This window comes from Vicinamibacterales bacterium, assembly GCA_035699745.1.
Classification (GTDB): Bacteria; Acidobacteriota; Vicinamibacteria; order Vicinamibacterales; family 2-12-FULL-66-21; genus JAICSD01.
The window spans coordinates 1-49986 of record DASSPH010000038.1 but is presented as its reverse complement, the minus strand read 5'-3'; the positions used below and the strand labels follow the sequence as shown (position 1 = coordinate 49986).

The window sequence follows — 49986 nt, the reverse complement described above, 5'->3', positions numbered from 1 at the left end:
GGCGGATCGGCGGGCACCACCATCGCGACGGCCGCGATGCGCGCGCTGCCGCTCGGCGTGCCGAAGGTGATGATCAGCACGCTCGCCTCCGGCATGGTGCGGCAGTTCGTCGGCGACAAAGACATCTTCATGCTCAACTCGGTGGTGGACATCGCGGGCATCAACCGCGTGAGCCGCGAAGTGCTCTCGCAGGGAGCTCGCGCGATGGCGGGCCTCGTGAGGTATCCGCGACCCGAGCCGCACGCAGACGACAAACCGCTGGTGGCCGCGACGATGTTCGGCGTGACGACCGCGTGCGTCGAGCGCGCGCGACAGACGCTGGAGCGCGCCGGCTGTGAGGTCCTGGTCTTCCATGCGACCGGCAACGGCGGACAGGCGATGGAGTCGCTCGTCCGTGAAGGCGTCTTCGCTGGTGTACTCGACCTCACGACCACCGAACTCGCGGACGAGCACGTCGGCGGCTTTCTCAGCGCAGGTCCAGACCGTCTGACCGCGGCGGGCGCCGCCGGCATTCCCCAGGTCGTCTCCACGGGGGCGCTCGACATGGTGAACTTCTACGCCCCCGAGTCGGTCCCCGACAGGTTCAAACACCGTCTCTTCTACGAGCACAACGCGAATGTCACGCTGATGCGGACCACGCCGGAAGAGAATGCGCGCATCGGCGCCGGCATCGCGCAGAAGTTGTCAGCGGCGACGGGGCCCGTCGCCATCCTGCTCCCCGGGCGCGGGGTGTCGGCGATCGACAAAGAAGGACAGCCGTTCGACGACCCGCTCGCGCGCACGGCGCTCCACGATGCGATCCGCGCGGGGGCACACGGGATTGACGTGATCGACCTGGATCGTCATATCAACGATCCGGATTTCGCCGACGCCGCGGCGTCGAAGCTGCTGGAACTGCTGAAGAGGTGAGCGTGGACAATTCGCGTCAGGGCATTCTGAAACGGTTCCGCGAGCAGATTGCGCGCGGCGAGCCGATCATCGGCGGCGGCGCCGGGACAGGGCTGTCCGCCGTGAGCGAGGAGGCGGGCGGCATCGACCTGCTGATCGTCTACAACTCGGGCCGCTACCGGATGGCCGGCCGCGGCAGCTCCGCGGGTCTGCTCGCGTACGGGAACGCCAACCAGATCGTCAAGGAGATGGCCTACGAGGTGCTTCCTGTCGTCAAGAGGACTCCGGTGCTCGCCGGGGTCAACGGGACCGATCCGTTCATCATCCCCAGGCTCTTCCTCGAAGAGCTGCGCGCGCTGGGCTTTGCCGGCATTCAGAACTTCCCGACGGTCGGTCTGTTCGATGGCGACATGCGCCAGGCGTTCGAGGAAACCGGCATGAGCTACCAGCTCGAAGTCGACATCATCCGGCTCGCCCGCGAGATGGATCTGCTGACGACCCCCTACGTCTTCAATCCGTCGGAGGCCGAGCGCATGGCCGGCGCCGGAGCCGACCTCATCGTGGCCCACATGGGCGTCACCACCGGGGGATCGATCGGGGCGAAGAGCTCGAAGACGCTGGATGATTGCGTCACGCGGATCCAGCAGATCGCGGATGCCGCGCGCGGCGTCAATCCGGACGTCCTCGTCATCTGCCACGGCGGCCCGATCTCGGAACCGCCCGACGCGGAATACATCATCACGAAGTGCCGCGGCGTCGATGGCTTCTATGGTGCGAGCTCCGTCGAACGCCTGCCGGCCGAACGCGCCATCGCCGAGCAGATCCGCATGTTCAAGCGCATACGAAGGACTGGTCGATGAGCGCAAAGGACATGATCGAGAGCAGGGCGCTGCGCTTTGTCACATCGGCGAAGGCGCGCGTGGAATTGTCGCCGTGGGGCAAGCACTGGTGGTTGTCAGACCCCGATGTGACGGCGGCGGAACAGCTGACGCTCGTGCGCGTCAGGATGCGGCCCGGCGCCGGTCACGACTTCCACTACCATCCCGAGCGCGAAGAGATCATCTACGTGCTGGACGGCGTGGCCGAGCAGTGGGTGGATCGGGAGAAGCGGCGGCTCAAAGCGGGGGAGATCGCCTTCATCCCGAAAGGCGTGGTGCACGCGATTCACAACCGGTCGAAGAAGCCGATGACCTTCCTGGCCATTCTCTCGCCCGCCCAGGCGAAGGGGCCCTTCCTCGTGGACTGCTATGACGACGAGCCGTGGCGCAGCCTGCGTGAGCGACGGCGCTAGGGACACATGCCGACGACGTCCGCGCCGCGCCATTGGCATCGGTCATCAGCGCGGATACGAACGCCGCCACGTCGGCTTGGGGTACGCGTGGCGTGAGCTTTCGCACCTCGCCTGAAAGCCTTACTTGCCAATCGGCCGCTCCGGGCAACGCCGCGTGTGCACCCCAATCGGATCCGGCCAGAGCCACACGGACAGGACCCGCTGCTGGTCAAGCGGGTTTCCAGTGGTCATCGAGAACGTCATCCTCAGCGCTGTCACGATCGCGGCGTGTCCCTCCTCTTCGGTGATCTTGATCTCGTAGGCACGTCGCAGCTCGGCGAGGGTGGACCCGACTCCGAGCCCTTCGCGAGTTCGGAATCGCGGGTCCTTCACATTTACGCCCCAAACCGCGAATTCCGCGCATGGCCACTCGCGGACGTCAACAAGCAGCGCCGCGATTTCTGGCCGGCTCGGCAGCCGTACCTCAAGCGCGGGCGTGAACCTGCCCTCCTTCCGTAGGTCAACCAGTCGGACGTTCCCTTCACCGAATTCCCGTCGAACGTCGTCGACGGGCATTCCGATTTCCACTCGTCCCGCGCGACCTGGCGCGAGCAGAAAATCTGTGGGTTGAGCAATGGAAGTATCTGACCAGAGAATGCCGCACGCGACGAGCAGCAGGGCCTTGCGCACTAACGCGCTCCCCGATAGCTGGCAGGCAGAGCGTATGAGTTGCAACATGGCGCCTCCTTGCCTGGACGTAAACGCGCTGCTGCTCTCGATCGCCGTCTCAAAAGTGTAGCTGACTCCGTGTGGCCGCCCCAGAGACAATATGAATCCGAAAGGCCCGAACCGGACGCGCTGAATGGCGTCTTGGGGACGTGCGGTGAGATCGAACGATACGCGAGGCGGCCAGCCTGAGTCTGCTACGATGCGCTGCGTCGGGCCAGCGCCCGCACCTCACCCCGATGCTGATTCAGGCCATCGCCTTCGTGATCGGCGGCATTCTCTCGGCCGGACTGCTCAGCGCGGTATTCCTCGCGCTGCAAGGAATGGCTTACGGCGGCGACGTTCGGTTCTCTTGGCGCACTATGCTTGTGCTCGCCGTGGTGGCGTTCCTCGGATCGGTTGCGGTCGTCATCCCTGAAAGCGGTTTCATTCCAGCGCGGCATCTTCGCCCCACCGCGATCGTGTTCGGGCTGGTGCTCGGAATGGCCATCTTCGGGGTCATGGAAGGCAGGGGAAGGCGGGAAAGAGAGAATCGGCAGCGAGAGATGCGCGAATGGCTCGACTCGTCAGAGGACGAGGAAGCGGAGGAATCATCGCGCTGATTCCCTGTAGACCGAAGGACCGATGGCCCGGGAATCAACCAAGCTGATCGTGTGGCGCATGGAGCCGAAGCGAGGCTAACGGTGGCAGTCAGCATCAAAGCCGGAGTGACAGGAAAGGTCTGTTCGGCGTGCCGCGCTTGGAAGCCGCAGGGGTTGAAGGGCTAGCTCACGGCCAGGTGTTCCTGATAGCCATGAACGCCGTTTCAAACGCGCCCGACGCCCACAACAGCGACAGTGTAGCCAGGAACAGCGTACGCCACAGGCGCGTCCGGTGCCGCCATACGAGTCCTGCCGCGACAGCGACCGAAGCGACTGCCAGGCAGTCGAGTACTCGCAGGTTGGCAGCTTCGTGCGGCGAGTAGCTTCCATTAGGTGGCCACACGTACCAACCCCACACCAGCATAGATAGCGGCCCTAAGACGAGCGCGGTTATCTCGCAGATCCAGCGAGTGGGCGAGAGGGCGGCTGCCTGGCGCGGGCGAATCTGCGCAAGTGTCCCAGCGGCGAGCACAATACCCAGTGCGGCCCACAGCCGCGGCCAATGGATGGTGTGGGAGACGATCTCGACCGACATGCGAATGAAATCCAGCATCGCGGTCCTGGGAGATTATCAGCCTCGCCACGAGTTCGATGTCGCAACGGGATTCGAACCCGTGATTACCCTGAAACGGCTCTGTCCTCGGCCTCTGCACGAATGGGACGTCGCCAGGCGCGCGGCGACCACCGACAGCACGCTGGATTGAGCAGCAAGCGCTCAACTGGGTCCGGACCCAGTTGAGTAGTCCAGGTACCCCACTGCCTTCTCTCGCAACACGAACGCGCCGAACTCCATCTCCGCTTCATACGCGTTGTGCGCCCGGCAGCGCAGCTGCAGGTTGTCGATCGTCGTCGGGCCGCCGAGCGCGAAGGGTTCGACGTGATGCAGCTCGAGGAACCCGCGGGCCGTGCAGCGGCCTTCAGTTCCGACGAACGCACACTGACCGCCGTCGCGGGCCCAGACGGCGCGCTTCACCGAAGCGGGGACGTGCCGCGAGTCCGGCGACGCCGTGCCGTCCGCGCGCGCGCGGTCGACGGCCCCAAGCTTCCGCCGCTCCAGATCGCGGAGCAGCAGAGTCAGCGCGCGGTCGAAGATGACCGCGGGATCGCCCGAGGGCACGCAGTGGCGCAACAGGTCCTGCACACGCCGCAGCTTGTCGTGCGTCTCCTGTCCGATGGTCAGCTGCACCTTGAAGCGCTGCGGCGCGAGTGGCGTCACGGGCGCCGGCGGGCGAGTGGGTACTCGCGGCGCTTCGCTTTGCCTTGGCCGCGGCGGAACGACGCACGCGAGTGGGCCGGCAGTCTGCTCCTCCAGGAGTGGCGACGACAATACCGCCGGCAGTGCCGGGGCAGGAGGTGCTGCGACAGCGGGTGGCGCCGCCGGAAGCTTGCGGACAATCGCGGGAGCATCGGGAAGCGGTCGCAGTGCCGCCACCTGGATCTCGATCTCGCGCTTGCTCTTGTGAACGGCGGCCCGGAGAACCCGGCCGTGATTCTCGGCCGTGAGGTGCCGTCCAAGCAGCGAGATCGTCGTCAGATTGATCGAACCGTCCCGCAGAAGGTCGAGCGCCAGGGGGAATCGCCGGGCCACGCGTGCCGCTTCGATCCGCGCGTAGCCCGCATAGTCGGTGAGACGCAGCGCTTTCGCGCAGTAGTCGTGCAGCGACGAATAGCCCATCCCGAGATGCAGCCGTCGTGCGTCGAGCTCCGCCAGGCATGCGATCAGCGCCGCGGTCGCCGTGCGTTCGTTTGCCGCCAGATGCCGCGCTTCGGCGATGAGGTCTGAATCTGAGAGGTCAGCGAACGATCTTTCGTGCGTCATGCACCTGTATACCATCGTCATTTCGGGTGGACGACGATCGCGCCACACGCGCCGACGAGGCGTGACCCACTTCAAACGCCGGACGCCGCGCGCTCGCTCATGGTGGCGGCGTTCAGCGCGTCCATCGGGCATTCCTGGCGGCATCTGCAGATGCGATCGCGACTGGTTCCTGGAAGCTGTCAAGAACTTTCGTGTTCCTGGAGAAGATCGTCGCGCAGTCGGCCCAGACCGAGTTCCGCTGACCCACGTTCGTGCCAGCGCGCGCGGCATGCCGGTGTGCCGAGCCACGCGTCCACGGAAACCGACGTGGCGATGGTCACGTTCCAGTTGTCCATCGAGAGATGCGAACAATTCGGATTCGATCATCGCCTGCCGACTGCTCGACCACCAGCACCCGAGCCGTGTCGGGCGCGACGACGGAGGAACGGAGCACCCAGCGGCCGGTGAAGTCGGGCGTCGTTCGAGAAACCGCTGCGACGAGCCCGAGAAGGATCACCGCAAGAGCGGACAGCATGTCAGCAGAGACCGCTGCCGCCAGGAAGGTTTCAAAGCGAAGCGCTTGCTCTACTCGTCGCCCCCGCGGCCGACGGGCGTCGTCAGCGTCGATCCCTTTTTCGCGAAGATCATCGCGAGCAGCTGGGCGGGCTCCGTCTGGCTGGGATTGCCGGACTCTTCGTGCACCGACCCCGGCGGCTCGAAGAACATCTCTCCTGCTTTGTAGATCTTCGCCGGCCCCTGGGCTGAAATCTTCGTCAGGATTTCTCCCTTCAGCACGTACGCGAGAACGAAGCCCGCGTGCCGATGCGCCGAACCCACGCGCCCCGGCGCGAAATCGACGTGGCTGATGGTCACCTCCCAACCGTCCATCGCAAGATTCGGGAGATCGAACTTGATCGGCGCGCGCGCCGGCGTGGCAGGCGTTTGCGCGTCGGCGTCACGGGTCGAGGCCATCAGCTCCGCGAACATGGCGAACGCGGCGAGAGCACTTCTGCGGGTCATGGTCATATGGGTAATCTCCACCGGAAATGACCCGCCTATCGTATGGCAGCTTCCACGCAACTGCGACCTTCTTCGGACTAGAATCCCGGCATGATCAGAGTGCTGCTGGCAGTCGTTCTCGCCTTGGCCGCGTCCCAGAGTGCGCGGGAATCCCCGCCCTGGGCCGCGAAGGAGCTGCGCGCCGGGATCATCGGCACCGACACGTCCCACGTGCCGCAGTTCGTCAGGATCCTTCACGCCCACCCCGAATGGAAGGTCAAGGTGGTCGCCGCGTTCAAAGGCGGCAGCCCGGACCTGCCGCTGAGTGCGACGCGTCTCGAGGGGTTTGCCAGAACCATCCAGGGGGACGGCGTCGAGATCGTGGACAGCATCGACACGCTGCTGTCGAAAGTGGATGTCGTTCTGCTGACGAGCGTCGACGGCCGTCCGCACCTCGCGCAGGCCACCCCGGTGTTCAAGGCCGGGAAGCGCGTCTTCATCGACAAGCCGCTCGCCGCGAGTCTCGACGACGTCCGCCGCATCGTCGCGTTGTCGCGGCAAACGCGCACGCCGTTCTTCAGCGCGTCGTCGGTTCGTTTTCACCGGGACATTCCCGGACTTCGCGATGCGGCGCGCGGATCGATGCGGACGGTCGAAGCGACGTACCTGCTGCAGCCGCTCGAATTTCACCCGGACCTGTTCTACTACGGGATCCACGGCGTCGAGGCGCTCTATGCGGTGATGGGGACGGGGTGTACCAGCCTGGCCAGGCGGAAGGAAGGGGAGATCGACGTCACGACGTGCACGTGGCGGGACGGACGCGTCGGCCGCTTCCGCGGCCTGCCGAAAGCGGATTCGATGCAGCCGCTGATCCGGATCACGGGCACGACCGGTACGGTCGAGACGAAAGGCACGGCCGACAACGAGGGCATCGTCGCCGCCATCGCCGAGTTCTTCCACACGGGCCGGCCCCCCGTGGACGTGGCGCAGACCGTGGAGGTCTTCGAGTTCATGACGGCGGCGCAGTTGAGCGCGGAGCGCGGCGGGGCCGAGGTCAAGCTCGCGGAGCTGCGAAAATAAGTCTACCGGGAGGACAGATCCAGCAGGGTGATGTCCTTGTACCACGCCTCGCTGGGCGGGCCGCCGTGGATCTGCAGGGCGATGACGCCGCTGGTTTCGATCGCCGGGTCTTCTTCGACGTAATCGACCGTCTGAACGCCGTTGATCCAAAGCTGAATCCGCCGGCCCTCGGCCCGGATCACGTAATCGTTCCAGTCGCCGGCCTTGACGACGCCCTTCATCTTCTCCTGGTCGGGACCCTTGAGTACCTTGTTCCGCCGTGATTCGTCGTAGAGCGCGCCCCACCAGCCGGTGCCCATGTCCGCCTGATACCCCGAGACCTCGTGATCGTTCGGGATGCGTCTGGTGCGGAACTGGATGCCGGCGTTGGCCCCGTCTCCTCCGAGCAGCTTCACCTTCAGCCGCAGCTCGAAGTCACCATACGTTTTCGTGGTGCAGAGGAATTCGTTTCGCGCAATCTTCCGCTCCAGCGAACCGCCGACGATCGCGCCATCCTGGACGCGGAAGATCGCCAGATCCCCCTCCCATCCGGCGAAGCTCTTCCCGTCGAAGATCGCGACGGGCGTTGACGGCGTCCGGCTCGGCGCGGGCGCCTGACCGGCGCCGGCCGTCAGAACGAGTGCGAGCATCAGCAGGAACACGGGTGCGGACCTCCCTCCATGCGCGAGGCACATACTGCCACAAACGCGGTAGACTGCGCCTCACCGTACCAGCATATGAACCAATACGACCTCAAGGAACAACGGGCGATCGTGACCGGCGGTGCGCAGGGATTCGGCCGCGCGATCGCGGAGCGCCTGCTCGACTCGGGCGCCCGGGTGTCGCTGTGGGACCGTGACGCCGAGACGCTGGCCGGCACCGCCCGCGAGCTCGATCGGCGGGGCGAGGTGCACACCGCGACGGTCGACGTCGCCAGCGAAGCGCAGGTCGACGCGGCGACGGGCGGCACCGTGGAACGGTTCGGCGGGATCGACATCCTCGTCGCCAACGCGGGGATTGCCGGGGCCACGGTGCCGATCTGGGAGCACCCCGTGGACGCGTGGCGCCAGGTCATCGAGGTGAATCTCACCGGCGTCTTTCTCTGCTGCCGCGCCGTCATTCCGCACATGCGGGCGCAGCGCTACGGCCGCATCGTCAACATCGCCTCGATTGCCGGCAAGGAAGGCAATCCGAACGCGTCGGGATACAGCGCGTCGAAGGCGGGGGTGATCGCCCTGACGAAATCGCTCGGCAAGGAGCTGGCCGGCGACGATATCGCGGTGAACTGCGTCACGCCGGCGGCGGCGAGGACGCGCATCCTCGAGCAGGTGCCGCAGTCGCACATCGATTTCATGCTCTCGAAGATCCCGCGCGGCCGTTTCGTGCTGGTCGAGGAGCTGGCTTCGATGGTGGCCTGGCTGGTCTCGAAGGAGAACTCGTTCACCACCGGCGCGGTGTTCGATCTGAGCGGCGGCCGCGCCACGTACTGAACGCCAGTGTCGCTTCGCCGCATCCAGGAGCAGCCGTGATACGCCTCTACGCCACGACATCCGGCTTGACGCTCGAACGCGACGGCGTCTTCGCCGGCGTTCCGGACGTCGCCGCCATCGACGGGATCTTCCGCGCCGGCGATCCGCACGGCGAGGCCGCGGCGCTGTTCGATCGCGGCTCGCGGACGCAGGCGCCGGACCGGTTGCGGCCGCCGCTGCTCTCGCAGGAAGTCTGGGCGGCCGGCGTCACGTATTACCGCAGCCGCACGGCGCGCATGGAAGAGTCGAAGGACGCCGGCGGCGGCAGCTTCTACGATCGGGTCTACGAAGCCGACCGGCCCGAGCTCTTCTTCAAGGCGACGCCGCACCGGGTCGTCGGGCCGGGCGAGCCGGTCCGGATCCGATCCGATTCACGCTGGAACGTGCCCGAACCGGAGCTGACGCTGGCCATCAACAGCCGCGGTACGATCTTCGGCTATACGATCGGCAACGACATGAGCTCGCGCGACATCGAAGGGGAGAACCCGCTGTACTTGCCGCAGGCGAAGGTCTACGCCGGCAGCGCGGCGCTCGGTCCCTGTCTGGTCATCGATCGCGCGCTCCCCGGGCCGGAGGCGACGATCGGCATCGCGATCGCGCGCGGCGGCGCGCCGGTGTTCAGCGGAGAGACGACGATCGGCCGGATCAAACGGCCGCTGCCGTCGCTTGCCGAGTGGTTGTTCCGCGACAACAGCTTTCCCGATGGCTGTTACCTCATGACCGGCACCGGCATCGTGCCCCCGGACGCGTTCACGCTGGCGGCGGGTGACGAGATCCGGATCACCCTCGAACCAGTGGGCACGCTGGTCAACACGGTGGCGCCGCCGGGCGCCTGATGCGCGAACGAGCGCAGCGAGTGATTCCCTCATGCACATTCACGGCACAAGCCTGATCGCCGGTAGTCCGGCGGCGACGGCAGGTTCGTCATTCAGGGCCTTCGATCCTGCGCTCGGGATCGAGATCGCACCCGACTTTTACGAGGCATCGGCGGCGGAAGTGGACGCCGCGATGCGCGCGGCGGCGGACGCGTTCGTCGACTACCGCGCCAGGCCCGCAGAAACGCGCGCCGCCTTCCTCGATGCGATCGCCGCGGAGATCGAATCGGCGGGCGACGCACTCGTCGCGCGGGCCACCGCGGAAACCGGATTGCCCGCGGCGCGCATCCAGTCGGAGCGCGCCAGGACCTGCGGCCAGTTGCGGCTCTTCGCCCAGGTCGTGCGGGAAGGCTCCTGGGTCGACGCCCGCATCGACACGGCGCTGCCGGATCGGCAGCCGCTTCCGCGGCCCGATCTGCGGAGGATGCTCCTGCCCCTGGGCCCCGTCGTCGTATTCGGCTCGAGCAACTTTCCGCTCGCCTTTTCCGCCGCCGGCGGCGACACCGCGTCGGCGCTGGCCGCCGGATGCCCCGTCGTCGTCAAGGCTCATCGCGCGCACCCCGGCACCGGGGAGATCGTGGGGCGCGCCATCGGCCGCGCGGCGCAGCGCTGCGCCCTGCCGGGCGGCGTGTTCTCGCTGATTCACGGCGGCGGCGCCACGGTCGGCGTCGCGATGGTCCGGCACGACGCCGCGGCCGCGGTGGGCTTCACCGGATCGCACGCGGCAGGCCGCGCGCTGTTCGATGCCGCGGCCTCGCGGCCGCGCCCGATTCCGGTGTTCGCGGAGATGAGCAGTCTGAACCCTCTCCTCGTTCTGCCCGCCGCGCTGCGCGCGCGCGGCGCCGCCATCGCCGAGGGGCTGCTCGCGTCGTTCACGCTCGGCGTAGGGCAGTTCTGCACCAAGCCCGGATTGGTCTTCGTTCCGCAGGGCGCTGACGCGGATCAGTTCATGACGGCGCTCGGCGCCGCGGTCGCCGCCGCGCCGTGCGGGACGATGCTGACGCCCGGCATCCGGGATGCGTTCGTCGAGCATCGCGATCGCGTGGCGCACGCCGCAGGCGTCACCGTCGCCGCGGTGTCATCCGCCGTGGCGGCGGCCGACAAGACGCAGGCGGCGCCCAGCGTCGGCGTCACGACCGGCGCACGGTTCCTGGCGTCGCCGGAACTCGCCATCGAGGCCTTTGGACCATTCACGCTGGTCATTCAATGCGCCGACGCGGCCGAGATCGCTCGCTGCGTCAGGTCGCTCGAGGGGCAGCTCACGGCAACCGTCCATGCAGACGCCGGGGACCTGGAGGCGTTCGGCGGGCTGCTCGCGGACCTCGAGCAGAAGGCCGGCCGGATCGTCTTCAATGGATTTCCCACAGGCGTCGAAGTCGCGCCGGCGATGAATCACGGCGGGCCGTATCCGGCGACCACCGACGCGCGGTTCACCTCGGTCGGCACCGCCGCGATGCTGCGGTTCGCGCGGCCGGTGTGTTACCAGAACGTCCCGGACGATCGGCTGCCGCCGGCGCTCCAGAATCGCAATCCGCTGGGCATCCGCCGCATGGTCAACGGCGCCTACACAGCAGAAGCGATCTAGCAGGAATCCGGCGGCTACTTCGTGCCGCCCGGTCCGGGCGCCGCGAACACGCGCAGGTTCCGGATCGACCATGGCGGCGCGTCCGGGATGTTGTCGATCTGCATGATGCGCACGAACCTGGCCGGCGCGGCAGGGAACGCGATCGTCGTGCGCAGGCCTCCGCCTCCCTCGCCCGTGGCGACCGGTTTGCCCCACGTCCTGCCGTCCATCGACAGCTGCACCGAGTAGCCGCGCGGGTAGCCGTAGACGGGGGGCGGCGGCGGTGTTCCCGGCGGCGCCTGCGCCCGTCCGCCGCCACGACCGGCCGGCGGTCCGGGAGATTCGAACTGCAGCTCGGTCACGTTCGCCGTCTGCGGCAGCTCGATGCGGAACCACATGCCGGGCTTCTGCGGCACCCCGGTGCTCCATCCGCGCAGGGACGCCGCGGCGGCGCTGCTTTCGTTGCCGTGGCTGGCCGACAGTTTGAGCTGCAGGGGGTCGAGCGGACGCGGCAATGTCGCGTCCAGCTCGGCGAGCGTCCACGGCGTCCTGCGGCCTGCGATCTCGGCGCGGACGCGCGCGACGTCGGCCGGCGTCACCAGGTCGCCGCTGTTGCCGAAGCTGGTGCGGACGAACGACGCGATTCCCGCGACCCACTCGTCGCTGTTGTCCAGCGGCACCATCAGATCGGGATAGACCTTTCCATCGATCGGGCCGGTCAACCCTTTCAAGAGCACTTTGACGATGTAGTCGCGATGTCCCTGGACGCGTGCGGAGCCGGCGAGCGGGGGAGCCATCATCGTCCCCGGCGCCGCACCCGCCAGCGGCGCGCCGAGCGCGTCGTCGCCATGGCACGCGAAGCAGACCGCGCCGTAGACCTCGCTGCCGTGCTGCAGGCGCTTCTGCTCCGCGGGTGTCAGCGCCCCTCCGCGCCGTCCACTGCCGAAGGTGACCGGCGGGGTCAGCAACCGGCTGCCGATGAGCGCCAGGCCTTTGGCCGGGTTCGCGGCCTGTGCGCCCTTGACGAGATCGGGAAGGTCCTTGAGCTTGAACAGACTGGCCGACAGCAGCGCCTGGATCGCGACGTTCGTCTCCGGATCCGTCGACAGGCGGCGGTAATCGTCCGCGAACGATTTGTCGCCGTTCTTGTACAGCGTCTCGCTCGCGCGCATCGCCTGAATGCGCATCCGTGGACTCTGGTCTCCCATCATCTCGCGCACCAGCGCCGCGTCGAGCGCGCCGAGCCCTTCGAGCGTCCAGATCGCGTGGACCCGGGCGAGCAGGTTGTCGCTCGCCGACGCGGCCCCGGGCGGCGAGGGTGGGTTCGACGACCGCGCCAGCTGCTGCAGCGCGGGCACGACCGACCTGTCCTGCTGCAGGATCAGCAGCCGCTGCGCCATGTCGCGCCACCAGCCGTTGGGATGCGACAGGTGCGCGACCAGCTGCGCCGGGGTCTCGCTGTACATCCGCGGCGGCGCGAAGTTCGGGGTAATCGCCGGAATGGCGGGCTGCCCCAGGTTGGTGCTCGTCGTGGGCACCGCGGGACGGCCATCGTAGCGGAGGCGCCAGATCCGTCCGTACGACGCGACCTTGTCCAGCTGATACTGCTCGATCTTCGCGCGCAGGTATTCCCCGGGGCCGGACCACTCGCGCTCCTGGATGATGCCGCGGTACATGTCGGCGATATAGAGCGTGCCGTCCGGCGCGTTGCTGATGTTCACCGGCCGGAACAACTGATCCTCCGAGTTGAGGAACTCCGACTGCGGATACACGTTCCGCAGTTGCGTCAGCCCCTCGATGTCGTCGACCGCGGCGCGGCGGATCAGCCGTCCGACCGGCTCGGCGAAGAGGAGGTGCCCCTTGAGATCCGCCGGCAGCGCGTCGCCGCGGAAGATCGCCGGCCCGGTCGTGGCGGTGAAGTGATTGAGATTCTGCGCCGGCATGCGCGTGCGGAAGAGGCCCCCCTGCATGTCGCCGATGCCCGGCGCGGGCCAGACCACCGCGAAGTCTTTTTCGAACCCGCTCTCCATCCCCGGCGGACAGTTCGGGTTCGGCGCCGGCGCGGCGCCGGCCCGGCCGCCGCGGCCGGCGCCGCGGCCGCCCGCCGGCGGGCAGGGCGTGAACGACCCGTAGTGGATCGGGTACTGGAAGTTCATCGGCCCGCGCTCGCCGCCCGCATCCACGAACCACGGTTTTCCATCGTCGTCACTCGCGAGTCCCCACTGGCCGCCGTTCGCGCCCGTCGGCTCGCGCAGGAACCCGTTCGGCGTCCAGCGGATGCGGAACGGGTTGTAGGTGGTGTAGATCCAGTTGTCCATGTTCCAGAGCAGGCCCGCCTTCTGGTGCTCGATGTTCGAGTCGCCGCTCTGGCCGATGCCGGTGAAGACGACTTCGCGCTTGTCGGCCACGCCGTCGCCATTCGTGTCGGTCCACTTGACGATGTCGTCGGAGTCGGTTTCGCTGGTGAGGATGACGCCGTCCTGGAGCGGCAGGATCATGCGGGGAGCGACGACGTTGTCGACGAACACGGTGTGCTTGTCGAATCTGCCGTCCCCCCTGGTGCTCTCCCAGCGGCTGATGCGGCTGATCGGCTCGTGCTGTCGCGAGGCTTCGGCGTCCATCATGTAGCTGATCAGCTCGCTGACGTACATGCGGCCGTTGCCATCGAATTCGATCACCGCGGGACTGATGACGTCCGGATCTGACGCGACCAGCTCCATCCGATAGCCGACCGGGAGCATGAAGCCGCGCGCCTGTTCCTCGGGGCGCCGGGGCAGGTACGGCGGCTTGGGGGAGAAGTCGCTCGTCTCGTTGACCATCTGGCGTCCCGGCCCGCGTCCCCGACCGGCGCCCGCCGGAGGCGGCGGTTGCTGGGCGGCGGGGACGTCCTGCGCGTCACGAGCGGCGGCCGTCGAGAACGCCCCGAGATAGAGGCTCAGGGCAGCGGCGACGGCGATCCAGACAGCTCTCGGCATCTCACCTCCGGGAAGCGTGAACGCGCGAATCCTGACCAACGGCGGCCGCCGCCGCAAGCCGGATCAGAACGTGAAGCGGGCGGCGAGCTGCACCTGCCGCGGCGCGTACGCGGCGAGCGACCGGCCGAACGTGACGCGGTCGACGAAGCTGTCGGGCAGCTGCAGGTTGCGGCGGTTGAGCGCATTGAACAGCTCGACGCGGAGCGTGAGCTGCCGCCGCCGCGGAAGTTGAATGCGCCGGCTGATCATCGCGTCGAGCGTCGCGTACCCCGGGCCGACGAGACTGTTCCGCCCGGCATTGCCGAACGTGTACTGCGGCGCGATGACGAAGGTGCGGCCGCCGTAGGTGCGGGCGCCCGGCGGCGGCAGCGCCGTGCTCGACGCGGGCACCACGTTGGGCCGGTCGTACGCGAAGGTGCCGCCGCCGACATTGCCCGTGTTGCTGTTGTCGAAGCTGACGCGGGGCGTGAACGGCCGTCCCGACTGCGCGGTGAAGACGGCGCTCGCCTGCCAGTTGCGCAGCACGGCCGGCAGGCCGGCGTCCGGCGTCGCCAGGCTGGCGGTGAACACGAAGCGTTGACGGACGTCGAAGTCCGACGGCCCCCATTCGGCGGCCAGGTCGCGGCTGTTCTGAGGCGTGTTGTCATCGCCGTCGGTGGCCAGGAACGCCGACGTGTCGTCCATCGACTTCGACAGGGTGTAGGCGCCGCGCAGCATCGCGGCGCGGCCGCGCCGGGTCACCGTCAACTGCAGCGCGTGATAGCTGGACGACGCGGTCGATTCGACCAGCAGCACGTCGCCGAGCGTCGCGATCGGCCGCCGCGAGTCGATCGTCCCCGGGCCCGGCGCCGCCTGGTTCAGATTCCGCTTCCGCGTCAGGTCGTAGCCGTACGAGGTGACGTACCGGGCGGCGAACGACGTGCCTTTCACCACGCCGTCGAGGCCGGCCGACGCTTCCTGTGCGTACGGCGTGCGAATCTGCGGATCGATCGTGTTGATCGCCGGACGCGGCGAGATCGCGCGGCCGGCGGGGAAGGGATTGGCCAGCGTGACCGGTGCCGGGTTCGGCACCCACAACGACAGCGTCCAGTACGGCGGGTTGAAGTACAGCGCGGAGTTCTCGATCAGCGTGGCGGCGTCGTAGAACATGCCGTAGCCGCCGCGCGCCACCCAGTTGCCGCTTCCCGTCAGATCCCAGCTCACGCCGAGCCGCGGCGCGACGTTGTCGCGATCGGCGCGCAGCCCGGATCGCGAGATGCCGTCCTCGCCGACCTGCCGGAGCTGCAGCGAGGAGAGATCCAGGATCCGCATTCGATCGTCCGTGTCGTACGCCGGGGCGTTGAACTCGTAGCGCACGCCGGCGTTGACCGTCAGCCGGCGGCCGGCACGCCAGTCGTCCTGGAGGAAGCCGTAGGCGGACCAGGTGCGCAGCGCCTGGCGGTTGTCGTTGACGCCGAGGAGCGTGACGGTGGGGAATCCGAGCAGGAGATCGCCCAACGGCGATCCGCTGAAGGCGCCGGTGAAGGTCGCCTGGCCGCGCGCGAAGAGATGGTTGTACCCGTCCGATCGGTAGCGGCGGATCTCGCCGCCGGTCTTGATGTGATGCCGCCCGCGATCGAGCGTGAGCGTGTCGCTGATGTGAAGCGTGCGCGTGCGGCGGACGACCGGCAGGTTGGGGTCGTCGCCGAGCGTCTCGAACCCGGGGACGACGAGTGTCGGGTAGCCGAGATCCGATCCGCTGATCGCCGGTCCGGTGATCCCGAGCGCCGCGAACCGGTCGCTGCCGGCGCTTTGCGGCAGGTTCTCGCGGCGCAGCGCGTTGACGCCGACGCGCAGTTCGTTGAAGAGCCGCGCGGTGAACGCCTTGGTCAGTCCCCCCGCGGCGTTGTGCCCCTGATCGAGCACCGAGATGCCGAACCCGGGGAGATTGCGCGCCCGGACCGGGAACGGCTGATCCCGATCGTCACGGCTGAAGCTGTAGCGCAGCATCAGCGGGCTGCCCTGCCACACGCTGTGATCCGTCTTGATCGTGAACTGCGCGGCGGCGCGGTTGGCCAGCGGCGACGCCGCGAAGTTGGTCTGCGCGCCGGGGACGTTGGGCAGCGGATAGAGATTCGCCGCGGCCTGGCCCGCGGCGCTGAGCCGCGGCGTCGGAATGACGTTGCCGGTGAACGGCTGTCCGGTGAACGGATCGCGGACGGAGATCCCGGAGGCGCTGAAGTCGCCGGCCCGCTCGGCCGCGGTGGGCACGTGCGCCAGCCGCGTGTCCGCCTCGCGGCCGTTGATCGCTTCCGCGCTGACGAAGTAGAACGACAGCGGCAGCCACAGCGGCCCGCCGATCGTCCCGCCGAACTGATGGCGCTGCCGCTCGGGCTTCGGCAGGTCCGCAGGCGCCAGCGCGGGCCGCGCATCCAGGGCCGAGTCGCGGAAGAACTCGTACAGCGTGCCGTGCACGGCGCGCGTCCCCGACTTCAGCACCATGTTCAACTGCGCGCCGGCGCTGCGGCCGTGCTCCGCGTCGTAGGTGTTCTGCAGCAGCGAGAACTCCTGCACCGCGTCGAGGCTGGGATTGATTACCAGGCGGTTGAGGAACTGGTCGTTGTTGTCGAGGCCGTCGAGCAGGTAGTTGTTCGAGGACTCGCGCGCCCCGGCGCTGTTCACGCCGGTGTTCCCCTGCGTCGACAGGCGCGACCCGGGGGCCGGCGGCGCCACCCCGGCCGCCTGGCCGGCGAATTCCAGGACTTCGCGCTCGGGCACGGGCAGCGCCTGCAGCGTCGCCGCGTCGAAGATGGCGCCGACGGCGCTGTTGCCAATCGTCAGCGTCGAGGCATCCGCCTCGACCACCACCTCTTCCGTATACGCCCCGGCCTTGAAGACCAGCGCGATCCGCGCGTCGGCACTGGCGTCCAGCCGGACGTTGCGCACCACCTCGGTCTTGAATCCGCCGCGGACCGCCGACAGCGTATAGGTGCCGGCCGGCAGCCGCACCAGCCAGGCGGTCCCTTCGTTCGCCGTCGTCGCGGCGCGCTGCAGCCCGGTTTCCTCGCTCGTCACCGTGACCACCACGCCGGGCAGCGGGGCGCCATTCTGATCCCGGGCGTCGACCAGGAGCGTCGCGGCCGCGGTCTGCGGGGACGCGGGGAGGGCCAAAAACAAGAGCACCGCCATGACCAACATCGGTTTATCCTCTCACCCTTGGAGAGTCCATGCGCCGATTGAGCGTTTTTCTCGTCAGCATCGTGTCCTTTGCCGCACTCCTGCAGGCCCAGACGCCCGCACAGACCCAGGCGCCGCAGCCCGCGTTCAACATTCCCCCGAGCATTCCGCTCGAGCTCTTCCAGGTCGCCGACGGACTCGAAATCACCCTGTGGGCGGCCACGCCGATGCTCCGCAACCCGACCAACATCGACATCGATCGGGACGGCCGCATCTGGGTCGCCGAGGGCGTCCGCTACCGCAGACACCACGCCCGCCAGCCCGAAGGCGATCGCATTATGGTGCTACAGGACACCGATGGCGATGGTAAAGCGGATTCGTCGCACACCTTCGTCCAGGAGACCGCCCTGGTCGCGCCGCTCGGCGTCTCCGTCATCGACAACAAGATCGTCGTCGCGCAGCCGCCCGACCTGATCGTCTACACCGACGTCGATCGTAACCTGCGTTTCGACCCGGCGGTGGACAAGCGGGACGTGCTGCTCACCGGCTTCCACGGCGTCAACCACGATCATTCGCTGCACTCGGTGACGGTCGGGCCCGACGGCAAGTGGGTCTTCAACCAGGGCAACACCGGCGCGATGTTTACCGATCGCTCCGGGAAGACCTTCCGCAGCTTCGGCGCGTACCGGGACGGCCCGGTCGGCCCCTTCAAGGACCCGCACAACAAGGCGGAGCACGCCGGCAAGCCGAGCGATGACGGGCACACGTATGTCGGCGGATTCACGGTGCGGATGAATCCGGACGGAACCGGCGCCGAGATCATCGGCTACAACTATCGCAACAGCTACGAACAGTCGGTGACGTCGCTGGGCGACGTCTTCCAGAACGACAACGATGATCCTCCCGCGTGCCGCGTCTCGTGGGTGATGGAGTACGCCAACTTCGGCTTCTCGTCACTCGACGGGCAGCGCTCGTGGCAGGCGGATCGCCGTCCCGGGCAGACGGTGCCGATCGCGGAGTGGCGGCAGGATGACCCCGGCGTCGCGCCGGCCGGGGACGTCTATGGCGGCGGATCGCCGACCGGCAACGTGTTCTACGAGAACGGCGCGCTCGGCGCGGCGTGGGAGGGGACTTTCTTCGCCGCCGAACCGGGACGCAACGAGATCTTCGCCTACCGCCCGTCGCGCAGCGGCGCCGGCTTCAACCTCGGCGAGCGGCGGATTCTGGCGACGTCGAACGCGGAGCGGAAGTACGCCGGGTCGGACTTCATCGGCGGCAACTCGACGGCGAAGGGGGCGGCGGAGACGCTGTTCCGGCCGTCGGACGTCGCGATCGGTCCCGATGGGGCGTTGTACATCAGCGACTGGATCGATCCGCGGGTCGGGGGGCACACGGATCTCGACGACACGACCGCCGGCGCGATCTACCGGATCGCGCCGAAGGGCTTCGTGTCGAAGCCCCCGGCCTTCGACGCCTCGACGATCGACGGCCTCATCACCGCGCTCCGTTCACCCGCGGTGAACGTGCGGGCGATCGGATTCGAAGGGCTCAAGGCCCGCGGGGCCGCGGCCGTCGACGCCGTCGCCGCGCTGCTCACCGATCCCAACCCCTACGTCAGGGGCCGCGGTCTGTATCTGCTGTACCAGCTCGGCCCGGAGGGGCGGCGGCGAGCCGGAACCCCGGAATCGCAGACCGATCCGGCGATGAAGATCGCCGCGTATCGCGCGATGCGGCGCACCGGCCTCGACGTGCTGCCCGTGGCCGCGCGGCTCGCGCGCGATCCGGATCCCGGCGTCAGGCGCGAGGTGGCGCTCTCGCTGCGCGATCAGCCGGCGGCCGCGTCGCTCGACATCCTCGTCGATCTGGCGCGCGGGTTCGACGGCACGGATCGCAGCTACCTCGAAGCCTGGGGCACGGGGGCGACGGGCAAGGAGGCGGCCGTGTACGAACGGCTGCGCCGCGACCTGCGGGTCCCGCCGGATCCGCTCGCGTGGTCGCCGTCGTTCGCGTGGCTGGCGTGGCGGCTGCACGTGCCGGCGGCGGTCGACGACTTCGCGGCGCGCGCCCGCGCCGCCAAGCTGCCGCTCGAGGATCGGCGGCGCGCGATGGACGCGCTGGCCTTCATCGACGTGCCGGCGGCGTCGGACGCGATGCTGAAGCTGGCCGGACCCGCCGGTCCGCTGCGCGACCTGGCGATCTGGTGGCTGTTGAACCGGGTCTCCAACAGCTGGCAGAGCCACAACCTCCAGGCGGCGTTGAAGGTGACCAAGATCTACGATCCGGAGGCGATCAAGCTCGAAGAGGTCGCGGCGCCGCCGCCGGCGTCCGTGCCCGACCCGGCGATCGCGGAGGTCCTGCAGTTGCGCGGCGATGCGGCGCGCGGCAAGCAGCTGACGGCGGCCTGCGTGATGTGCCACGCGATCGGCGGTATCGGGCCCGACGTCGGGCCGTCGCTCGATGGCTGGGGACGGGGCAAGTCGGCGGAGGTCATCGCCCGCGCCATCGTGCAGCCGAGCGCGGAGATCGCGCAGGGCTACGACGGCACGGAGCTCCGCACCACGGACGGGCTCGTCATCCAGGGGCTGCTGATCAAGCAGGGAGACCCGCTGATGATGCGGAGCCGCGGCGGCTTCACCCAGATCATTCCGGCGAACCGGGTCGCCAACCGCCGGCGGATGACGGAATCGCTGATGCTGAGCGCGGCGCAGCTCGGGCTCAAGGCGCAGGACGTCGCCGATCTCATCGCCTTCCTGACCGTGCGCTGAGGCCGCCGGCGGCGATCCGCCGCCGGCTTTACTTGCGCTCTCAGGTAGATTATCTTGTGGAGCACGATGCCGAAACGGGGAAGCGCGCCGCTGCACGGCGAGATGCTGATGGGGACCCTCGACGTGCTGGTGCTCAAGACGCTGGCGATCGGGCCGGCGCACGGCCACACCATCGCCCACGCGATCGAGCGCCGATCGGAAGATGTTCTTCAGGTCGAGCACGGTTCGCTGTATCCCGCGCTGCACCGCCTCGAGGATCGCGGCTGGATCGCCTCGTTCTGGGGCACCTCCGAGAACAACCGCCGCGCCCGCTACTACCGGCTCACGCCGAAAGGGCGCCGGCAGCTCGAGGCGCAGACCAATCGCTGGGACGAAATCGTGCGCGCCGTCAATCGCATCCTGCGCCCCGCCGAGTGATGCGCCATGCGGCTCCTCCGCTTCCTCCGCCGCGGCTATTGGGACGCTGAACGGGCCCGCGAGCTCGACTCCTACCTCGCCGAGGCGATCGACGACAACCTGGCGCGCGGCATGTCGCTCGACGAGGCGCGCGCCGCGGCGCGCCGCAAACTCGGCAATCCCACCCTCATCCGCGAAGAGATCTACACCATGAACTCACTCGGCTGGCTCGAAACCCTCTGGCAGGACCTCCGCTACGGCGCGCGGCTGCTGCGCGGCAATCCCACCTTCGCGATCGTCGCCGTCCTGACGCTGGCGCTCGGCACCGGCGCCAACACCGCCATCTTCCAGCTCGTCGACGCCATCCGCCTGCGATCGCTGCCGATCGATCGTCCGCAAGAGCTCGCCGAGGTCCGCATCGTGAATACGCGAAACGGCCGCACCGGGTCGTTCATGGGCCGCTACCCGATGTTGTCGTATCCGCTGTACCAGCAGATCCGCCGCGAGCAGCAGGTCTTCGCCGACATGGCGGCATGGGGGACGACGACCTTCGACCTCGCGCCGGGCGGGGAGCAGCGCTCGGCCCAGGCGATCTGGGTCAGCGGGAACTTCTTCCCGCTGCTCGGCGTGCGCCCGGCGGTGGGCCGGCTCGTCGGACCGGCGGACGACGTGAAGGGCTGCACCGGCATCGCGGTCCTCGGCCATGCGTTCTGGCAGCGCGAGTACGGCGGCGACCCCGCGATTGCCGGCCGCACGATCCTCCTCGAAGGGCGCCGCTTCGAGATCGCCGGCGTCGCCCCGGCCGCGTTCACCGGCGTGGACGTCGGCCGCACCTTCGATGTCGCGGTGCCGATCTGCGTCGAGCCGCTGTTCCGCGGCGAGCGATCCGGGTACGAGCGCTCCGACGTCTGGTTCCTCGCCGGCCTGGCGCGGCTGAAGCCGGGCATCACCGTCGAGCAGGCGAGCGCGCACCTCGCCGGCCTGTCGAAGGGGATCCTCGCCGCGACGGTCTCGCCGCGGTACACCGCGCAGGACGCGAAGGACTATCGGGAGATGGCGATTGGCGCGCTCGGCGCCGGCTCGGGTCTCAGCGCGCTGCGGCGGACGTACGGCAGTTCGCTGAACCTCCTGCTCGGCGTCACCGCGGTCGTGCTGCTGATTGCCTGCGCCAATCTCGCCAATCTGCTGCTCGCCCGGGCGACGGCGCGCGAACGCGAGGTCGCGATCCGGCTCGCGATCGGCGCGTCCCGGGCGCGGATCGTGCGGCAGATGCTCTCCGAGAGCCTCCTGATCGCCGCGATCGGCGCCGGCGCCGGGGTGCTCGTCGCGCGCTGGTTCAGCGCCTCGCTGGTCGCGTTCCTGAGCTCCAGCGACAACCCGCTGTTCATCGATCTCTCGCTCGACTGGCGGGTGTTTGCGTTCACCGCGGCGGTGGCGGTGTTCGCCTGCGTGCTGTTCGGGCTCGCGCCGGCGCTGCGCGCGACGCGCACGTCGCCCGGCGCCTCGATGAAGGCCGGCAGCCGCGGCAGTACCGACACCCGCGAACGGTTCGGCGTGCGCCGCGGCCTGGTGGTGCTGCAGGTCGCGCTCTCGCTGGTGCTGGTGTTCGGCGCGCTGCTGTTGGCGCGCAGCCTGCGCAACCTGACGACCATGGACCCCGGCTTCCGGCAGGACGGCGTGATCGCCACCGGGCTCGACCTGCGCAAGGCGGCGCTGCCGGAGGAGGCGCGGGCCGCGGCGGTCGCCGCCATCCTCGAACGGGTGCGCGCCATCCCCGGCGTGAGGGCCGCGGCGCAGGCCTACACCACGCCGGTCAGCGGCAACTTCTGGAACAACCGGGTGCTCGTCGGCAGCGCGGCGCAGAAGGCGGTCGTCAATTTCAACGCGGTCGGCGCGGGCTACTTCGACGCGCTCGGCATCCAGTTCGTGGCCGGGCGGGATTTCGACGCGCGCGACACCCCGCAGTCGCCCAGGACGGCGATCGTCACCGAGTCCTTCGTGCGCGCGTTCTTCAGCGGCCGCAACCCGATCGGGCAGTCCTTCCAGATCGAGGCGGCGGCCGGCGAACCGCGCCCGTTCTACGAGATCGTCGGCGTCGTCCGCGACACCAAATACACCGACTTGCGCGAACCGTTCTCCCCGCTCGCGCACCTGGCGTCCACGCAGGAGGCGCCCGGACCGTTCCTGCAGATCGTGACCCGCATCGATACCTCCCCGTCGGCGTTCACCGCGGCGGCGACGCGTGCCATCGCCGAGGTGAATCCGGCGATCAGCCTCCAGCATCAGTCGGTGCGGACGCAGGTGTCGCAGTCACTGCTTCAGGAGCGGCTGATGGCGACGCTGTCCGGCTTCTTTGCCGGCCTCGCGGCGCTGATCGCGACGATCGGCCTCTACGGCGTGATGTCGTACACCGTCGCGCGGCGCCGGATCGAAATCGGCGTGCGCATGGCGCTCGGTGCCGACGCCGCGGCCGTCGTCCGCATGATCGTGCGCGAGGCCGGGGTGCTGCTCGCCGCCGGTCTCGCGATCGGCGCCGTCCTGGCCGTCTTCGCCGCGAAGAGCGCGTCGGCGCTGCTCTATGGGCTGAAGCCCGGCGATCCCGGTACCGTGGCGATGGCGATCGCGGCGCTGGCGTCGGTGACGCTGCTCGCGGGATGGATTCCCGCCCGCCGCGCTTCACGGCTGGCGCCGTCCACGGCCCTGCGGGAAGACTGATGTGATCAGCCGCTGGAGCCGCGGCTCATCCGTCCGTGCACCGGCTGGGCGGCAGGCGAATTGCTTTTTCAGCCGGTGTGAGCGAACAGACGGCGGCGGCAGACAAGGAACTCACGCAAGCCGAGAAACGTGACAACGTGATCCGGCTGGCATTCGATAACGACCCGGCGAAACTCGAGCAGTTCGTCCAGCTCATCAAAGACGTCGTGCCCGAGAATACCGGCGTGGTGCTGCGGGGAAGCGCGGTGACCGGGTATCGCTGGAAGGACAAGGCGCCGTTCGACGCGGACGGGCCGGGCACCAGCGATCTCGATCTCACCCTGGTGGGCAGCCGCATCCTCGACTGCTACAAGGTCACCGGCTTCTTCGTGCCCGGCGTGCACTCGCGTCCGTTGAGCGACGAGGATCCCGACATCGCCCCCGGCCTCGTACCGCTGCGCGAGCGGTTGATGGCGATGGTGCGCCGTCCGGTGAACATCCAGGGCACGCGCGACTTCGTCATGTATCTCCGCGGCGAGTTGATCGGGCAGCCGTATCTCACGCTGGTGGAGAAGTCCGACATCGAGTGACTTCGCTCCGCCTCCTCAGCTACAACATCCGCCGGGGGGGCGCCGGCCGCGAAGACGCGCTGCTGTCCGTCATCCGCCCGTGCGCGCCGGACATCGTCGTGCTGCAGGAGGCGACCGTGCCGGCCGTCATCGATCGGCTCGCGCGCGAATCGGGCCTCCAGTACTGGGCGGCGATGCCCGAGTTCTCGCTCGGCTTCATCAGCCGCCTGCCCATCGCGCACCACGAATGGCACCGGCCGCGGCTGTCCCGCCACGCGTTCCTCGAAATCGTTCCGCAGGGCATGGCGTTCCGTGTCTTCGGCCTGCATCTCAGCGCGGTCTTCGCGGCGTGGACGGAGCGGCGGCGCATGATCGAGCTGCGCGCGCTGCTGCGCAGCATCCGTCAGCACCAGGCAGGGTTCCACGCGCTGGTCGGCGACTTCAACACGGTCACCCCCGGCGAGCTGCTGGATTTCCGAGCGCTCCCGCAGAAGGTGCGCGCCACGGTGTGGCTGAGCGGCGGCCGGATCCGCTGGCGCACGATCCAGGTCGTGCGCGACGCCGGGTACGTCGACGCCTTCCGCGCCCTGCATCCGGCCGATCCCGGCCTCACCTTGCCGACCACGAAGCCGCAGGTGCGGCTGGACTACCTGTTCGTCCCGTCGGCGCACCTCTCCCGCGTCCACTCGTGCGAAGTGGTCCGGTCGCCGGCAGCTCAACAAGCCTCGGATCACTTTCCGCTGCTCTCCCAGATCCGGGTGTAAGCTGTCCGGCGGAGTTTTCGTGGCCCCCGTCACTCCCAACATCGTCCCTGACCTCGTCGAAGACGCCGGCGTCGGTCTCAAGACCCAGCTGGACGACGTCGAGTTCTGGGAACGGGTGTGGCGCATGCGCCCCGCCTCGGTCACGATCGCGCGCACGCACGCGTCCGACGTCGGCCTGCGCCAACTGGTGATCACGCTCGACGGCGAGCGGCTCGGCGATCTGCTGTTCGGCGAGTCGATTCAGCGGGACGTCGCGCCGGGTCCGCATCGGCTGCGCGTCAGCAACACGCTGGTCTGGAAGACGCTGGAGTTCGACGTCAAGCCCGGCGAGCAGGTGCGGTTCGAGGCGATCAACCGTCCCGGCAAGCTCACGTATCCGCTGCTCGTACTGTTCGGCGCGGCGCCGCTGTACCTGACCGTCCGCCGGGTCGGCTAGCCGCCGCGAAGACGGCGCACTATACTGCGCCGAAACGGCCGTTCAAGCCGACGCGGCTGGGATTTCGCGCGTGGTACGCCGCCGGGCCGCCTCAGACGTTCATCGCTTTCAGCGCGGCGACGCTCGCTTTCGTCAGCTCCATGTTCTGCTCGACGAAATAGTTCTTCACGCCGCCCGTCCGCGCCGCTTTGAACGTCTTCGCCCAGTCGATGCTGCCCTTGCCGACGGCGGTCTGCGGGCGCCCGCGTCCGCCTTCCGGAACCGGCGCGTTCATGTCGACGTCCTGAACGTGCATCGAGATGAAGCGTCCGGGATACTTCGTGAAGTACTCTTCGGCCACCAGCCCCTGGTTGATCGTCGACATCTGGAACTGGAACTTGACCAGCTTCGGATCGAGCAGGTCCATCAGGATGTCGTAGGTGCGGCGGCCGTCGACCATCGATACCTCGAACCCCTCGTTGTGCAGCACCTGCTGCATGCCGGCCTTCGCCGCCACCGCGGCGATGGCGTTGTATTCGTCAGCCGCGCGCTTCACGTCGTCCATCGCGGGCGTGCGGCCGCCGCCGAGGGTGGCGACGACCATCTGGGTCATGCCGATCTCGCGCGCCCAGTCGATGCTCTTCTGCTGGTTGTCGCGCAGCTCGCGGAGGCTGAAATGCGCGCTCTCGCACTTCATGCCGTGCTCGCCGAGCGTCCGTTTGACGGCGCGCGCGTCGGCAAGCGGCGCGAATTCCTTGTAGCCGATCGCCGAGCACAACTCGACTGCCTCGACCCCGATCTCTTTCAGCGTCTCGAGCAGGCCGGCGAAGTCTCCCGCGCCGATCGTCTGCCGGTGCGGGTAGGTCTGGCTGCCGATCGGCAAGCCGAGCGGGCTCGCCTCGATCCGTGCCGCCAGCGCCGTTGCCATCACACCGGCGACGAATTCGCGTCTCGTCAGTGCCGCCATCGCGTCTCCTCTCAGCCCCGGCCGATGAACGGCATCTTCGTCGCCATGACGGTCAGGAATTGCACGTTGGCGTCCAGCGGCAGGCTCGCCATGTAGAGAACCGCGTCGACGACGTGCGCGACGTCGATGCGCGGCTCGATGCTGACCTCGCCGTTCGCCTGCAGGATACCCGAGGCGAAGCGCGCGGTCATCTCGGTCGCCGCGTTGCCGATGTCGATCTGTCCGCAGGCGATGTCGTACTTGCGGCCGTCGAGTGACGTCGCCTTCGTCAGGCCGGTGATCGCGTGCTTGGTCGCGGTGTACGGCGCCGAGTTCGGCCGAGGCGCATGCGCCGAGAGCGACCCGTTGTTGATGATGCGTCCGCCCCTCGGGCGCTGATCCTTCATGGCGAGGAACGCCTGCTGGGTGCACAGGAAGGCGCCCGTCAGGTTCACGTCCACGACCGTCTTCCATTGATCGACGGTCAGCTCTTCGAGCGCGATCCCCGGCGCCGTGGTTCCGGCGTTGTTGAACAGGAGATCCACGCGCCCGAACGTCGCGCGCGTGGTCTCGAACAGGCGGCGCACCGATGCGGCGTCGGCGACGTCCGTCGGGACCGGCAGCGCCCGCGCCGGGTCCTCGCCCGACTGCTGAACCGCCTCCTCGAGCGCCGGCCGGCGCCGGCCGGCCAGGGCGACCGCATATCCGCGGCGGAGCAGGGCGATCGCGACCCCCTTCCCGATCCCGGACCCCGCACCCGTGACGACCGCGACTGCGAGTGGATTGGCCACGTGAGGAACGGTAACATGGGCCGCGGATTACACGGATCAGCAACGATGACAGTGCTCGTTACCGGCGCCGCCGGGTTCCTTGGCAGCCGCGTCGTCAGGGCGCTGCTCGGCGGGGGTGATCGACTGCCGCCGGTGTCGCGGATCGTGGCCGCAGACACAACGGCCTGCCCGATCGGCGACCCGCGCGTCGACGTCAGGACCGGGACGATCGTCGATTCCGCCTTCATCAGCTCCATCGTCGAAGACGGCGTCGACCTGGTGTTTCATCTGGCGGCCGTCCTGAGCGGCCAGTCGGAGGCGGAATTCGACGTCGGGATGCGGGTCAACGTGGATGCCACGCGCGGCCTGCTGGAGGCGTGCCGCCGGCTGCGCCGGCCGCCGCGCTTCGTGTTCGCCAGCACCGTGGCGGTATTCGGCGCCAATCTGCCTGCGGAAGTGCCCGAGGACCACGTGCTCCGCCCGCAATCCTCCTACGGCGTCGCCAAGGCCATCGCCGAACTGCTGGTGAGTGAATACTCGCGGCGCGGCTTCGTCGACGGCATCGTTCTGCGTCTGGCGACGGTCACGGTGCGGCCCGGAGCGCCGAATTCGGCGCTGTCGTCGTTCGTCAGCGGCATCATCCGCGAGCCGCTCGCCGGCATCGACGCGGTGTGCCCGGTTCCGCTCGACATGCCCATCTGGATCAGCTCACCCGACGTGGTGACCGGCAACTTGATCCATGCCGCACGGGTGCCGTCCTCGGCCCTTGGGGGCGCGCGGTGTGTGAACCTTCCGGGGCTCTCCGTGACGCCGGCGCAGATGCTCGCGAGCCTCGAGCGCGCCGGCGGCGCCGCCGCCAGAGCGCGCGTCCGCTGCGAGATCGATCCCGGCGTCGCGCGGGTCGTCGCCACCTGGCCCGGCGCGCTGGACGACCGCCGGGCGCGTCAACTCGGATTCAGCGCCGATCGGGACGTCGACGAGGTGGTGACGCAGTATCTGAACTCAGCGCGAACGCGATGACGCTGTCCCCGGTCACCGGATTGCCGAAGAAACTGCCGCCGGTCGCCGTGATGACGACGTACTGGCGGCCGTCGCGCCCCTGGTAGGTCATCGGCGTGGCCTGCGCCGCGCCCGGCAGCTTGTGCGCCCACACCTCTCGTCCGGTCTTCGCGTCGAAGGCGCGAAACCGGCTGTCGTCGGTCGCGCCGACGAACACCAGTCCACCCGCGGTCGCAATCGTTCCGCCGTTGCCCGGCCGGCCGGTGTGCTGCTTGTCTGGCGGCAGGCTTTCGGTGATGCCGAGCGGCACCCGCCACGCGAACTCGCCGGTGTTGACGTCGACCGCGGTCAATCGTCCCCACGGCGGCTGCTGGCAATACATGTTGGATTCGTCGTCTTTGAATCGGCCGCCGCCGGCAATCCCTTCGTAGGGGCCTGCGGGATCCACACGGTTGCCCACGCCGCTGGCGCGCGCCGGACCGGCCGCGTCCTTGCTCCGTTCACGGAGGCCGGACATCTGCCCCATCTCGTTGGTGTTGACGAACAGATATCCCAGCCGCGGGTTGAAGGAGGTGCCGCCCCAGTTCACGCCGCCATGGTTGCCGGGGAACTGCACTCGCAGGCGGTTGAACGAGACCGGCAGGTACGGGCCGCCGAGCTGCAGGCCTTCGATCAGCTTCCGGCACGCGGCTTCGAGCTCCGGCGTGACGGTGGCGATCTCCGCCGCGGTCATCGTCATGCGGGAGAGCGGCGCCGGCTTGAGCGGGAAGGGCTGCGTCCTTGCCGCGCGCTCGAGCGGCACGTCGCTCTGCGGCACCGCCCGTTCCTCGACGCCGTAGATCGGCTTGCCCGTCACCCGGTCGAGCAGGAAGAGCAGGCCGTTCTTGCCGATCACCGCGACCGCCGGAATCGTGCGGCCGCCGCGCCTCACGTCGATCAGCGCCGGCGCGCCGGAGAGATCCGCGTCCCAGATGTCGTGGTGCACGACCTGGAAATGCCACAGGTATTTTCCCGTCCGCGCATCGGCGGCGACCAGGCTCGTGCCGAACAGGTTGTCGCCCTCGCGATCGCCGCCGTACTGATCCACGGACGGCGCGCCGAACGGCATGTAGACGATGCCGCGCGCGGCGTCGACCGTCATGAAGCCCCACACGTTCACGCCGGATCGCTGCTTCCAGCTCTCGCCCGCCCAGGTGTCGTTGTGCGGCTCGCCGGCGCGCGGCACCGATCGGAACGTCCACGCCAGCTTGCCGGTATGCATGTCCCACGCGCGGACGTCGCCGGCCGGGCCGCGCGGCGGATTCTCCTGCGTCGTCCCGCCGGTGATCACGAGGTTGCGGTAGGTGACCGGCGGGGAGCTCAGGGCGTTGCGCCCGGGCAGCCCCTGCAGGATCTCCGGCGTGTCGAGGTTCACGATCCCCTTCTCGCCGAAGGCCTCGTTCGGCTTCCCGGTCTTCGCATCCACGGAGTACAGCTTCGCGTCGCTCGAGCCAAAAACGATCTGCGCCGGCGTCTGCGCGTCGCCGGGCCAGTACTCCACGCCGCGGGTGGAAGGGTTGCCCGACGGCAGGCGGAACGCCCAGATCTCCGCCCCGGAGACCGGATCGATCGCCACCACGCGGCCGTAAGGAGTCGACAGATACATCGTCCCGTTGACGACGAGCGGCGTGTTCTGACTCGCCGCGAATCGCAGCGTGGAACCGGCGGGCCTCATGTGAAAGACCCACGCGACCTCGAGCCGGCTGACGTTCGCCGGCGTGAGCTGGGTGAGAGGAGAGAAGCGCTGGCCGCCGCGATCGTGGCCGTAGGTCGGCCAGTCGGAGCCGGCAGGCGCCGGTTGGAAGCTGGATCCAGTTGCTATCAGTGCCACCAGGGCGATATACAGAGCGAGTTTCACGCGGTTACTCTAAAGGATCGAGGGGCGAGGATCGAGGATCGAGGGTCGAGGCGCGGCGTGCGGCCACCGGCAGCCACTCACCGGTGCACGCCCGGCGCTTCGTGGCCGGTGCGTGCCACGTATTCCTCGTAGGTGCCCGGATAGGCGTGGGGCTGCGCTTCCTTGCCGCTCTCGCCGCCCAGTTCGAGCACGCGGTTGCTCAGGCCCTTGAGGAACGCGCGATCGTGTGACACGAAGATCATCGTTCCCTCGAAGTCGTGCAGCGAGTCGAGGAGCATCTCCTTGGTCGCGAGGTCGAGGTGGTTGGTCGGCTCGTCGAGCACGAGGAAGTTCGGCGGATTCAGCAGCATGCGCGCCATCACCAGCCGCGTCTTCTCGCCCCCCGACAGCATGCGGATCTTCTTGTCGATGTCGTCCCCCGAGAACTGGAACGCGCCGGCCAGGTTGCGCAGCGCGCCGATCGACTCGGCGGGGAAGTCCTTCTGCAGCTGCTCCTCGATGGTGAGGTCCGCATCCAGCACGTCGAGCGACTGCTGCGCGAAGTACCCCATCTTCAGGCTGGCGCCCAGCTTGACCTGCCCGTCGTCGGGCGGCGTCGCTCCGGCGATCATCTTGAGCAGCGTCGATTTGCCGGCGCCGTTCTTGCCCATCACGCACCAGCGCTCGCCGCGGCGGATGGTCAGGTTGACGCCGTCGTGGACGACGCGCGCGCCGTAGCGCTTGCTGACGTGCTCCAGCGTCGCGACCAGATCGCCGGAGCGCGGCGGCGTCCGGAAGTCGAACTTCACCACCCGCCGCTTCTTCGGCAGCTCGATCTTCTCGATCTTCTCCAGCGCCTTGACCCGGCTCTGCACCTGCGCCGCCTTGGCGGCATGGGCGGCGAACCGCTCGATGAAGCGCTGCTCCTTGGCGAGCATCGCCTGCTGCCGCGCGTAGGCGGCCTCCCGGTTGGTCTCGCGGATCGCGCGCTCGCGCTCGTAGAAGTCGTAGTTGCCCGAGTACGCCGTGATCTCCCCGCCGTCGATCTCGGCGATGCGGGTGACGATGCGGTTCATGAACTCGCGATCGTGCGAGGTCATCAGCAGCGAGCCGGGAAGGGTCCTGAGGAATTCCTCGAGCCAGATGATCGACTCGATGTCGAGATGGTTGGTCGGCTCGTCCATCAGGAGGATGTCGGGGCGGCCGAGCAGCACGCGCGCCATGGCGACCCGCATCTTCCAGCCGCCGGACAGCGCGCCGACGTCGCCGTCGATGCGGTCGTCCTCGAAGCCGAGCCCGTGCAGCACCTCGCGCGCCTGCGCTTCGAGCGCGTAGCCGCCGAGATGCTCGTATTCCTCCTGCACCTCGCCGAAGCGGGCGAGGACGCGATCCATGTCGTCCGCGCGGGCGGGGTCGCCCATCGCGTGATTCAGTTCCTCGAGCTCGTGATGCAGCAGCCCGACGCGGCCGCTGCCGGCGATCGTCTCGTCGAGGACCGAGCGCCCCGACATTTCCTCCACGTCCTGCTTGAAGTAGCCGATGCTCAGCTTCTTCGGCACCGACACGTCGCCGTCGTCCGGCGCGTCCTCGCCGACGATCATCCGGAACAGGGTGGTCTTGCCGGACCCGTTGGGCCCGACGAGACCGACTTTTTCACCGGGATTGAGTTGAAACGACGCGTCGACGAAGAGGACCTGACGGCCGTACTGCTTGCTGACTCTGGTGAAGGAAACCATTGTAGAGTGCCGATTGGCGATTGGCGATCGACAATTGGCGATTGGGAGATTGTGGATCGACGGATTGATGATTGTCGAATCCACAATCGCCAATCCGTCAATCGCCAATCAACAATCGCCAACCGTCGATCGCCAATCGCCAATCGCCAATCGGCAATGCGTCAGCGCCCCCAGTGACACCAGCTGACGCGGGCGAGCCAGTCCATGCCGGTGTCGCCGATGGGCGCGCCCGGGGGCGGATCGGGCGTCGCCGGCGTCGCGATCGGCGCGATCGGACGCTCGAGGAAGCGCTTGATGTCGCCGGCCATGAGCCTGCGCATGGCGGCGTCGCCCGGATCGGACACGGCAGCCGTGTCGAGCGACTGGATGCCGGCCAGCGTCGAGGACGCGACCGCTCGCACCTGCGGCATCGAGGCGGTGCCGGCCAGCGCCATCAGGCGTTCGACCAGCACGCGGGAGGTCGCGCGGCGGATCTCCTTCTCGTATGGCGTGGCGGCGGCCGCCTCGAATGTCGCCTGGTGAAGAGCGGTCAGCACTCTGCTGAGCCCTGGCAGCGACGGATCGAGCGCGTTCTGCGCCACCATCCGCGCGGCGCGGTCGGGGGAGAGGATGAAGCCGATCGTCATGTCGGCGGCGGCGACCGCCGGGCTGATCGGGTCGAACACCTCGCCGGTGTAGCGGGTGAACATCTCGCGATGCGCCCCCCAGCCGGCCGGCCGCGGCGGGATCTTGTCGAGCGCGTTCTTCGGCAGCGCCAGCTCGGAGGGCTTCAGCGCCGCCATCAGGGCGTCGAGCGCGGCGCCCTGCTGCGCCGCCGGCACCCACCGGGTCGGCGTGCGCTGGTCACCGCGGAACGCGTAGATGTAGTCCTGCCCGCCGAGCGCCGAGGCCGCGGACTCGACGGCATACCGGTGATAGAGGTAGAGCGGCACCAGCGCCTCCTCCATCGTCGCCATCGGCGCGTCCTTCCTGATCACCGTCTCGTCGAACCGGTTCAGCGCGGCGCGCCGGATCTGCATGATGCGGGTCAGCTCGCCGGCCACGTCGGTGCCGTTGTTCCACTGATCCACCCGCGGGGTGGCGTCGAGGTCCTGGTTCGACATGTAGATCAGGTCCGCTTTCCACGCGTCGTCGATGATCTTGCGCAGCGCCGCCGACTCGTTCGTGCCGGGAGGGAAGTCGGAGTAGGCATAGGCGACGGCGACCTTGTCCCACTCGCCGATCCCCGTGGCGTACGCGTCCGACAGATCGATCGTGCCGTCGGGGTTCAGCTTCTCGAGCGGATGGGGATAATCCATCACCGAGATCCGCCCCTTGGCGCTGTTGTAGTACTGATGCCCGATGCCGAGGGTGTGGCCGACTTCGTGGGCCGCGAGCTGACGGATGCGCGCGAGCGCGGTCTGCTGCAGGATGGCCGGCGTCTCGGTGCCCGTCTTGTACGGGGCGAGCAGGCCTTCGAAGATCAGGTAATCCTGGCGGTCGCGCAGCGAGCCGAGCGTGACCGTGGCCTTGATGATCTCGCCGGTACGCGGATCCGAGATCGAGCCGCCGGTGCTCCAGCCGCGCGTCGAGCGGTGGACCCAGTTGATCATGTTGTAGCGGATGTCCATCGGGTCGGCCCCTTCCGGCAGGAGCTCGACCTGGAAGGCGTTGCGGTAGCCGGCGGCCTCGAACGCCTGGTTCCACCAGCCGGCCCCGTCGAGCAGCGCCTTGCGGACCAGTTCCGGCGCCCCGCGATCGACGTAGTACTTGATCGGCTTCTTCGCCTCGCTGACGCGCGCCGCCGGGTCGACCTTCTCGAGACGGTGCCGGCGGATGAACCGCTTGACCAGCGGTTCGGTCATCGGCGCGGCGAAGTCCGCGTATTGCAGCGACTGGAAGCCGGAGCGCGGGTCGTCGACGCGCGTCTTGTAGTTGGCGTCGGGCAGCTCCGCGAAGCTGTGATGTTCCTTCAGGGTCACCGAATCCGCGGTCGGCGTGACGCTGCCCACGGAACCCGAGAACATGCCTCCACCGAATCCGCCGCCGCCGCGTCCCCCGCCCGCGGCGGGCCCTGCCGCGGCTCCTCCCTCGTTCGAGAACGTGAGCAGCGTCGTGATCTCGGTGTTCTTCGGGAACCCTTTCGTCCACGGCATGTCGATCGCGCTGCGCGTGCGGTCGACGCGGTAGTTGCCCGGCCGCAGCCGCGGAATGACGTTGAACGCATCGCGGAGGAAGAAGTCCGTCGCGTCCACCAGCACGCGGCCGTCCGTCTCGGCGCCGACGCTGAAGCCCCAGAGAATGGACCGGGCGAAGGCGTCCTCGGCGGCGCGGCGCTCATCCGCGTTGGGGCTGACGGCGCGCCACGTGTAGTTGGGCTGCACCATCATCACGCGCGGGCCGATGCGCTGGAACTTCACCACCCGTCCCTGCCCGCCGAGGCCGCGATCGAGCCCGATGTCGTTCGAGCCGAGGCCGGACGTCAGGCCGGTCGAATAGAGCATCTCCGTATCGAACTTGTTGATCTCCATCCAGAGCGTGCCGGTCTTCTCGTCCCAGTAGAGCGGCATGTAGCCGTCCACTTTCTGCAGACCGGCGGTGCGGGCGTCGATCGATTGCACAGGTGCGGCGCCCTGCTGTCCGCCGCCGCCGCCGCCGCGCCCCTGCGCCGCGAGGTCGGTCGTCAAGGCAGCCGCCGAGAGAGCTAACGCAAGGAAGCACGTGGTTCGCATGCGCGAGATTCTATATCGAGCCGCCCGCGCCCGGCGGCGGGCTACTGCCTGGCGAGCTTCTCGACCAGCTGCTGCGCGAGCGGCAGGCTGACCGAGCAATCGGGGTCGTCGACGCGGCATTGCGCGAGGGTGAGCCCGCAGCCGCAGGTGCAGTGCTCCGAGTTGAGCGCCTTCAGCACCTCGTCGCGCCGATCGGGCGGCAGCGCCGAGAGGTCGATGCCGGGAATCTTGTTGGCCTGCGCGGCGTTGGCCAGGCGGACCTTGTCCTCTTCCTCGGCGTAGACCACCGTGATTTCCGGCGCCAGGCCGGCGAGCGAACGGGTCTCGCTCTCGGTCACCGCGGCATTGAGCAGGCCGATGTGCTTCTGGGCCAGCCTGCCGTCCCGATCGAGGATGAAGGTGGTCGGCAGCGCGTAGACGCCGGGGAACAGCCGCTCGATTTCCGGCGTACTCATCACCGTCGGATAATTGACGCGGTGCTCGGCGGCGAAGCGGCGCACTGCCTCCACGCTGCCCGAATCCTGCGAGACGCCGATGATCTGCAGGTGGTCCTTGTACTTGTCCTGGAGCGCGACGAGATCCGGGATCTCTTCGCGGCACGGCGGGCACCAGGTCGCCCAGAAGTTGACCAGCACCACCTTGCCGCGGAGCGCGGCGGTGGAAATCTGGCGGCCGTCCAGATCGGTGGCGACGAAGGCCGGGATCTCCACCCGCTCTTTCAGGAGTCTTACCGATCCGGAGGCGGCCGGGGCGCTGGCGAGCCCGGCTTCCACGCCGCGCGTGTACCGGACCATCGCCGCGACGACCGCGGCGCCGCCGAGCAGCCATAAGGCCCACACGAAGATGCGGCGTGCTGACATAATTGAATTATGACGTACGGCGCGTATCCGGCAGGGCGATCGGTCGCCGAGCGGGTCAGGGAGCACTTCGTGCGCCACGTCGAGGCGGCCCAGGGCGAGGAAGTCAAGGGGACGGTGTCGGTCATTGCCGCGCCCCCGGACGTGGAGGCGCTCGAGACCCTGATCGACGTCGCGTTCTGGACGAGCCTGCGGCGTGAAGAAGGTTACGTGCCGATCGTGTCGCTGGCGCTGCTCTCGCCCGACGAAACGCCGAACCCGCTCCGCTTCGCCGAGCCGCTGCGGCTGAAGCCGGCCACGCTCGCCAAGGTGGCGCCCGCGGTCGAGCGCCCCGGGATCCACCTCGGCGTGGCGCCGATCGACGGCAAGCTCGCGGTCTGGGGGGCGACGCGGATCCTGCCGGCGTACTGCCTGGTGCTCGAAGTGGCGGCGCCGGGGCTGCTCGTCATCAAGCAGCACCGCGGCGGCGAGCACACGAAGTTCGCCAACATCGCGGTGCTCGAAGCCGACCAGGTGAAGATCGTCGACGAGGATGCGTCGAGCCTGCCGGATTGTCCGTCGCTCCTCTCGTCGCTGCTCGGGTTCGACACCCCGGCGTCGTGGACCGATTCGGTCAACGTGCTCGTGCAGCTCTCCGTCTCGATGCGCGCCCACAAGCGCGGCGGGCTGCTCCTCGTCGTCCCCGCCGGCTCGGAGCGATGGCGCGAGTCGATCGTCCAGCCGATTGCCTACGAGATGAACCCGCCGTTCTCGGTGCTCGCGGACCTGATGCTGCAGAAGGCAGTGGATCGCGATCGGCTGTGGCAGGACGAGCTGGGGCGCGCCATCGAGGGTATTGCCGGGCTGACCGCGGTCGACGGCGCCACGATCGTGACCGACCGGCACGAGCTGCTGGCCTTCGGGGCGAAGATCACCCGCCGCCGCGGCTCGCCGCTCGTCGAGCTGACCGCGGTCACCGAACCGATCGAAGGGGGCGCGCCGAAAGTCGGCCATCCGTCGTCGCTCGGCGGCACGCGGCACCTCTCCGCCGCGCAGTTCGTGCACGATCAGCGCGATGCCGTCGCCCTGGTCGCCTCGCAGGACGGGCGCTTCACCGTGTTCGCGTGGTCACCGTGCGAGAACATGGTCCACGCGCACAGGGTCGAGGCTCTGCTCCTGTAGATGGATCTCGCCGCCGTCCTGCGCGCGCAGATCCAGGCGGACCCGTTCAATCTCGTCGCGACGGGCATCTTCCTGCTGGCGATCCTCCACACGTTCGCGGCGTCGCGCATCGCCGCGCTCGCGCATCGCGCGCCCGCCGGCAGCGTCCGCAGCGAGCTGCTGCACTTCGCCGGCGAAGTCGAAGTGGTCTTCGGCCTGTGGGCGGTCGTGCTGCTGGCGGCGATGACGGTGGAGAAGGGCTGGGCCGCGGCGACGCACTACCTCAACGACACCGTCAACTACACCGAAGCGCTCTTCGTCGTCGTCATCATGGCGCTCGCGTCGACGCGGCCGATCGTGCTGTTCGCGGAAGCGGCGCTGCGCCGCGTCGCGGCGGCCGGCGGCGGTTCGCCGGCGGCCTGGTGGCTGACGATCTTGATCGTCGGGCCGCTGCTCGGCTCCTTCATCACCGAGCCGGGTGCGATGACGATCTGCGCGCTGCTGCTGGGGCGGCAGTTCTACGACCTGCAGCCGCCGATGCGGCTTCGGTACGCGACGCTCGGCCTCCTCTTCGTCAACATCTCGATTGGCGGCACGCTGACGCATTTCGCCGCGCCGCCGGTGCTGATGGTGGCGCGTCCCTGGGACTGGGGGCTCGGCTTCATGCTCACGCACTTCGGCTGGCGCGCCGTGCTGGCCGTGATCGTCTCGAGCGTCGGCTACGCCCTGGTGTTCCGGCGCGACCTGCAGTCGCTCGTCGGCCGCCTGCCGATGGCGGATCTCCCGCCGCCGGACGAAGACGCGGCGACGGATCAACCGGTGACCACACCCATGCCGCCCTGGGTGACGGCGGTCCATCTTGCGTTCATGGTCTGGACCGTGTTCACGGCGCACTATCCGGCGCTGTTCCTCGGCGGGTTCCTCTTCTTCCTCGGATTCGCGCGCGCCACCGCCATGCACCAGAGCCGCATCGAGCTGCGCACGCCGCTCCTGGTGGGATTCTTTCTGGCCGGACTCGTCATCCACGGCGGATTGCAGGGCTGGTGGATCGGCCCGGTACTGGGCGGCCTGACGGAGACGCCGATGTTCCTCACCGCGGCGTTCCTGACCGCGTTCAACGACAACGCGCTGATCACCTACCTGGCGACGCTCGTGCCGCACCTCGATCCGCCGCTGCAACTGGCGGTCGTCGGCGGCGCCGTCGCCGGCGGAGGACTGACCGTGATCGCCAACGCGCCGAACCCCGCCGGCCAGGCCCTGCTCGCGCGCTTCTTCGGAGGCTCCATCTCCCCGCTCTACCTCGCCGCGGCCGCCCTTGGCCCGACCATCGTCGCGACGATCGCGCTCCTCTTCCGGTAAATCCGATCACCCGATCACCCGATCGCCCGATCGCCCGATCACCCGATCACCCGATCGCGCGATCACGCCCGCAGCGCGTCCACCGGATCGATGCGCATCGCCCGTCGCGCCGGCAGGTAACAGGCCAGCGCGGCGATTGCCATGAGAAGCGCCGGCACGAGCGCCATCGTCGCCGGATCGAGCGGCCGGATCCCGAACAGCTGCGTGGTGAGCAGCGGCGTCACGGCGAACGAGGCGGCGACGCCGAGCGCTATGCCGATCGCGGCGAGCGTGACCCCTTGCCCGACGACCAGACGCAGCACGGAGCCGGGCTGTGCGCCGAGGGCGAGGCGGATGCCGATCTCGCAGGTCCGCTCCGTGACGATCAGCGCCATCACTCCGTAGACGCCGACCGCCGCCATCACCAGCGCCAGCGCTCCGAACGCCGCGACCAGCAGCAGCACGAACCGGCGTTGACTCACGGAGTCTGCCCTGACCTGCGTCATCGGCCTGATGTCGTAGGCGGCGATCTCCTTGTCCACGGCGCGCAGCTCGCCGCGAACGGTCGCCGCGAGCGCGGCAGGATCGCCCGTGGTGCGAATGACGATGAACGGGTTGGTCGGAGGGCCCTGGAGGTACGAAATGTACATCTCCGGGGCGGCAGGCGCCTCGAGCCCGCTGTGGCGCACGTCGCCGATGACGCCGACGATGGTGTTCCACGGCGACGTGGGACTCATCCGGATCCGCTTGCCGACGGGATCGGCGTCCGCGAACAACTGCCGCGCCATCGTCTGATTGACGACCACGACGGGCGGCGCCTCCGCATTGTCGGCGGCGGTGAACGAACGTCCGCGCAGCACCGGGATGCCCATCGTCTCGAAGTAGTCGTGCACCGCGCGCCGGAACTCCACTTCCGGCCATGCCGCCGGCGGCTTGTCGCTCCCCTCGACGCCGATCCGCGTGGTGACGTTGGTGCTGCCCAGTGGAAGCCGTGTGGTGCCGCCGGCGGACTGGACGCCGGGAATCGACTCGAGCCGGGTGAACAGATCCCGATACAGCGCAAGCCGGTGCGCCGGCGTCTGGTATTTCTGCGGCACCGCAATCTGCAGCGTCAGCAGCCGGTCGGACTGGAATCCGGGATCCACGGCGAGAACCGAGAGGAAGCTGCGCAGCAGCAGTCCCGCGCCCAGCGTCAGGACGACCGCGAGAGCCACCTCGGCGATCACGAGCGCACTGCGCAGCCGGCGCTGACCCCGGCCGGCGGTCGAGCCGCGCCCGCCGGACTTGAGCGCGGTCTGCAGTTCCGCGCGCGAGGCGGCCACGGCGGGCACGACGCCGATCGCAATCCCGGTGACCAGCGAGAGCAGGAAGGTATAGCCAATCACGGTGGCATCGGCGTGCACTTCGCCGAGCCGAGGCATGTCCGCCGGCGCCATCGCGAGGAGCGCGCCCATGCTCGCGTTCACCACGCCGATCGCGACGCCGCCGCCCATCAGCGCCAGCAGCACTGTTTCCACGAGTGTCTGCGCAATCAGCCGGCGGCGGTCCGCGCCGAGCGCCGACCGGACCGCCATCTCGCGCTGCCGCACGCCGCTGCGCGCCAGCAGCAGGTTGGCGAGATTGACGCACGCCATGAGCAGCACGAATCCCACGCCGGCGAGCAGCAGCACCAGCGCTGGACGCATTGCCCCCACCGCCTGCTCGTGCAGCGGCACGACGGACGCGCCGACCGTGCGGTTCGACTCCGGGTAGGTGGTCGCGAGCTGACGCGCGATGCCGGCGATCTCCGCGTTCGCCTGCGTCACGGTGGCGCCGGGCTTCAGCCGTCCGACCACCGACAGGAACCGCACGCTGCGGGTCAGCATCGCCACGCCCGTGGCGCGGCTGTTGCCGGCGACGAAGGCCAGCGGCAGCCAGGCGTCGACGTCATGGGATCGCGAGAAGCCCGACGGGCCGAGCATCGACTTGTAGGGGAACACGAAGTCCGCCGGCATGACGCCGATGACGGTGCGCGGCTGATCGGCGATGGTCAGCACACGGCCGAGCGCGTCGGCATCGCCGCCCAGATGCGAGCGCCAGAACCGGTGGCTGACGATCACGGCGGTCTGCACGTCGGCGGGCGTGAAGGTCCGGCCGAGCGCCGGCGTGCGGCCGAGCATCTCGAACATTCCGGGCGTCACCGCGGTCGTCACCACCTGCTCGCTGCCCGCCGCCGTGGTCAACGCGGCGCCGACGATGAAGCTGTAGGCGGCCTGCAGGTCGGCGAACGCGCTCGCCTTGCGATAGTCGAGGAAGTCGAGCGGGGCGACCACGTCGCGATCGCGGTGCTCGATGGCATTCGTGCTCCAGACCATCACCAGGCCGCCCGGGTCCAGGTAGGGCAGCGGCTTCAGCAGGACGCCGTTCACGATGGTGAAGATGGCGGTGTTCGCGCCGATGCCGAGCGCGAGCGCGGCGACGGCCAGCGCGGTGAACACCGGGTTGCGGAGGAACATGCGCGCCGCATGGCGCGCGTCCGAGCCGAGCGATCGCCAGTTCATGGGCGTCCTTTCCCGGGCGTTGAGCCGCGCCGCCGCCGCGTTGAACGCGATGTCGGCCAGCGTGCGGAGCAGAAACAGCGCTGCGGCCAGTCGTCCGCGGCGCACGGCCTCCGTGTAGCGATGGCGAAACGCCTGCTGCATGCCGTCGGCGAACCGCTCGCGGAACGCACGCGGATATGCGCGCAGCAGCTGGCGGTAGACCGCCGCCATCCTCATGCGCGATCCCCGCGGAAGGCGCGGCGGGCGGCGGATACCTGGCTCGCGAGCCGTTCGACCTCGGCGCGCGCAACCGCCCGTCCGAGCGCGCTCACGCGGTAGTAGCGCCGCCGCTCGTCGTCGCGATCGGCCGCCGGCCGCGCGTCGATCTCCTCGATGAGGCCTTGATCCAGGAGCCGGCTGAGGGCGCGGTACAGCGTGCCGGGGTGGAGCACGATCCGCCCGTCGGTGCGGCGCTCGACGTCCTGCATGATCTCGTAGCCGTGCCGCTCGCCGGCCGCGAGGGCGAGCATGATCTCGAACACGACCGGCGTCAGCGGAAGGAAGCGGGCGGGGTCCATCGGCCAACTATACGCTCAAGGCGTATAGTTGGTTGCACCGAGTGACGAACGGTGGTTCCGGCGCCGGCAGGCTGGCGCGCCCGCGCCTCAGCGAATGCTGAAGAGGACCCGCGCCGGCGGACCTTCGACGTCGTCAGTGTTCCGCGTCTCGAACGCCTGGCCGATGCGGTTGCCGCTGGGATCTTCCAGCGCCGGCAGCACGGAAACGGCGTAGTCGCCGGCGCGCCAGGCGGTGGACGGCACGAAGCGCCATGCCGTCTCGCCGGGATCGACGGCGACCGAGCCGGCAACCGTCCCATCGCCGCCCGGGTCGATGCGAATCACGGTCAGCGCCCGCTGCAGCAGGCCGCGGTCGAGCGGAAAGGGAAAGGCGACATGGAGCGGTTCGCGCGTATCGGCCGCCGGCGCGCTGACCCGCCACACCCGCGTCGACAGCGCCTGTTCGCGTGCCGCGCCGACGCGGTACGTCTTCTCGAACGCCGCCGTCAGCGGCTGACCGTGCGCATCGGGCCAGTCGCGCGCCACCAGAATCGAGAACGTGCCGCCCGGGCGCAGCGGCCGTCCCATCGTCCGGTTCGGCAGGATGCCGCGTTTCACACGGCCCGGATCGAACAGGATCGTGAAGCGCGTCCGATCGCCGTTCCACAAGCCGGTGTCGAGGGGCAGCAGCGCGTCGGGAATGTCGCGGCCCTCACCATCCACCAGCCGGACGTAGTCCTGGCCCGGGCGCGTTCCCATCGGTCCGGAGAATTCCACGTACATGCGGAGCAGGTTGGCGGGCACTTGGGGACCGGCCGGATAGACGCCGGTGACGCGAACCGGGTCGCTCCGCGGGGCCGGCGGGGCCGCGACGGTGTGCGTGAGACGCTGCGCGCCGGCCAGCGCGCCGCCGGGCGCCGCCGCCGGATCCAGGACGACGACGTAGGAGCGGCCGGGTTCGAAGGGGACGATCGGCGTGAAGCGAAGGGTGCCGCTGTCGACGGCGTACGAGCCGGCCACCGGGATGTCGGCGGGCCGGCCGTCCGCCGCGACCGCGACCCGGAGGAGCGCGGTCCACCGGTCGCGGGAGAGCGCCGCGCGGTCGATGGCGCGGAGATCGCCCCGCGACAGCCCGCGCACGACGATTGCGGGCGTCTTCGGGTTGGAGAGATCGAGGCCGATCTCCGGCGCCGATGGCGCGCTGCACGCGGCCAGGGCCGCGCACAGCGCCGTCGCCAGGATCGTCGCGCGGACGGTCAGGGCAGTGCGACCGCCGACAGGCTGAGCCCGGACGCCGTGCGCGCGAGCACGATCGAGCGCTGCGCATCCAGCAGGTCCATCTGCTCGACGCCTTTCATCGACGCAATGGTCTCGTAGGCGATGCCGCCGGTGGGGGCGGTCACCTTCGCGGTGATGGCCGGCGCCGTGCCGAAGTCCGCGGTGGGGATCTTCATCACGCCGCGATTGTTGTTCGACATGAGCAGGAATTCCTTCCCGTCCTTCTTGTAGAGGATCATGTCGAGCGGACGGTTGCCGGCGCCGAACTCGGCGATCGTCGTGCCCACCACCTTCGTGCCCTTCAGGCTGTTCATCGGGAACTTCACTAGCGGAGTGCAGGTGTAGCTGGCGATCACGTGCGGCGTGCGATCGATAGTGTAGGGGATGAAGGTGTAGACCGGCGCGCGGGTCTCGAGCTGGCCGTGGTTGCCGTGGAAGATCTCGACGCTGGTGCCCGGGTCCGCCGCGGTGAACGGGTAGGCGAACGTGCGCAGCTTCGAGGCGAACTCTTCGTTCGAGAGCCCCGCGACGATCAGCGTGCCGTCGGCGAACGCCATGTCGGTGACCGAGTCGGCGCGCGGGTTGCGGCGCCCGTCGGCGCCCGCCGCCGGCGCGTTCGGCAGCGAGACCTTGGTGTACTTCACTTTCTCGATGGCGATCGGCTCGATGCGGCCGTCGCCGTCGACGCGGAGGAGGACCGGCCTGGCGTCGGCGCCGGTGCCGCGCATCACGCCGATGTAGGCGTGCTTCGTCTTCGGATGGATCGCGAGATCGGTCACGCGGATCGCGCTCGCCTCGCTGCCGAGCATCGAGGCGATCTTGCGGTCGATGTCGGGGACGTCGGCCGCGCCCGGTGTGCCGCCGGTGCCCTGCGCGCCGAGGTCGAGCGCGTAGATCGTCGCCGCGGTGGTGTCGGCTGCGAACAGCAGCCCGTCGGGCCCGAAGGTCATCGGGCCGACCGACTGCAGCGCCGGTCCCTCGTCCGGCACCGCCGCCGTGACGCCGGTGCGCCCCGCCGGGAGTACCGCCAGCCCGGCAATGGCAACGGCGCCGGCGATCGACTTCATCGTTCGTGAATACATTCTGATCCTCCTCAAGCCGCGCGTATTCTACCCCGGCTGAAGCGGCCGGCGGCCTCAATCCAGTTCGCGTGCGCTACGATCGGCAGATGCAGCAGGACCTGCCGGTCGTCGCGGTGATCAACTCCACTCCGGACATCGTCGACATGGTCCGCGTGACGCTGGAGCAGGCCGGGTTCGTCGTCGTGACCTCGCTGACGTTTCAGATCCGCGAAGGGCAGGTCGACGTCGAGCACTTCATCGGCCAGCACGAGCCGAAGGTGATCGTCTATGACGTGTCCCCCCCCTACGAAGCGAACTGGGCGCTGTTCCAGCACCTTTGCCGGATGCCGGTGATGCAGGGACGGCAGTTCGTCATCACCAGCGTCAATGCGAAACATGTGGAGCGGCTCGCCGGGCAGCACCAGCAGGTGTACGAGATCGTGGGCAAGCCGGTGGACCTCTCGCAGCTCGTGCAAGCGGTCAAGGAAGCGGCGCGCGCGCGGCCGACGCGGTAGAGCCGCTGACGCGCCGCCGGTTGTAAACTGCTCGCGTGCACCTCACACTCTCCTGGGCCCTGACGGCGCTGATCACGGCGTTCGTCCCCGCACCCGTGCCTCCCGACGCCACGTGGCCGCAGTTCCGCGGCCCCGCCGGCCGCGCTGTGTCGACGGTGACCACGCTGCCGGCGTCGTGGTCCACGACGATCAACGTCGCCTGGACCACGGAGGTGCCCGGCCGCGGCTGGTCGTCGCCGATCGTGTGGGGCGATCAGGTGATGCTCACGTCCGCGGTCGGCAAAGGCGCGTTCAAGCAGCCGTCGCCGGGCATTTACGGCAACGATTACGTCGCCGAGCTGCAGAAGCAGGGGCTCGGCGAGCAGCAGATCATGGAGAAGCTGCGCGCGCGCGATCTCGAGTCGCCGCAGGAGATCGGCGAGCTGCAGTTCATGGTCTACAGCTTCGACGTCAGGACCGGCAGGCTGCGCTGGGCGCGGCAGGCGCACACGGGGCTGCCCGTCGGCGGCCGCCACCGCAAGAACACGTATGCGTCCGAAACGCTGGCGACCGACGGCGAGCGCGTCTACGCGCTGTTCGGCAACATCGGTCTGTTCGCCTTCACGATGGACGGCACGCCGCTGTGGACCTACGAGATCGATCCGCAGCCGCGCTATCTCGACTTCGGCACCGCCGCGTCTCCGGTCGTGCACGACGGGCGCGTCTACATCGTCGACGACAACGAGAAACGGTCGTTCATCGCCGCGATCGACGCCAAGAGCGGCAAGGAGATCTGGAGGACGCCGCGCACCGGCCTCGGCCGGATCCTGTCCGGGTGGTCGACGCCGTTCGTCTGGGTGAACGCGGTGCGCACGGAGATCGTCACCATCGGGCCGCAGCTCGCGATCAGCTACGGTCTCGACGGCAGGGAGTTGTGGCGGCTGAAAGGGCTGACCCAGGCGAACCCGACGCCGACGGAAGGCGAGGGGCTGCTCTACATCGGCACCGGGTCGCAGGGTGAGGCGAACCGGCCGCTGTTCGCGATCCGGCCGGGCGGGAGCGGCGACATCTCGCTCGCGCCGGGCGCCGCGGCCAGCCAGTTCGTGGCCTGGTTCCAGCCGCGCGCGTCGGCCTATACGTCGTCGCCGCTCGTCTTCGGCGGCCGCGTCTACGCGGTGAACGACACCGGCGTGCTCCAGGTGTTCGACGCGAAAACCGGCAAGGAGCTGTACAAGGCGCGCGTCGGCGGCGTGGGCAATACCTTCTCGGCGTCCCCCTGGGCGTGCGGCGGCAAGGTGTTCTTCCTCAGCGAGGAGGGGGACACGTTCGTCATCCGTCCGGGCGATACTTATGAAGAGATCGGCAGGAACAGCCTCGGCGAGATGGCGCTCGCGAGTCCGGCGGTGACGCGCGACGGGTTGTTCGTGCGGACGCAATCCAGGCTTTATCGCATCCGATAGGGGCGCGCGGCTGGCGGGAATCGGGGGTGACCTATGAACCGGCGTGAGGCGTTGACGCGGCTCGGACAGCTCGGGGCGATGACCGTGCTCGGACCGCCGCTGCGGGGGCAGCAGGACGATCGCACCCGGCTGCCGGCGCCGCTGCTCGACGCGCACGCGCATCTCATCAGCCGCGACCTCGCGACCTGGATGCGAAACTCCAGCGCGGACGCCGACGTGCGCCGCGCGATCCGTCCGGTGAACGGGCGGATCATCGTCGACGCGCTGGAGGAGGACGGCATCCCGCGCGCGATCGCGCTGTCGAGCGCCTGCCTGCACGCCAGCGACTCGCTGCGCGCCGGCCGCCGCAAGAAGCCGGCGGACGAACATCGCGACGTCCAGAACGAGAACGATTTCACGGCGCTGCAGGCACGGGAGCACGCGCCGGTCCTGATCCCGTTCGCCAGCGTCAACCCCAAGCGCGACTACGCGGTGGACGAACTGGTGCGCTGCGTCGAGACGCACCGCATGCGCGGGGTCACCGTGCACTTCGGCGACAGCGACGTGCGGCTCCGCGAGGCGGTGCACCTGACGCGCGTGCAGGCGCTGTTCGCCGAAGCGGCGAAGCGCGGCGTGCCGGTGATCGCCCACATCTTCAACGACGCCGTGAAGGATTTCGGCACCGCGGATCTCGAGATCCTGATGGGGCAGCTGGTCGAGCCGTTCCCCGCGCTGCGGCTGTCGATCGCGCATCTCGGCGGTCCGGGCGGCGCGGCCGAACAAGGCACGCTGCGGATCTTCGGCACACTGATCAATGCCGTCCGCGCCCGCCCGCAGCTCGCGCCGCAGCTGTGGGCCGATTGCTCGAGCGTGCTCCTCACCGAGCCGCGTCCCGGCGCGCGGCCGATCTCCCCGGCGCAGCAGCTCGCGCTCGGACGCATGCTGCGCGAATGGGGCATCGATCGGCTGATGTGGGGCACCGACGCGTGGACCGATCGCCATCCGAGCTCGCTGACGCAGGCGCGTCAGGTCTGGCCGCTCGGCGACGCCGAGTGGGGCACGCTGGCGTCGTTCGACGGCAGCGGTTTCCTGCCGCGCAGCGGAACCTGACGCGGCGCAGACGTCTGACTAAGATAGACGGATGAACCAGGAGACGTGGACCGCGGTCGACAACTACATCAGCGAACAACTGATTCCCGCTGACCCGGTGCTGGACGCGGCGCAGCGCGCCGCGCAGGACGCCGGGCTGCCGGCGATCAGCGTCTCGGCGCCGCAGGGCAAGTTCCTGCACCTGCTCGCGCGCCTCGCGGGCGCGCGGCGGATTCTCGAGATCGGCACGCTCGGCGGCTACAGCACGATCTGGCTCGCCCGGGCGCTGCCGTCCGGCGGCCGTCTCGTGTCGCTCGAATTCGATCCCGGACACGCGGCGGTGGCGCGCGCCAACCTCGAACGCGCCGGCCTCGCTCCCCTCGTCGAGGTTCGCGTCGGGCGTGCCCTCGACCTTCTCCCCGCGCTCGAAGCCGGCGAGCGGTTCGACTTCGTGTTCATCGACGCCGACAAGCCGTCCACGCCGGCGTACTTCGAGTGGGCGCTGAAGCTCACCCGCAGCGGCGGCGTGGTCGTCGTCGACAACGTCATCCGGGACGGGAAGATCGTCGACGCCTCCGGGACGGACGCCGACGTCGAGGGCATGCGCCGGTTCCTCGCGACGCTTGCGGCCGAATCGCGCGCCTCGGGGACGGTGATTCAGACCACAGGCGTCAAAGGCTACGACGGCTTCGCCCTCGTCGTCGTATAGCCGCCGCGGCTACCGGTCTCCGCGATCTCCCTGGCCGCGAGGCGCCTTCCCCTTGGCCTGCCGGCGGCGGTCGGTCGAGAGCGAGCGCCCGACGTCATCCATTTCGCTGAACCGCCCCTGCTCGTCGCGCCGGCCGTACATCTTGTTGCGCCCGGTATCGATGAGCTCGCGGCGTCCGCTGTCCCGTTTCGGCATTGGATGTCCTCCTCGACGAGAGAGGAGCAACCCGCATGCCGCACGAGCTTACTCGGCGCGCAACGCGACGAGCGGATCGACGCGCATGGCTCGGCTGGCCGGGATCCAGCAGGCGGCGATCGCCACTCCCACGAGTGCCGCCGTCACGGCGAGATACGTCCACGGATCCACGGCGCGGACGCCGTAGAGCAGCGAGGCCAGGAAGCGGCTCAGCGCCAGCGCGCCCGCCAGGCCGACCGCGACGCCGACCAGCGCCGGCGTCACGTGCTGCTTGAGCATCAGCGCCCGCACCGCCGAGCGCTGCGCTCCCATCGCCATGCGGATGCCCACTTCCTGCGTCCGTTGCGCGACGGCGTGCGACGTGACGCCGTAGATCCCGATCGAGGCGAGGAGCAGCGCGATCGCCGCGAAGCCGCCGAGCAGCGTCGCCTGGAATCGCGGCTGCCGCAGCGTGTTCGACAGCGCGGCGCGCAGACTGGTCACGCGGAACAGCGCGAGCTGCGGATCCAGCTGCTGCACCTCCCGGCGGATCGCCGGCATGACGGCGGCGGGATCGCCGGCGGCGCGATACACGAGAATCTGCGTGCTGCGCGTGCGCTGCAGCGACGAGAAGTAGATCTCGGGACGGATGTGGCGCTTCACGTCGGCGCGGCGCAGATCCTTGACCACGCCCACCACCGTCAACCATGGCGCCTGCGGGTTCGTGCCGTCGCCGGGCTTCAGGCGGCGCCCGATCGGGTCTTCGCCGGGCCAGACGCTGGTGGCGAGCGTTTCGTTGACGATCACCGCGAACGGCGCCCGGGCGTGATCCTGCTCCGTGAATCCCCGGCCGCGCACGATCCTGGCGCCGATCGTGTCGAAGAACCCCGGCGATACCGACTCGAAGGGATACTCGGGGCGCTGCTCCTGCGGCGGCAGCGGCTTGCCCTCGAACGCGAAGCCGGCGGAGTTGGTGAGCAGCGGCTGCAGGATGCCCGAGGCGAGCGACGCAGACTCGACGCCGGGCACCGCCCGCACCTTCTCGAGCAGCCTGGCGTAGAACGCGCGCGCCGCGTCCGGCGTGGGATAGACGCTGCCCGGCAGACTGATCGTCGCCATGCCGATGCGATCGATCTGGAACCCGCGGTCGACGCGCTGCATGCCCCAGAGCGTCTGCAGCAGCAGGCCGGCGCCGGTGAGGAGCACCAGCGCCAGCGCGACCTCCGCGGCGACGAGCACGTTCCGGGTTCGCCCGCTGCCGGAGGGGCCGCCCTGGCGCCCCCCTTCGCGGAGCACGTCGGCGACTGCGGCGCGCGAGGCGTGGAGCGCGGGGAGAAGACCGGCAATCAGCGCCGCGACGGTCGCCGCCGCAACGGCGAAGAGCAGCACGCGCGCGTCGAGCCGGATCTGATCTGCCCCGGGAATGCTGTCGCCGGCGAGCGACACGAAGAACCCGGTCGTCCAGTACGCGAGCAGGACGCCGGCGGCGCCGCCGATCATCGCGAGCACGAGGGACTCGGTGAGGATCTGCCGCACGAGGCGGGCGCGTCCCGCGCCGAGCGCCGTGCGCACCGCCAGCTCGCGCCGCCGCGCCGCTGTCCGGCCGAGCATCAGGTTGGCAAGGTTCGCGCACGCGATCAACAGGACGAAGAGCACGGAGGCCATGAGGATCGCCAGCGGCCGCTGTACGCTCCCCACCAGCTGCTCGCGGAAGCCGACGACGTTCGCGCCGTAGCCGCGGTTGCCGGGAAACTGCTCGGCGATGCGGGCGGAAATGCCCGCCATCTCGGTCTGCGCCTGCTGCACCGACACGCCGGGACGAAGCCGGCCGATGACCGGCAGCCAGAACGATCCGCGCGCCTCGCGCAGCCCCTGCGCCGGCGCGAGCGGCTTCCACAGTTCCGCCCCCTCGGGGAACCGCATCTCGGGCGGCATGACGCCGATGATCTCGTGCGGCCGTGTACTGAGCGTGATCGTCCGGCCGATGACGTCGGCGGCCCCGCCGAAGCGGCGCTGCCACAAGCCGTGCGAGATCACGATCACGCGATCCCGCCCCTCGATCTCGTTCGCTTCCGTGAACAGGCGTCCCGTCGTCGGCCTGATGCCCATCACGTCGAAGAAGTTCGTCGTCACCTCGGCGCCGAGGAGCCGCTCCGGCTCGCCGGCGCCGGTCAGCGTGAATGCCGCATCGGCGTAGCCGGCGAGGTGCGCGTACGATGAATTCTGGTCGCGCCAATCGCGGTAATTCGGGTACGAGTTGATGTCTTCCTTGATCTTCTCGCGCGTGTTGTCGACCCACACCATCGTGATGCGATCGGCCTCGGGGTAGGGCAGCGGCCGGAGCAGCACCCCGTTGACGACGCTGAACACCGCGGCGTTGATCCCGATGCCGAGCGCGAAGGTCATGATCGCGACGGCGCTGAACCCGGGCGTCCGCACCAGCATCCGCAGGGCGTGGCGCGCGTCTCGCATGAAGCCGAGTCTGTACATGGAGCCTCCTCGTTCGCCGGGGACCGGCGCCTCTTGCCGTGTCCACTCGCGGATCCGCCTCGGGACGGGGCGCCGGGCGCGTTCCCGTGCGGCGTCGAGCCACGGGCTCGATTCGTCGAGCAGCCGCAGCGCCGCGGCGCGGCTCTCGTCCTCGCTGCCGCCCTCCCGCCGCGCGTCGTCGTAGGCCTGGGCCAGGTGCGCCGCCAGCTCGTCGACGAACTCCGCATCGGGCGGCGCGCCGAGCAGCGGCGTGAGCCGGGCGCGGATGGCCGCGTTCCAGTCGCCGGGGGCGGGCATCAGGTCACCGGCTTCAGGACGACGCCGTCGATGGCGCTGACGAAGTCCTTCCAGTTGCGCCGCGCGGCCGCGAGCCGGCGGCGTCCGGCGGCGGTGATCCGGTAGAAGCGGCGGCGCCGCTGCGAGGGCTTCTCGACCCACCGCCCGGCGATCAAGCCGTCGTGTTCCATGCGGTAGAGCGTGGTGTAGAGGGTCGCGACGTGGAAGATCAGACGCCCGGCGGAACGCCGGTCGATTTCCTTGGCCAGCTCATAGCCGTGCCGCGGCCCGTCCTCGAGCACCGCCAGCACCAGCGTCTCGGCGCTGCCCTTCTTCAGTTCGACGAACGCATCCGGTGGCATATATGCGAGAAGCATATATGCGGCACACAGCTGGTGCAACCGGTAGCCGGTTGCCAGTAGCCGGTGGCCAGTAGCCGGTAGC

The 49986-nt window shown here is 69.1% G+C and carries 42 protein-coding genes; 21 read left to right on the top strand and 21 right to left on the bottom strand.

Going from position 1 to position 49986, the window contains the following annotated elements:
• The 3 genes from VFK57_07745 to VFK57_07735 all read left to right on the top strand — a co-directional run.
• On the top strand, positions 1–909 hold a 909-nt coding region (locus VFK57_07745; GenBank protein ID HET7695584.1), incomplete at its 5' end, for a Tm-1-like ATP-binding domain-containing protein.
• A 2-nt stretch (positions 910–911) separates the two neighbouring features.
• The gene (locus VFK57_07740; GenBank protein ID HET7695583.1) at positions 912–1748 is read left to right on the top strand and encodes a phosphoenolpyruvate hydrolase family protein; all 837 of its coding nucleotides are present in this window, start codon (positions 912–914) and stop codon (positions 1746–1748) included.
• Positions 1745–2179, top strand: a complete 435-nt coding sequence (locus VFK57_07735; GenBank protein HET7695582.1) for a cupin domain-containing protein — start codon at positions 1745–1747, stop codon at positions 2177–2179. Before VFK57_07740 ends, VFK57_07735 begins: the two co-directional genes overlap by 4 nt.
• 120 nt (positions 2180–2299) lie before the next feature.
• On the opposite strand, the gene VFK57_07730 is transcribed toward VFK57_07735, so the two are convergent.
• Positions 2300–2848, bottom strand: a complete 549-nt coding sequence (locus VFK57_07730) for a hypothetical protein (GenBank protein HET7695581.1) — start codon at positions 2846–2848, stop codon at positions 2300–2302.
• A gap of 275 nt (positions 2849–3123) precedes the next feature.
• On the opposite strand from VFK57_07730, the gene VFK57_07725 reads away from it, so the two are divergent.
• Positions 3124–3486, top strand: coding sequence for a hypothetical protein (locus tag VFK57_07725; GenBank protein HET7695580.1), 363 nt, complete (start codon positions 3124–3126; stop codon positions 3484–3486).
• A 166-nt stretch (positions 3487–3652) separates the two neighbouring features.
• Here the strand turns inward: VFK57_07725 and VFK57_07720 are convergent, their stop codons facing one another.
• The 4 genes from VFK57_07720 to VFK57_07705 form a co-directional block, all read right to left on the bottom strand.
• Complete coding sequence (locus VFK57_07720) at positions 3653–4078, bottom strand: hypothetical protein (GenBank protein HET7695579.1); 426 nt, start codon at positions 4076–4078, stop codon at positions 3653–3655.
• Between the two features lie 162 nt (positions 4079–4240).
• Positions 4241–5419 carry an HNH endonuclease signature motif containing protein gene (locus VFK57_07715; GenBank protein HET7695578.1) on the bottom strand — a complete coding sequence of 393 codons (1179 nt, stop codon included), beginning with the start codon at positions 5417–5419 and terminating at the stop codon, positions 4241–4243.
• Between the two features lie 241 nt (positions 5420–5660).
• Positions 5661–5858: a hypothetical protein gene (locus VFK57_07710; GenBank protein ID HET7695577.1), complete on the bottom strand. Its 198-nt coding sequence runs from the start codon at positions 5856–5858 to the stop codon at positions 5661–5663.
• Positions 5859–5908: 50 nt separating this feature from the next.
• The gene (locus VFK57_07705) at positions 5909–6343 is read right to left on the bottom strand and encodes a cupin domain-containing protein (GenBank protein ID HET7695576.1); all 435 of its coding nucleotides are present in this window, start codon (positions 6341–6343) and stop codon (positions 5909–5911) included.
• A 90-nt stretch (positions 6344–6433) separates the two neighbouring features.
• Between VFK57_07705 and VFK57_07700 the strand changes: the two genes are divergently transcribed.
• Positions 6434–7402 (top strand): Gfo/Idh/MocA family oxidoreductase, encoded by a 969-nt coding sequence (locus VFK57_07700; protein ID HET7695575.1) that lies wholly within the window; start codon positions 6434–6436, stop codon positions 7400–7402.
• Between the two features lie 2 nt (positions 7403–7404).
• Here the strand turns inward: VFK57_07700 and VFK57_07695 are convergent, their stop codons facing one another.
• Positions 7405–8031 (bottom strand): DUF1080 domain-containing protein, encoded by a 627-nt coding sequence (locus VFK57_07695; protein HET7695574.1) that lies wholly within the window; start codon positions 8029–8031, stop codon positions 7405–7407.
• A gap of 87 nt (positions 8032–8118) precedes the next feature.
• On the opposite strand from VFK57_07695, the gene VFK57_07690 reads away from it, so the two are divergent.
• The 3 genes from VFK57_07690 to VFK57_07680 are packed head-to-tail and all read left to right on the top strand — an operon-like array spanning position 8119 to position 11370.
• Positions 8119–8871, top strand: a complete 753-nt coding sequence (locus VFK57_07690) for an SDR family NAD(P)-dependent oxidoreductase (protein ID HET7695573.1) — start codon at positions 8119–8121, stop codon at positions 8869–8871.
• 35 nt (positions 8872–8906) lie between these two features.
• Entirely contained in the window at positions 8907–9746 is an 840-nt protein-coding gene (locus VFK57_07685) for a fumarylacetoacetate hydrolase family protein (GenBank protein HET7695572.1), read from the top strand.
• A 31-nt stretch (positions 9747–9777) separates the two neighbouring features.
• Positions 9778–11370, top strand: a complete 1593-nt coding sequence (locus VFK57_07680; protein ID HET7695571.1) for an aldehyde dehydrogenase (NADP(+)) — start codon at positions 9778–9780, stop codon at positions 11368–11370.
• A 14-nt stretch (positions 11371–11384) separates the two neighbouring features.
• On the opposite strand, the gene VFK57_07675 is transcribed toward VFK57_07680, so the two are convergent.
• Both VFK57_07675 and VFK57_07670 read right to left on the bottom strand, forming a co-directional pair.
• Positions 11385–14324 carry a hypothetical protein gene (locus VFK57_07675; protein ID HET7695570.1) on the bottom strand — a complete coding sequence of 980 codons (2940 nt, stop codon included), beginning with the start codon at positions 14322–14324 and terminating at the stop codon, positions 11385–11387.
• A gap of 63 nt (positions 14325–14387) precedes the next feature.
• Positions 14388–17501 carry a TonB-dependent receptor gene (locus VFK57_07670; protein HET7695569.1) on the bottom strand — a complete coding sequence of 1038 codons (3114 nt, stop codon included), beginning with the start codon at positions 17499–17501 and terminating at the stop codon, positions 14388–14390.
• 29 nt (positions 17502–17530) lie between these two features.
• On the opposite strand from VFK57_07670, the gene VFK57_07665 reads away from it, so the two are divergent.
• From VFK57_07665 to VFK57_07640, 6 genes are all read left to right on the top strand, one after another.
• Entirely contained in the window at positions 17531–20245 is a 2715-nt protein-coding gene (locus tag VFK57_07665; GenBank protein ID HET7695568.1) for a PVC-type heme-binding CxxCH protein, read from the top strand.
• A 66-nt stretch (positions 20246–20311) separates the two neighbouring features.
• Entirely contained in the window at positions 20312–20662 is a 351-nt protein-coding gene (locus VFK57_07660) for a PadR family transcriptional regulator (protein ID HET7695567.1), read from the top strand.
• Between the two features lie 6 nt (positions 20663–20668).
• Entirely contained in the window at positions 20669–23356 is a 2688-nt protein-coding gene (locus VFK57_07655) for an ABC transporter permease (protein ID HET7695566.1), read from the top strand.
• A 137-nt stretch (positions 23357–23493) separates the two neighbouring features.
• Positions 23494–23925 (top strand): hypothetical protein, encoded by a 432-nt coding sequence (locus VFK57_07650; GenBank protein HET7695565.1) that lies wholly within the window; start codon positions 23494–23496, stop codon positions 23923–23925.
• Positions 23922–24668: an endonuclease/exonuclease/phosphatase family protein gene (locus tag VFK57_07645; GenBank protein ID HET7695564.1), complete on the top strand. Its 747-nt coding sequence runs from the start codon at positions 23922–23924 to the stop codon at positions 24666–24668. The genes VFK57_07650 and VFK57_07645 overlap by 4 nt, the downstream gene beginning before the upstream one ends.
• Before the next feature lie 19 nt (positions 24669–24687).
• Positions 24688–25104 (top strand): hypothetical protein, encoded by a 417-nt coding sequence (locus VFK57_07640; GenBank protein ID HET7695563.1) that lies wholly within the window; start codon positions 24688–24690, stop codon positions 25102–25104.
• A 91-nt stretch (positions 25105–25195) separates the two neighbouring features.
• On the opposite strand, the gene VFK57_07635 is transcribed toward VFK57_07640, so the two are convergent.
• Both VFK57_07635 and VFK57_07630 read right to left on the bottom strand, forming a co-directional pair.
• Positions 25196–26050, bottom strand: coding sequence for a TIM barrel protein (locus VFK57_07635; protein ID HET7695562.1), 855 nt, complete (start codon positions 26048–26050; stop codon positions 25196–25198).
• An 11-nt stretch (positions 26051–26061) separates the two neighbouring features.
• The gene (locus VFK57_07630; protein ID HET7695561.1) at positions 26062–26820 is read right to left on the bottom strand and encodes an SDR family oxidoreductase; all 759 of its coding nucleotides are present in this window, start codon (positions 26818–26820) and stop codon (positions 26062–26064) included.
• Between the two features lie 45 nt (positions 26821–26865).
• Between VFK57_07630 and denD the strand changes: the two genes are divergently transcribed.
• Entirely contained in the window at positions 26866–27819 is a 954-nt protein-coding gene (gene denD, locus VFK57_07625) for a D-erythronate dehydrogenase (GenBank protein ID HET7695560.1), read from the top strand.
• Here the strand turns inward: denD and VFK57_07620 are convergent.
• From VFK57_07620 to VFK57_07605, 4 genes are all read right to left on the bottom strand, one after another.
• Positions 27755–29695: a pyrroloquinoline quinone-dependent dehydrogenase gene (locus tag VFK57_07620; GenBank protein ID HET7695559.1), complete on the bottom strand. Its 1941-nt coding sequence runs from the start codon at positions 29693–29695 to the stop codon at positions 27755–27757. The genes denD and VFK57_07620 overlap by 65 nt on opposite strands.
• Before the next feature lie 77 nt (positions 29696–29772).
• On the bottom strand, positions 29773–31410 hold the full coding sequence (locus VFK57_07615; protein HET7695558.1) for an ABC-F family ATP-binding cassette domain-containing protein: 1638 nt from the start codon (positions 31408–31410) through the stop codon (positions 29773–29775).
• A 161-nt stretch (positions 31411–31571) separates the two neighbouring features.
• Positions 31572–34121: a zinc-dependent metalloprotease gene (locus VFK57_07610; GenBank protein HET7695557.1), complete on the bottom strand. Its 2550-nt coding sequence runs from the start codon at positions 34119–34121 to the stop codon at positions 31572–31574.
• A gap of 41 nt (positions 34122–34162) precedes the next feature.
• The gene (locus tag VFK57_07605; protein HET7695556.1) at positions 34163–34981 is read right to left on the bottom strand and encodes a TlpA disulfide reductase family protein; all 819 of its coding nucleotides are present in this window, start codon (positions 34979–34981) and stop codon (positions 34163–34165) included.
• 9 nt (positions 34982–34990) lie between these two features.
• Here VFK57_07605 and VFK57_07600 point away from each other — a divergent pair, with 9 nt between their 5' ends.
• A complete protein-coding gene (locus tag VFK57_07600) occupies positions 34991–36139 on the top strand; it encodes a hypothetical protein (protein ID HET7695555.1) in 1149 nt (382 codons plus the stop codon).
• A complete protein-coding gene (locus VFK57_07595) occupies positions 36140–37477 on the top strand; it encodes a putative Na+/H+ antiporter (protein ID HET7695554.1) in 1338 nt (445 codons plus the stop codon).
• A gap of 62 nt (positions 37478–37539) precedes the next feature.
• Here the strand turns inward: VFK57_07595 and VFK57_07590 are convergent, their stop codons facing one another.
• The 4 genes from VFK57_07590 to VFK57_07575 all read right to left on the bottom strand — a co-directional run bounded on the left by VFK57_07590 (position 37540) and on the right by VFK57_07575 (position 42892).
• Positions 37540–40212 carry an ABC transporter permease gene (locus VFK57_07590; GenBank protein ID HET7695553.1) on the bottom strand — a complete coding sequence of 891 codons (2673 nt, stop codon included), beginning with the start codon at positions 40210–40212 and terminating at the stop codon, positions 37540–37542.
• Entirely contained in the window at positions 40209–40553 is a 345-nt protein-coding gene (locus VFK57_07585; GenBank protein ID HET7695552.1) for a helix-turn-helix transcriptional regulator, read from the bottom strand. Before VFK57_07585 ends, VFK57_07590 begins: the two co-directional genes overlap by 4 nt.
• 87 nt (positions 40554–40640) lie before the next feature.
• Entirely contained in the window at positions 40641–41672 is a 1032-nt protein-coding gene (locus tag VFK57_07580) for a hypothetical protein (GenBank protein ID HET7695551.1), read from the bottom strand.
• A gap of 116 nt (positions 41673–41788) precedes the next feature.
• A complete protein-coding gene (locus VFK57_07575) occupies positions 41789–42892 on the bottom strand; it encodes a hypothetical protein (GenBank protein HET7695550.1) in 1104 nt (367 codons plus the stop codon).
• Between the two features lie 68 nt (positions 42893–42960).
• Here VFK57_07575 and VFK57_07570 point away from each other — a divergent pair, with 68 nt between their 5' ends.
• Genes VFK57_07570 through VFK57_07555 form a run of 4 tightly spaced genes read left to right on the top strand, consistent with a single transcriptional unit; the run spans position 42961 to position 46602 of the window.
• Positions 42961–43386, top strand: a complete 426-nt coding sequence (locus tag VFK57_07570) for a hypothetical protein (GenBank protein HET7695549.1) — start codon at positions 42961–42963, stop codon at positions 43384–43386.
• Positions 43387–43421: 35 nt separating this feature from the next.
• Positions 43422–44825, top strand: coding sequence for a PQQ-binding-like beta-propeller repeat protein (locus VFK57_07565; GenBank protein HET7695548.1), 1404 nt, complete (start codon positions 43422–43424; stop codon positions 44823–44825).
• Positions 44826–44858: 33 nt separating this feature from the next.
• Entirely contained in the window at positions 44859–45914 is a 1056-nt protein-coding gene (locus VFK57_07560) for an amidohydrolase family protein (protein HET7695547.1), read from the top strand.
• 31 nt (positions 45915–45945) lie between these two features.
• Positions 45946–46602 carry an O-methyltransferase gene (locus VFK57_07555; GenBank protein HET7695546.1) on the top strand — a complete coding sequence of 219 codons (657 nt, stop codon included), beginning with the start codon at positions 45946–45948 and terminating at the stop codon, positions 46600–46602.
• Positions 46603–46611: 9 nt separating this feature from the next.
• Here VFK57_07555 and VFK57_07550 read toward each other — a convergent pair whose 3' ends face one another.
• Genes VFK57_07550 through VFK57_07540 form a run of 3 tightly spaced genes read right to left on the bottom strand, consistent with a single transcriptional unit; the run spans position 46612 to position 49904 of the window.
• Entirely contained in the window at positions 46612–46797 is a 186-nt protein-coding gene (locus tag VFK57_07550) for a hypothetical protein (protein HET7695545.1), read from the bottom strand.
• 48 nt (positions 46798–46845) lie between these two features.
• Complete coding sequence (locus tag VFK57_07545; protein ID HET7695544.1) at positions 46846–49563, bottom strand: ABC transporter permease; 2718 nt, start codon at positions 49561–49563, stop codon at positions 46846–46848.
• Positions 49563–49904: a PadR family transcriptional regulator gene (locus VFK57_07540; protein HET7695543.1), complete on the bottom strand. Its 342-nt coding sequence runs from the start codon at positions 49902–49904 to the stop codon at positions 49563–49565. The genes VFK57_07545 and VFK57_07540 overlap by 1 nt, the downstream gene beginning before the upstream one ends.
• Between the last annotated feature and the right edge of the window lie 82 nt (positions 49905–49986).

Coding starts and splice junctions, on each gene's coding strand:
- VFK57_07735 (HET7695582.1), top strand. CDS start 1,745: ATGAGCGCAAAGGACATGATCGAGAGCAGGGCGCTGCGCTTTGTCACA.
- VFK57_07725 (HET7695580.1), top strand. CDS start 3,124: ATGCTGATTCAGGCCATCGCCTTCGTGATCGGCGGCATTCTCTCGGCC.
- VFK57_07720 (HET7695579.1), bottom strand. CDS start 4,078: ATGCTGGATTTCATTCGCATGTCGGTCGAGATCGTCTCCCACACCATC.
- VFK57_07710 (HET7695577.1), bottom strand. CDS start 5,858: ATGCTGTCCGCTCTTGCGGTGATCCTTCTCGGGCTCGTCGCAGCGGTT.
- VFK57_07705 (HET7695576.1), bottom strand. CDS start 6,343: ATGACCCGCAGAAGTGCTCTCGCCGCGTTCGCCATGTTCGCGGAGCTG.
- VFK57_07700 (HET7695575.1), top strand. CDS start 6,434: ATGATCAGAGTGCTGCTGGCAGTCGTTCTCGCCTTGGCCGCGTCCCAG.
- VFK57_07695 (HET7695574.1), bottom strand. CDS start 8,031: ATGCTCGCACTCGTTCTGACGGCCGGCGCCGGTCAGGCGCCCGCGCCG.
- VFK57_07690 (HET7695573.1), top strand. CDS start 8,119: ATGAACCAATACGACCTCAAGGAACAACGGGCGATCGTGACCGGCGGT.
- VFK57_07680 (HET7695571.1), top strand. CDS start 9,778: ATGCACATTCACGGCACAAGCCTGATCGCCGGTAGTCCGGCGGCGACG.
- VFK57_07675 (HET7695570.1), bottom strand. CDS start 14,324: ATGCCGAGAGCTGTCTGGATCGCCGTCGCCGCTGCCCTGAGCCTCTAT.
- VFK57_07670 (HET7695569.1), bottom strand. CDS start 17,501: ATGTTGGTCATGGCGGTGCTCTTGTTTTTGGCCCTCCCCGCGTCCCCG.
- VFK57_07665 (HET7695568.1), top strand. CDS start 17,531: ATGCGCCGATTGAGCGTTTTTCTCGTCAGCATCGTGTCCTTTGCCGCA.
- VFK57_07660 (HET7695567.1), top strand. CDS start 20,312: ATGCCGAAACGGGGAAGCGCGCCGCTGCACGGCGAGATGCTGATGGGG.
- VFK57_07655 (HET7695566.1), top strand. CDS start 20,669: ATGCGGCTCCTCCGCTTCCTCCGCCGCGGCTATTGGGACGCTGAACGG.
- VFK57_07635 (HET7695562.1), bottom strand. CDS start 26,050: ATGGCGGCACTGACGAGACGCGAATTCGTCGCCGGTGTGATGGCAACG.
- denD (HET7695560.1), top strand. CDS start 26,866: ATGACAGTGCTCGTTACCGGCGCCGCCGGGTTCCTTGGCAGCCGCGTC.
- VFK57_07615 (HET7695558.1), bottom strand. CDS start 31,410: ATGGTTTCCTTCACCAGAGTCAGCAAGCAGTACGGCCGTCAGGTCCTC.
- VFK57_07610 (HET7695557.1), bottom strand. CDS start 34,121: ATGCGAACCACGTGCTTCCTTGCGTTAGCTCTCTCGGCGGCTGCCTTG.
- VFK57_07605 (HET7695556.1), bottom strand. CDS start 34,981: ATGTCAGCACGCCGCATCTTCGTGTGGGCCTTATGGCTGCTCGGCGGC.
- VFK57_07600 (HET7695555.1), top strand. CDS start 34,991: ATGACGTACGGCGCGTATCCGGCAGGGCGATCGGTCGCCGAGCGGGTC.
- VFK57_07595 (HET7695554.1), top strand. CDS start 36,140: ATGGATCTCGCCGCCGTCCTGCGCGCGCAGATCCAGGCGGACCCGTTC.
- VFK57_07590 (HET7695553.1), bottom strand. CDS start 40,212: ATGAGGATGGCGGCGGTCTACCGCCAGCTGCTGCGCGCATATCCGCGT.
- VFK57_07585 (HET7695552.1), bottom strand. CDS start 40,553: ATGGACCCCGCCCGCTTCCTTCCGCTGACGCCGGTCGTGTTCGAGATC.
- VFK57_07575 (HET7695550.1), bottom strand. CDS start 42,892: ATGTATTCACGAACGATGAAGTCGATCGCCGGCGCCGTTGCCATTGCC.
- VFK57_07560 (HET7695547.1), top strand. CDS start 44,859: ATGAACCGGCGTGAGGCGTTGACGCGGCTCGGACAGCTCGGGGCGATG.
- VFK57_07555 (HET7695546.1), top strand. CDS start 45,946: ATGAACCAGGAGACGTGGACCGCGGTCGACAACTACATCAGCGAACAA.
- VFK57_07550 (HET7695545.1), bottom strand. CDS start 46,797: ATGCCGAAACGGGACAGCGGACGCCGCGAGCTCATCGATACCGGGCGC.
- VFK57_07545 (HET7695544.1), bottom strand. CDS start 49,563: ATGCCCGCCCCCGGCGACTGGAACGCGGCCATCCGCGCCCGGCTCACG.
- VFK57_07540 (HET7695543.1), bottom strand. CDS start 49,904: ATGCCACCGGATGCGTTCGTCGAACTGAAGAAGGGCAGCGCCGAGACG.